The organism is Alitiscatomonas sp. (assembly GCF_037242085.1).
Lineage (GTDB): Bacteria > Bacillota > Clostridia > Lachnospirales > Lachnospiraceae > Alitiscatomonas > Alitiscatomonas aceti.
Genome location: NZ_JAXXBR010000032.1, coordinates 1 through 56,735 on the forward strand (window position 1 = coordinate 1; position 56,735 = coordinate 56,735).

At 54.3% G+C, this 56,735-nt stretch carries 55 protein-coding genes, 1 tRNA gene and 1 pseudogene (1 of these 57 running past the window's edge); 49 read left to right on the top strand and 8 right to left on the bottom strand.

Annotated elements, in window-relative coordinates; genetic code table 11:
• Positions 1 to 146: 146 nt before the first annotated feature.
• From WIH05_RS01120 to hslO, 3 genes are all read left to right on the top strand, one after another.
• Complete coding sequence (locus WIH05_RS01120; RefSeq protein ID WP_022274152.1) at positions 147 to 662, top strand: SEC-C metal-binding domain-containing protein; 516 nt, start codon at positions 147 to 149, stop codon at positions 660 to 662.
• A 75-nt stretch (positions 663 to 737) separates the two neighbouring features.
• Positions 738 to 1,502, top strand: coding sequence for a class I SAM-dependent methyltransferase (locus WIH05_RS01125; protein ID WP_215652897.1), 765 nt, complete (start codon positions 738 to 740; stop codon positions 1,500 to 1,502).
• 15 nt (positions 1,503 to 1,517) lie between these two features.
• Entirely contained in the window at positions 1,518 to 2,402 is an 885-nt protein-coding gene (gene hslO / locus WIH05_RS01130) for an Hsp33 family molecular chaperone HslO (protein ID WP_022274150.1), read from the top strand.
• 195 nt (positions 2,403 to 2,597) lie between these two features.
• Here the strand turns inward: hslO and WIH05_RS01135 are convergent, their stop codons facing one another.
• On the bottom strand, positions 2,598 to 2,795 hold the full coding sequence (locus tag WIH05_RS01135; protein WP_022274149.1) for a cold shock domain-containing protein: 198 nt from the start codon (positions 2,793 to 2,795) through the stop codon (positions 2,598 to 2,600).
• Positions 2,796 to 2,927: 132 nt separating this feature from the next.
• On the opposite strand from WIH05_RS01135, the gene WIH05_RS01140 reads away from it, so the two are divergent.
• Positions 2,928 to 3,503, top strand: a complete 576-nt coding sequence (locus WIH05_RS01140) for a DUF5662 family protein (RefSeq protein WP_215652898.1) — start codon at positions 2,928 to 2,930, stop codon at positions 3,501 to 3,503.
• Between the two features lie 14 nt (positions 3,504 to 3,517).
• On the opposite strand, the gene WIH05_RS01145 is transcribed toward WIH05_RS01140, so the two are convergent.
• On the bottom strand, positions 3,518 to 4,597 hold the full coding sequence (locus tag WIH05_RS01145; RefSeq protein ID WP_337424862.1) for a ribonuclease H-like domain-containing protein: 1,080 nt from the start codon (positions 4,595 to 4,597) through the stop codon (positions 3,518 to 3,520).
• Positions 4,598 to 4,805: 208 nt separating this feature from the next.
• Here WIH05_RS01145 and ruvA point away from each other — a divergent pair, with 208 nt between their 5' ends.
• From ruvA to WIH05_RS01205, 12 genes are all read left to right on the top strand, one after another.
• A complete protein-coding gene (gene ruvA, locus WIH05_RS01150) occupies positions 4,806 to 5,423 on the top strand; it encodes a Holliday junction branch migration protein RuvA (protein WP_022274146.1) in 618 nt (205 codons plus the stop codon).
• A gap of 38 nt (positions 5,424 to 5,461) precedes the next feature.
• Positions 5,462 to 6,469: a Holliday junction branch migration DNA helicase RuvB gene (ruvB, locus tag WIH05_RS01155; RefSeq protein ID WP_215652900.1), complete on the top strand. Its 1,008-nt coding sequence runs from the start codon at positions 5,462 to 5,464 to the stop codon at positions 6,467 to 6,469.
• Positions 6,470 to 6,582: 113 nt separating this feature from the next.
• Positions 6,583 to 6,909: a cell division protein ZapA gene (locus tag WIH05_RS01160; protein ID WP_022274144.1), complete on the top strand. Its 327-nt coding sequence runs from the start codon at positions 6,583 to 6,585 to the stop codon at positions 6,907 to 6,909.
• Between the two features lie 85 nt (positions 6,910 to 6,994).
• A complete protein-coding gene (locus WIH05_RS01165) occupies positions 6,995 to 9,310 on the top strand; it encodes a DUF3656 domain-containing protein (protein ID WP_215652901.1) in 2,316 nt (771 codons plus the stop codon).
• Positions 9,311 to 9,318: 8 nt separating this feature from the next.
• Complete coding sequence (locus WIH05_RS01170; protein WP_215652902.1) at positions 9,319 to 10,662, top strand: FtsW/RodA/SpoVE family cell cycle protein; 1,344 nt, start codon at positions 9,319 to 9,321, stop codon at positions 10,660 to 10,662.
• On the top strand, positions 10,628 to 12,055 hold the full coding sequence (locus tag WIH05_RS01175; protein WP_215652903.1) for a penicillin-binding transpeptidase domain-containing protein: 1,428 nt from the start codon (positions 10,628 to 10,630) through the stop codon (positions 12,053 to 12,055). Before WIH05_RS01170 ends, WIH05_RS01175 begins: the two co-directional genes overlap by 35 nt.
• Positions 12,056 to 12,189: 134 nt before the next feature.
• Complete coding sequence (galE, locus tag WIH05_RS01180) at positions 12,190 to 13,209, top strand: UDP-glucose 4-epimerase GalE (protein ID WP_215652904.1); 1,020 nt, start codon at positions 12,190 to 12,192, stop codon at positions 13,207 to 13,209.
• Between the two features lie 55 nt (positions 13,210 to 13,264).
• The gene (locus tag WIH05_RS01185) at positions 13,265 to 15,184 is read left to right on the top strand and encodes a S9 family peptidase (RefSeq protein ID WP_337424863.1); all 1,920 of its coding nucleotides are present in this window, start codon (positions 13,265 to 13,267) and stop codon (positions 15,182 to 15,184) included.
• Positions 15,185 to 15,306: 122 nt separating this feature from the next.
• Positions 15,307 to 15,759, top strand: coding sequence for an NUDIX hydrolase (locus tag WIH05_RS01190; protein ID WP_022274137.1), 453 nt, complete (start codon positions 15,307 to 15,309; stop codon positions 15,757 to 15,759).
• A gap of 206 nt (positions 15,760 to 15,965) precedes the next feature.
• A complete protein-coding gene (locus tag WIH05_RS01195; RefSeq protein ID WP_022274136.1) occupies positions 15,966 to 17,045 on the top strand; it encodes an ABC transporter substrate-binding protein in 1,080 nt (359 codons plus the stop codon).
• Positions 17,046 to 17,075: 30 nt separating this feature from the next.
• Positions 17,076 to 17,999 carry an ABC transporter permease gene (locus tag WIH05_RS01200; protein ID WP_022274135.1) on the top strand — a complete coding sequence of 308 codons (924 nt, stop codon included), beginning with the start codon at positions 17,076 to 17,078 and terminating at the stop codon, positions 17,997 to 17,999.
• Positions 17,999 to 18,796 (top strand): ABC transporter ATP-binding protein, encoded by a 798-nt coding sequence (locus WIH05_RS01205; RefSeq protein ID WP_022274134.1) that lies wholly within the window; start codon positions 17,999 to 18,001, stop codon positions 18,794 to 18,796. The genes WIH05_RS01200 and WIH05_RS01205 overlap by 1 nt, the downstream gene beginning before the upstream one ends.
• Before the next feature lie 233 nt (positions 18,797 to 19,029).
• On the opposite strand, the gene WIH05_RS01210 is transcribed toward WIH05_RS01205, so the two are convergent.
• Positions 19,030 to 19,878 (bottom strand): YihY/virulence factor BrkB family protein, encoded by an 849-nt coding sequence (locus WIH05_RS01210; protein WP_337424864.1) that lies wholly within the window; start codon positions 19,876 to 19,878, stop codon positions 19,030 to 19,032.
• 266 nt (positions 19,879 to 20,144) lie between these two features.
• Here WIH05_RS01210 and WIH05_RS01215 point away from each other — a divergent pair, with 266 nt between their 5' ends.
• From WIH05_RS01215 to WIH05_RS01260, 10 genes are all read left to right on the top strand, one after another.
• Positions 20,145 to 20,771 (top strand): single-stranded DNA-binding protein, encoded by a 627-nt coding sequence (locus WIH05_RS01215; protein WP_022274133.1) that lies wholly within the window; start codon positions 20,145 to 20,147, stop codon positions 20,769 to 20,771.
• Positions 20,772 to 20,975: 204 nt separating this feature from the next.
• Entirely contained in the window at positions 20,976 to 21,461 is a 486-nt protein-coding gene (locus tag WIH05_RS01220) for a cob(I)yrinic acid a,c-diamide adenosyltransferase (RefSeq protein ID WP_022274132.1), read from the top strand.
• 142 nt (positions 21,462 to 21,603) lie between these two features.
• Positions 21,604 to 22,488 (top strand): 4-hydroxy-tetrahydrodipicolinate synthase, encoded by an 885-nt coding sequence (gene dapA / locus WIH05_RS01225; RefSeq protein ID WP_022274131.1) that lies wholly within the window; start codon positions 21,604 to 21,606, stop codon positions 22,486 to 22,488.
• A gap of 23 nt (positions 22,489 to 22,511) precedes the next feature.
• On the top strand, positions 22,512 to 23,264 hold the full coding sequence (gene dapB, locus WIH05_RS01230) for a 4-hydroxy-tetrahydrodipicolinate reductase (protein ID WP_022274130.1): 753 nt from the start codon (positions 22,512 to 22,514) through the stop codon (positions 23,262 to 23,264).
• 57 nt (positions 23,265 to 23,321) lie between these two features.
• Positions 23,322 to 23,711, top strand: coding sequence for a hypothetical protein (locus WIH05_RS01235; protein WP_022274129.1), 390 nt, complete (start codon positions 23,322 to 23,324; stop codon positions 23,709 to 23,711).
• A gap of 28 nt (positions 23,712 to 23,739) precedes the next feature.
• Positions 23,740 to 24,099, top strand: a complete 360-nt coding sequence (locus WIH05_RS01240; RefSeq protein WP_215652910.1) for a hypothetical protein — start codon at positions 23,740 to 23,742, stop codon at positions 24,097 to 24,099.
• A gap of 121 nt (positions 24,100 to 24,220) precedes the next feature.
• Complete coding sequence (gene purC / locus WIH05_RS01245; protein ID WP_215652911.1) at positions 24,221 to 24,937, top strand: phosphoribosylaminoimidazolesuccinocarboxamide synthase; 717 nt, start codon at positions 24,221 to 24,223, stop codon at positions 24,935 to 24,937.
• A gap of 20 nt (positions 24,938 to 24,957) precedes the next feature.
• Positions 24,958 to 26,388 (top strand): adenylosuccinate lyase, encoded by a 1,431-nt coding sequence (gene purB / locus WIH05_RS01250; RefSeq protein WP_022274127.1) that lies wholly within the window; start codon positions 24,958 to 24,960, stop codon positions 26,386 to 26,388.
• 14 nt (positions 26,389 to 26,402) lie between these two features.
• Positions 26,403 to 27,305 carry a LysR family transcriptional regulator gene (locus WIH05_RS01255; protein WP_022274126.1) on the top strand — a complete coding sequence of 301 codons (903 nt, stop codon included), beginning with the start codon at positions 26,403 to 26,405 and terminating at the stop codon, positions 27,303 to 27,305.
• Between the two features lie 126 nt (positions 27,306 to 27,431).
• A complete protein-coding gene (locus WIH05_RS01260; RefSeq protein WP_337424866.1) occupies positions 27,432 to 28,712 on the top strand; it encodes an adenylosuccinate synthase in 1,281 nt (426 codons plus the stop codon).
• Positions 28,713 to 28,818: 106 nt separating this feature from the next.
• On the opposite strand, the gene WIH05_RS01265 is transcribed toward WIH05_RS01260, so the two are convergent.
• Entirely contained in the window at positions 28,819 to 29,019 is a 201-nt protein-coding gene (locus WIH05_RS01265; protein ID WP_022274124.1) for a hypothetical protein, read from the bottom strand.
• Positions 29,020 to 29,130: 111 nt separating this feature from the next.
• On the opposite strand from WIH05_RS01265, the gene WIH05_RS01270 reads away from it, so the two are divergent.
• The 8 genes and pseudogenes from WIH05_RS01270 to WIH05_RS01305 all read left to right on the top strand — a co-directional run bounded on the left by WIH05_RS01270 (position 29,131) and on the right by WIH05_RS01305 (position 37,437).
• Positions 29,131 to 30,204 (top strand): cell wall binding repeat-containing domain protein, encoded by a 1,074-nt coding sequence (locus WIH05_RS01270; protein ID WP_022274123.1) that lies wholly within the window; start codon positions 29,131 to 29,133, stop codon positions 30,202 to 30,204.
• An 82-nt stretch (positions 30,205 to 30,286) separates the two neighbouring features.
• Entirely contained in the window at positions 30,287 to 30,664 is a 378-nt protein-coding gene (locus WIH05_RS01275; RefSeq protein WP_158357310.1) for a GntR family transcriptional regulator, read from the top strand.
• 12 nt (positions 30,665 to 30,676) lie between these two features.
• Positions 30,677 to 31,261, top strand: coding sequence for a UvrB/UvrC motif-containing protein (locus tag WIH05_RS01280; RefSeq protein WP_022274121.1), 585 nt, complete (start codon positions 30,677 to 30,679; stop codon positions 31,259 to 31,261).
• Positions 31,245 to 32,279, top strand: a complete 1,035-nt coding sequence (locus WIH05_RS01285; RefSeq protein ID WP_022274120.1) for an arginine kinase — start codon at positions 31,245 to 31,247, stop codon at positions 32,277 to 32,279. Before WIH05_RS01280 ends, WIH05_RS01285 begins: the two co-directional genes overlap by 17 nt.
• A 22-nt stretch (positions 32,280 to 32,301) precedes the next feature.
• Positions 32,302 to 34,785 (top strand): ATP-dependent Clp protease ATP-binding subunit, encoded by a 2,484-nt coding sequence (locus tag WIH05_RS01290; protein WP_337424867.1) that lies wholly within the window; start codon positions 32,302 to 32,304, stop codon positions 34,783 to 34,785.
• Between the two features lie 72 nt (positions 34,786 to 34,857).
• Positions 34,858 to 35,271 carry a hypothetical protein gene (locus WIH05_RS01295; protein ID WP_022274118.1) on the top strand — a complete coding sequence of 138 codons (414 nt, stop codon included), beginning with the start codon at positions 34,858 to 34,860 and terminating at the stop codon, positions 35,269 to 35,271.
• A gap of 22 nt (positions 35,272 to 35,293) precedes the next feature.
• Positions 35,294 to 36,655, top strand: a pseudogene (radA, locus tag WIH05_RS01300) (DNA repair protein RadA); the annotation flags it as partial.
• Positions 36,656 to 36,792: 137 nt separating this feature from the next.
• On the top strand, positions 36,793 to 37,437 hold the full coding sequence (locus tag WIH05_RS01305; protein ID WP_022274116.1) for a cyclase family protein: 645 nt from the start codon (positions 36,793 to 36,795) through the stop codon (positions 37,435 to 37,437).
• A gap of 74 nt (positions 37,438 to 37,511) precedes the next feature.
• On the opposite strand, the gene WIH05_RS01310 is transcribed toward WIH05_RS01305, so the two are convergent.
• The gene (locus WIH05_RS01310) at positions 37,512 to 37,757 is read right to left on the bottom strand and encodes an HPr family phosphocarrier protein (RefSeq protein ID WP_262427661.1); all 246 of its coding nucleotides are present in this window, start codon (positions 37,755 to 37,757) and stop codon (positions 37,512 to 37,514) included.
• 281 nt (positions 37,758 to 38,038) lie between these two features.
• On the opposite strand from WIH05_RS01310, the gene WIH05_RS01315 reads away from it, so the two are divergent.
• Positions 38,039 to 38,109: transfer RNA gene (locus WIH05_RS01315), tRNA-Trp, on the top strand.
• Between the two features lie 109 nt (positions 38,110 to 38,218).
• Positions 38,219 to 40,579, top strand: coding sequence for an ATP-dependent DNA helicase (locus tag WIH05_RS01320; RefSeq protein WP_215652921.1), 2,361 nt, complete (start codon positions 38,219 to 38,221; stop codon positions 40,577 to 40,579).
• A gap of 7 nt (positions 40,580 to 40,586) precedes the next feature.
• Here the strand turns inward: WIH05_RS01320 and WIH05_RS01325 are convergent, their stop codons facing one another.
• Complete coding sequence (locus tag WIH05_RS01325) at positions 40,587 to 41,462, bottom strand: LysR family transcriptional regulator (RefSeq protein WP_022274113.1); 876 nt, start codon at positions 41,460 to 41,462, stop codon at positions 40,587 to 40,589.
• A gap of 71 nt (positions 41,463 to 41,533) precedes the next feature.
• On the opposite strand from WIH05_RS01325, the gene WIH05_RS01330 reads away from it, so the two are divergent.
• The 6 genes from WIH05_RS01330 (at position 41,534) to WIH05_RS01355 (ending at position 48,697) form a co-directional block, all read left to right on the top strand.
• On the top strand, positions 41,534 to 42,109 hold the full coding sequence (locus WIH05_RS01330) for a sigma-70 domain-containing protein (RefSeq protein ID WP_022274112.1): 576 nt from the start codon (positions 41,534 to 41,536) through the stop codon (positions 42,107 to 42,109).
• 131 nt (positions 42,110 to 42,240) lie between these two features.
• On the top strand, positions 42,241 to 46,005 hold the full coding sequence (locus WIH05_RS01335; protein ID WP_022274111.1) for a phosphoribosylformylglycinamidine synthase: 3,765 nt from the start codon (positions 42,241 to 42,243) through the stop codon (positions 46,003 to 46,005).
• 119 nt (positions 46,006 to 46,124) lie between these two features.
• Entirely contained in the window at positions 46,125 to 46,571 is a 447-nt protein-coding gene (locus WIH05_RS01340) for a GNAT family N-acetyltransferase (RefSeq protein WP_337424868.1), read from the top strand.
• A 98-nt stretch (positions 46,572 to 46,669) separates the two neighbouring features.
• Positions 46,670 to 47,200 carry an isochorismatase family cysteine hydrolase gene (locus WIH05_RS01345; RefSeq protein ID WP_022274109.1) on the top strand — a complete coding sequence of 177 codons (531 nt, stop codon included), beginning with the start codon at positions 46,670 to 46,672 and terminating at the stop codon, positions 47,198 to 47,200.
• 12 nt (positions 47,201 to 47,212) lie between these two features.
• On the top strand, positions 47,213 to 47,749 hold the full coding sequence (locus WIH05_RS01350) for a DNA topology modulation protein (RefSeq protein WP_337424869.1): 537 nt from the start codon (positions 47,213 to 47,215) through the stop codon (positions 47,747 to 47,749).
• Between the two features lie 57 nt (positions 47,750 to 47,806).
• Complete coding sequence (locus WIH05_RS01355) at positions 47,807 to 48,697, top strand: radical SAM protein (RefSeq protein ID WP_337424870.1); 891 nt, start codon at positions 47,807 to 47,809, stop codon at positions 48,695 to 48,697.
• 24 nt (positions 48,698 to 48,721) lie between these two features.
• Here WIH05_RS01355 and WIH05_RS01360 read toward each other — a convergent pair whose 3' ends face one another.
• On the bottom strand, positions 48,722 to 49,219 hold the full coding sequence (locus WIH05_RS01360) for a hypothetical protein (RefSeq protein ID WP_337424871.1): 498 nt from the start codon (positions 49,217 to 49,219) through the stop codon (positions 48,722 to 48,724).
• A gap of 364 nt (positions 49,220 to 49,583) precedes the next feature.
• Between WIH05_RS01360 and asnA the strand changes: the two genes are divergently transcribed.
• From asnA to WIH05_RS01375, 3 genes are read left to right on the top strand one after another with little or no spacing between them, the layout of a single operon-like run.
• A complete protein-coding gene (gene asnA, locus WIH05_RS01365) occupies positions 49,584 to 50,588 on the top strand; it encodes an aspartate--ammonia ligase (protein WP_022272727.1) in 1,005 nt (334 codons plus the stop codon).
• Between the two features lie 34 nt (positions 50,589 to 50,622).
• Positions 50,623 to 52,437, top strand: coding sequence for an aminopeptidase P family protein (locus WIH05_RS01370; protein ID WP_022272726.1), 1,815 nt, complete (start codon positions 50,623 to 50,625; stop codon positions 52,435 to 52,437).
• Positions 52,425 to 53,405 (top strand): D-2-hydroxyacid dehydrogenase, encoded by a 981-nt coding sequence (locus WIH05_RS01375; protein WP_337424872.1) that lies wholly within the window; start codon positions 52,425 to 52,427, stop codon positions 53,403 to 53,405. Before WIH05_RS01370 ends, WIH05_RS01375 begins: the two co-directional genes overlap by 13 nt.
• A gap of 64 nt (positions 53,406 to 53,469) precedes the next feature.
• Here WIH05_RS01375 and WIH05_RS01380 read toward each other — a convergent pair whose 3' ends face one another.
• On the bottom strand, positions 53,470 to 54,132 hold the full coding sequence (locus WIH05_RS01380) for a phosphatase PAP2 family protein (protein WP_337424874.1): 663 nt from the start codon (positions 54,130 to 54,132) through the stop codon (positions 53,470 to 53,472).
• Between the two features lie 211 nt (positions 54,133 to 54,343).
• Between WIH05_RS01380 and udp the strand changes: the two genes are divergently transcribed.
• The 4 genes in view from udp to WIH05_RS01400 are tightly spaced (at most 33 nt apart) and all read left to right on the top strand, a layout consistent with a single transcriptional unit that may run on beyond the window.
• Positions 54,344 to 55,132, top strand: coding sequence for a uridine phosphorylase (gene udp, locus WIH05_RS01385; RefSeq protein WP_022272723.1), 789 nt, complete (start codon positions 54,344 to 54,346; stop codon positions 55,130 to 55,132).
• 33 nt (positions 55,133 to 55,165) lie between these two features.
• Complete coding sequence (gene cdd / locus WIH05_RS01390; protein WP_022272722.1) at positions 55,166 to 55,588, top strand: cytidine deaminase; 423 nt, start codon at positions 55,166 to 55,168, stop codon at positions 55,586 to 55,588.
• A 6-nt stretch (positions 55,589 to 55,594) separates the two neighbouring features.
• On the top strand, positions 55,595 to 56,269 hold the full coding sequence (gene deoC / locus WIH05_RS01395; protein ID WP_022272721.1) for a deoxyribose-phosphate aldolase: 675 nt from the start codon (positions 55,595 to 55,597) through the stop codon (positions 56,267 to 56,269).
• On the top strand, positions 56,256 to 56,735 hold the 5' end (the start) of the coding sequence (locus WIH05_RS01400; protein ID WP_022272720.1) for a phosphopentomutase. The gene runs 711 nt beyond the window's last position; only the first 480 of its 1,191 coding nucleotides appear in the window; the start codon lies at positions 56,256 to 56,258; its stop codon lies beyond the right edge, outside the window. Before deoC ends, WIH05_RS01400 begins: the two co-directional genes overlap by 14 nt.

Sequence of the window (56,735 nt, forward strand, 5' to 3'; positions counted from 1 at the left end):
TAAAAACAAGATATTTTGAAAAAGAGGAAGGAAAACAATTCATGCGTATGTCGTGAGAAAAAGAATACAGGTATTTACAGATTTTTCCCAATATGCTATAATACTAAGAGTCTGTATCTTAAGAATACGAAAAGGATGGTTTTACAATGGCAACTTTACTTGAAACATGGAGAAACCTGGCATACGGTGATGGCCTCGACGATAAAAAGAGAGAAGAGCTCTGGACGGGATATTTTACAGTGGAGAAGGGAATCTACGAGAAGATCCTTTCCGACCCGGCCCAGGTGGTAGAGGGGACCGTAAAGGAGCTGGCTGAAAAGTATGAGACAGAAGTGCTCATCATGACCGGATTCTTAGACGGCATCAACGAGAGCTTAAAGGGATATGAGAACCCCATCGAGACAATGGACGAGAATACGGCCGTTAAGATCGAGATCGATCCGGAGAAGCTGTACTACAATATGGTGGAAGCGAAGGCGACCTGGCTGTATGGCCTTCCCCAGTGGGAAACGATCCTCACTGAGGAAAAGAGGAACGAGCTTTATAAGGCCCAGAAGGCTTCCGGTACAGTACGCCGCGAAGGCCATAAGATCTACCCCAACGATCCGTGTCCCTGCGGAAGTGGTAAAAAATATAAAAAGTGCTGCGGACGGAATCAGTAAAAAGCTGACGGACATGGGAGCGTTGCAGAATCTGTGGAAATTCTGCTGCGCTCCCTTTTTACGCGAGGGAGACACATGGAAGCATATACGGGATTTGCGGCGGTTTATGATACATTTATGGATAATGTCCCCTATGGGGAATGGTGCGAATACCTGACAGGGCTTTTAAAGGAGAACGGTGTGGAGAGCGGACTGGTCCTGGACCTGGGCTGCGGCACCGGGAGCCTTACGGAGCTTCTGGCTGCCAGGGGCTATGATATGATCGGCATTGATTATTCAGAAGAAATGCTGGAGCTGGCAGCCGGAAAGCGGGCGGAGTCGGGACAGGATATCCTGTATCTCTGCCAGGATATGCGGGAGTTTGAGCTGTACGGCACTGTGAGGGCTGTGGTGTCCATCTGTGACTGCATCAACTATATCACAGATCCGGCGGACCTGGCAGAGGTTTTTTCCCTGGTCAATAATTATCTGGATCCGGGCGGAGTCTTTATTTTCGATCTGAATACGGAATATAAGTACGCCCAGGTCATGGGAGACACCACGGTGGCAGAGGACCGGGAGGAATCCAGTTTTATCTGGGACAACCAGTATGATCCGGAGGAGAGGATCAATATTTACGATCTGGCGATATTCCTGCGGGAGGAAAACGGTCTTTACAGGAAATACCAGGAGACCCATTACCAGCGGGCTTATTCCTTACAAGAAATACAGGAGGCCCTGGCTCTGGCCGGAATGGAATTTGTGACGGCATATGACGCTTTTACAAAGGATGCGCCCCGGAAGGAAAGCGAAAGGATCTACGTCATAGCCAGGGAGCACGGAAAGAAGCAGAATAATTAAGGAAGGTTTGAGAATATGACGGATTATATAATCAGAGCAACGGCAGCGGAGGGACAGATCCGCGCCTTTGCAGCTACCACCAGGGATCTGGTGGAGGCTGCCAGAGATGCCCATAATACCAGCCCGGTGGCTACGGCAGCCCTGGGACGGCTTTTAACGGCCGGAGCCATGATGGGGATCATGATGAAGGGAGAAAAGGATCTTCTGACCCTCCGGGCAGAGGGAGACGGCCCCATTGGCGGCCTTTTGGTGACCGCAGATTCTAAAGGGGACGTCAAGGGCTACGCCTTCAATCCGGAGGTCATGCTGCCGCCCAATGCCCAGGGAAAGCTGGATGTGGGAGGCGCTCTTGGGGTGGGCGTCTTAAGTGTGATCCGGGATATCGGCTTAAAGGAGCCCTATGTGGGCCAGACCATTCTGGTTTCCGGTGAGATCGCCGAGGATCTGACGTACTATTACGCCACCTCTGAGCAGGTTCCGTCCTCGGTAGCTCTGGGAGTCCTTATGAATAAGGATAACACGGTCCGCCAGGCCGGAGGCTTCATTATCCAGCTGATGCCGGGAGCTTCTGATGACTGCATCGACCGGCTGGAGGCCCGTCTGGGAGAGATGAGCTCCATCACCGCTCTTCTGGATGCTGGAAAGACACCGGAGGAGATCCTGGAGGATCTTCTGGGGGATATGGGCCTGGAGATCCTGGACCGTCTTCCTGCCAGGTTCCACTGTGACTGCCATAAGTCCCGGGTAGCCAGAGCCATTACGAGCATTGGAAAAAAAGAACTCCAGAGCATGATCGACGAAGGAAAGCCCATTGAGGTGAGCTGCCATTTCTGTAATAAGATCTATACATTTACAGTGGATGAGTTAAAGGAAATGCTGGAAAAGGCCACCAGGCCATAAAGGATACGGATCAGAAACACCGGAGAGAACGGGATCCCGGAGAATGCTGCAAAAGAGGGTACTGCAAAGGAAGGGCTTTGGAAAGCTTCTTCACCTGTTTTGCAGCATCCTCTGATGTAATCAGCTTCATGCACATCCGCTTCGTTCTAACAAGCTGTTTCTCTGGTTAGAAAAAGGCACAATGAGAATCGGCGATTAGAGTCTGGTTACGTTGACGGCCTGGGGACCTTTGGAACCCTCGATCACGTCGAATTCGACGTCTGCACCTTCGTCGAGGGTCTTAAAGCCTTCCATATTAAGACCAGAGTAGTGTACGAACACGTCATGCCCATCTGCATCGCAGATAAAGCCGTAACCTTTTTGGTTGTTAAACCACTTAACTGTACCTTTCATATGATACCTCCGCAATAAGACCTTGCAGGCCGCGCCTGCTGTGTTCACAATAGCACAACCGGTCGGGGATGTCAAATAAAATCATGTGGCTGATTTTGCGGTTATTCAAAAAATATGAGGGAATCTTGCAATATGAAAAAAAGATTGGATTTTCAGCACAAAACGAAAAATAACGCCTGGAACCATTTCCGGACCATCACCCACCACCGGCTGCTGGTCATGAAGGGCTGCTTCCAGGTAGGGCTTTACAGACAGGGGCTGCTCCACGATCTGTCCAAATATACCTGGACAGAATTTAGGACGGGAGTCCGCTATTATCAGGGAGACCGCAGCCCCAATGCGGCTGAGAAGGAGATCATGGGGTATTCTCCGGCCTGGCTCCACCACAAAGGGAGGAATAAGCACCATTTTGAGTACTGGACCGATGTTTCCACCAGGGAGGATAACTGGAGGATCGTTGGAGTGAAGATGCCGGTCCGGTATTTTGTTGAGATGGTCATGGACCGGATCGCCGCATCCAGGACGTACCGGGGCAGGGCGTACACGGACGGAGACCCATATGCATATTTTTCACGCAACAAGGATGTTCTGACCATGCACCCGGAAACCAAACGGGAGCTGGATAAGGTGCTCCGTATGCTGGAGAAAAAGGGGGAGCCGTATACCTTCCGGTATCTGCGGTATCTTTTGAAAAAAGGGGATTATTAAGAGATCTGGGCGGCTTAGAAAAGCTCCGCCCAGATTTTTTTAATATACTGGTTGAGCCGGACGGGATCCTGGAAACAGGAGGGCGAAAACTCAAAGAATCCAGTCCTGTCTTTGGAAGAGGTCTTAAATTCCGGAGTCCAGACAGGCTCCGGCTGGGGAAGGAAAACGCCGCTTTTTTTCGTATAGCACGTTTCCTTTGCGGCTTTTATGCGGGCGTCCCGGTCCACGTATTCGCCGACGCTTTTGTGGACCGCCGTATCCTCGTAGATCAGATAATAGTAGTCCTTATAGTTGGGATAATAGTATTTAAGGGTTCCCTCATAAAGCCGGATGGAAAGCTCCAGGGCATTTCCGGCAGCCGCAAAACCGTAGGAGGGGACGGCGGCACAGAGGGGCCGGGGCAGAACGGTCTCTTCTTCTCCCTTTAAGGAAAGCAGGAGCCGGGGCGTTTCACCCGCCGCCTTTTTCAGATCCAGAAGAGTAAAATCCTGGGTAAAAAAGTCCGGATAAAACAGGATCGGCAGGAGCGAGGGCATTCCCTTCAGATCCTCTTCATTATGGAGAAGAAGGAGCCTTAAGAGGTTTTCGTCCCGGGTTTTCAGATAGTCCTCGTAAACGCTTATGAGCTGTCCGCCATCGAAGCGGTCCTCCCGGCAGATGGAGAGAAAGCCTTCGATGGTCTTCTGCTTCAGGTTTTCCAGTCCCAGATGCTTTTTCCAGGGCTTGATGCGCTTATAGATATCCACGCTTTCCACACCGGAAAAATCACAGGGGAGCTTAAGGGCACGGCACCTCTTCATAAGGAAGGGGATATCAAAGGTATCTCCGTTAAAATGGACCAGGACGGAGTAGTCCTTTAAAAAGGAGAAAAAGCTCTGGATCACCTGGGCCTCAGAGGCCTTTGTATCGGCAAACCACTGGATAAAATGAGCGCGGCCTTCCTTATAAAACACACAGCCGATCAGATAGACTGTGCAGAAGTCTCCGGAAAAGCCGGTGGTCTCAATATCAAAGAACAGGAGAGAAGCGGGATCCCCCAGGCGGGCCAGGGGATAGGATCCCTCCGCGTCAAAAGTATTCTGGATCGTTATCATAGGTATGGGTATCGTTCCTTTCGCGTGCAGATCTGGGCTGGAATCTGATCTCAGTATACGTGGTTTCTGATGGAATGTCAATGAACCAGCGGTTCAATACCAGAAAATTTGTTCGATTCATCCAGGGTTTATCTTGCAAAGGCTTTTTGTCTATGGTATGATTCTGTTACAGAGCAACGCCCTATGAGCGGTTCGGAGGGAAAATACATTGATTTCATATATCAGAGGCACCCTGGCGGAAAAAAATGAGGATTCAGCGGTGGTGGAGGCTCACGGAGTCGGATACCAGATCTTCGTGCCTGTGCCTGTGCTTTCAGAGCTTCCGCCCCTGGGGGAAAGCGTAAAGATCTACACATATTTCAGCGTCCGGGAAGACGGGATGAGCCTGTTCGGCTTCCTGTCCCGGCAGGATCTGGCGATGTTTAAGCAGCTGATCGGCGTCAACGGCATCGGCCCCAAAAGCGCCCTTGGGATCCTGTCCGCCTTAAGGCCCGATGTGCTGCGGATGGCGGTGGCGTCCGGCGATGCAAAGACCATCTCCAGGGCTCCCGGCGTGGGCCCCAAAACGGCCCAGAGGATCATCCTGGACCTGAAGGATAAGATACGGCCGGAGGACGTGCTGGCTGGAGGACTGGAGGAGTCCCTGGCAGTACCGGAGGAGATATCCGGAGTGGGGCAGGCAGGAAAAGAGGCCGTGGAGGCCCTGACTGCCCTTGGTTATTCGGCAGCAGAGGCAGCCGGAGCGGTAAAGAAGGTGAAGATCACCGAAGAAATGACGGCAGAAGACGTTTTAAAGGGAGCCTTGAGGCATCTGGCCTTTTTATAAGAAGGAACTGGAACAATCAATAGAACAGGCAGGTTGGTATGAGTCGTAAAATCATTACAACAGAAGAGACAGAAGAAGATAAAAAAATAGAAGGAACCCTAAGGCCCCGGTATTTAAAGGAATATATCGGCCAGGAAAAGATAAAATCCACCTTAAAGATCTTTATAGATGCTGCGAAGACCCGGGGAGAGGCCCTGGACCACGTATTATTTTACGGCCCGCCGGGACTGGGAAAAACGACGCTGTGCGGGATCATCGCCAACGAAATGGGAGTGAATCTGAAGGTCACCTCCGGTCCGGCCATCGAAAAGCCCGGAGAGATGGCGGCGATCCTCAACAACCTCCAGGAGGGGGACGTGCTGTTCGTGGATGAGATCCACAGGCTCAACCGCCAGGTGGAGGAGGTCCTGTATCCCGCAATGGAGGATTTTGCCATCGACATCATGCTGGGAAAGGATTCTGCCGCCCGTTCCATCCGGCTGGAGCTTCCGAGGTTTACCCTGGTGGGGGCCACCACCAGGGCGGGACTTTTAACGGCTCCCCTCCGGGACCGTTTCGGCGTGATCCAGCGTCTGGAATTTTACTCGCCGGAGGAGCTCTGCGTGATCGTAAAACGGTCGGCGAAGGTCATGGGCGTGGAGATCCAGGAGGAGGGAGCCTGGGAGATCGCAAGGAGATCCAGGGGCACACCCAGACTGGCAAACCGGCTTCTGAAGCGGGTCAGGGATTTTGCCCAGGTAAAATACGACGGCGTCATCACAAAGGCTGTGGCGGATTTTGCGCTGGATATCCTGGATGTGGACCGGCTGGGACTGGACAACAACGACCGGACGATCCTGCTCACCATGATCCAGAAATTCGGAGGAGGCCCCGTGGGACTGGAGACCCTGGCGGCATCTATTGGAGAGGATTCCGGGACTCTGGAGGATGTATATGAGCCGTATCTTCTGATGAACGGGCTCATCAACCGGACGCCCAGGGGACGGGTAGCCACAGAGGCAGCTTATGTTCATCTCGGCATACCGGCGGACGGCGGGGAAGCGTAAGGATGGGAGCCGGACCGTTACGAAACTATTAGGAAATCTGTAAGGAATAATTTCTGGCTCCGGCGGAGCGGATGTGATAGACTATACAAGGAAAGAAAATCGGGAGAACAGACATGGAAAGAAAAAATTATACAGAAGTGCTGATCAATGGGAATATCTACACCCTGGGCGGATCGGAGGAGCAGGAATATCTCCAGAAGGTGGCTGCTTATATCAATGAGAAGATCGGGATCCTGAAGGCCCAGCCGGGCTTTACAAGACAGAATAAGGATTACCAGGAGGTAATGATCTACCTGAACCTGGCTGACGATTATTTCAAGGCCCTCCAGGAGGCAAAAATGCTGAAGGCCCAGAGGGACGACCTGGAAAGGGAGATATACAGTCTGAAGCATGAGCTGATCAGCGTCCAGATGAAGCTGGACGCCCAGACGGAACAGTAGGATACAAAAGAGAAAAACGGGCTGCCGCATGGAATCTAACGATATGCAGCGGCCCTTTCTGGGCTTTTGGCCGGAAAGGAAGCGTATGGAAAAGAGAAGGGTTGAGATCCTGGCGCCGGCCGGATCTTATGAGAGCATGGTGGCTGCCGTCAACGCCGGGGCCAATGCGGTCTACATCGGCGGAAGCCGGTTCGGGGCCAGGGCCTATGCAGATAATCTGGATGAGGAGGCAATGATCCGGGCCATCGACTTCGTCCACCTCCACAACTGCCGGATCTATATGACGGTCAATACTCTGGTAAAGGAAAAGGAGCTGCCGGAGCTATACGGGTATTTAAAGCCCTATTATGAGGCGGGACTGGATGCGGTCCTGGTCCAGGACCTGGGTGTATTTTCTTATATCCGGGAGTATTTTCCGGACCTTCCCCTCCACATCAGCACCCAGATGACTGTGACAGGAAAATACAGCGCTGCGGATCTTAAAAGGATGGGAGCCGTTCGGGTGGTACCGGCCAGGGAGCTTTCCCTGAAGGAGATCCGGGAGATCGGTGAGACCACAGGGTTGGAGGTGGAGACCTTTGTCCACGGGGCACTCTGCTACTGCTATTCGGGCCAGTGCCTGTTTTCCAGCCTCATCGGGGGACGGAGCGGCAACCGGGGCCGGTGTGCCCAGACCTGCCGCCTGCCCTTTGACGTGGAGAAGGGAGATAAGGTCCTTGGAGGGAAAAATGAAAAGTATGTGCTGAGCCTTAAGGATCTTTGTACCCTGGATCTTCTGCCGGAGATCCTGGAGGCAGGGGTCTGCTCCTTAAAGATCGAGGGACGGATGAAGAGTCCCCGGTATACGGCCGGTGTGGTGAGCATTTACCGGAAATATGTGGATATGTACCTGGCACATGGCCGGTCCGGCTACCGGGTGGATCCGGCGGACCGGAGAGCGCTTCTGGAGCTGTTTGACCGAGGCGGCCAGTCAGAGGGCTATTATAAGGAGCACAATGGCCGGGATATGGTGGTCTTAAAGGAAAAGCCGGCCTTCCGGGAGCCGGACCAGGAGCTGTTCGATCATCTGGACCGGACCTATGTGGACGCGGTGAAAAAGGAGCCCATCCGCGGGACTGCCCTGGTTACAGAGGGAAAGCCGGTGCGGCTGACCGTGGAATATACGCCCTCACTGGAACCCGCAGAAACAATGGAAGACGGAATGGCCGTTCTGGAGCCGGTTTCTGTTGCCTGTACCGGGGATATGGCGGAAACGGCAAAGAACGCCCCCATGGATGGGGACAGGATCCGGAAGCAGCTGATGAAGACCGGGGATTCTCCGTTTTTCTTTGAGGAACTGGAGGTTTTGGTGGAAGGAAAGGTATTCCTTCCGGTACAGGCCTTAAACAGGCTGAGGAGAGAGGCCCTGGAGGAGCTTTGCAAGGCTGTGACGGAGCGGTTTCACCGGAAGTCCGGTGAAGAGTATAAAAATACGGAGGCGGAAGGCGCAGAACGGTCAGCTGCCGGAGAAAACGGAGAGGAAAAAGGGACCGGACTCCAGGCATGTCTGGACGGACAGAAAACGGCTCCGGAATTTGCCGTATCCGTTTCTGATATGGACCAGTTCAGGGAGGCTCTGGCCCTGGTGCGGGAAAAACGGGAGGCCGGGGCAGAAACGCCCTTTGGGATCTACCTGGCAGGCGAGGAATTTGATCCGGGCCAGTGGAAGGAGCTGGCGGACCGCTGCCATAAGGCTGGAAGCGCCTGTTATCTGATGATGCCCAGGATCTTCCGTTCCCAGGCAGAGCAGTTTTTCCTGGCCCATATGGAGGAGCTTAAAAACGCCGGCTTTGACGCCATAGGCGTGGGTTCCATGGAGGAGCCGGGATTTTTAAGAAAGCATCTGCCGGAAATGAAGCAGTATTTCGACCATGGCATGTATGTGTTCAACCACCGGGCGGAAAAGGCCATGAAGGCCTATGGGGCCAGCCGGGTGACCCTCCCAGTGGAGCTGAATGCCAGGGAGCTTTCCGACGCAGGGGTACGGGGCGAGCTGATCGTTTACGGGTACCTCCCTATGATGGTATCGGCCCAGTGCGTGAAAAAGACCATGGAGGGCTGCACCGGGCGGCCGGAGGTCTTATATCTGAGAGACAGAAAAGGGAAGGCCTTCCCGGTGAAGAACCAGTGCCGGTTCTGCTTCAATACGATCTATAATGAAAGCCCCCTGTCGCTTCTGGGGCTTTCCGGCGAGGCAGCCAGGCTGTCGCCGGAGGCATACCGGATCATCCTTACGCTGGAGGACAGGGAGACGGCAAAACGGGTGCTCCGCACCTTCTATGAGGAATATATGGAAGGAAAAAGACAGGACCCTCCGTCCGGAAATTTTACCCGCGGTCATTTTAAGCGGGGCGTAGAGTAGGTGAGACATTGACGAATCTTGTTGTGGAGGTATCCAGATACCTGATCATCCTTCTGATCGCCATTTACACATATTATAATTTCCGGTTCTTCTCCATGAAGGATCAGGAGGGCCGGGATCTGGCCTGCTCCAGACAGCTGGTCTGCATGTTCATGCTCCACTTTCTGGCCAATATGGTGATCGTTTTAAACACGGGGCTGGAGAGCCTGGCGCTCTTTTACGGGGCCCAGGTGATATTCTTCCTGTGCTATATTTATCTGTACCGCTTTTTTTACCGGAACGTGTCCCGGCTCCTGGTGAATAATACGTGTATGCTTTTATGCACCAGCTTTATCATGCTGACCCGGTTAAACCCTTCCCGGGCCATGCGCCAGTTTGTGATCGTGGCGGCAGCGGCTGTGATCACGTGGATCATCCCCCTGATCATTGACCGGGTGTGGCAGCTGGCAAAGATCCCCTGGATCTACTGCGGCCTGGGACTGGCCCTGCTGTCAGCCGTATGCCTTTTGGGAAACACGTCCTACGGGGCCCAACTTTCCATTTCCATCGGCGGCTTTTCCTTCCAGCCGTCGGAGTTTGTGAAGATCAGCTTCGTGTTTTTTGTGGCCACCATGTTTTACCGTTCCACGGATTTTAAGACCATTGCCGTGACCACGGCCGCGGCCGCAGCCCATGTGCTGGTGCTGGCTGCGTCCAGGGATCTGGGAAACGCCCTGATCTATTTTGTGTCCTATCTGATGATGCTTTTTGTGGCCACGTCCAACTGGTTTTATCTGGGAGCGGGGGCTGCCGGAGGAGCCGGGGCCGCTGTGGCGGCTTACCATATGTTTTCGCACGTAAGGCGGCGGGTCCAGGCCTGGAGGGATCCCTGGTCCGACGTGGATGACATCGGATACCAGGCAGCCCAGTCCCTGTTTGCCATCGGTACAGGCGGATGGTTCGGCATGGGACTTTACCAGGGAATGCCGGAAAAGATCCCGGTGGTGGATAAGGACTTTATTTTTTCAGCAGTTTCTGAGGAGCTGGGCGGGATCTATGCCCTTTGTCTTTTATTTATCTGCGTGGGCTGCTTTCTCCAGTTCATGCTGATCGCTACGAAGATGCAGGCCATGTTTTATAAGCTCATTGCCTTCGGACTGGGGACGGTCTATATTACCCAGGTGTTCCTGACCGTCGGCGGAGCCACCAAATTCATCCCCTCCACCGGCGTGACCCTGCCCTTTGTCAGCTATGGGGGAAGCTCTGTGCTGGCTACATTTATCCTTTTTAACATCATCCAGGGGCTGTACATCTTAAAACGCGGAGAGGAGGAGGAAGATGAAAAAGACCAGGCCAAATCCCAGGGCCAATAAAAATATCCTGTGGTTTGCATACGGCGTGGTGGGTGTGTTCGCCGCCATGGGACTCTATATGGGAGCCTTTCTCCAGTTCCGGAGCGAGGATGTGATCAACAATCCATATAATGCCAGGATCGCCGGCATGGCGGACCGGGTGGTCCGCGGAAAGCTTCTGGCTGACGACGGAACGGTCATCGCAGAGACCGTGGTGGGAGAGGATGGGAAGGAGACGAGAAGCTATCCTTACGGAGAACTGTTTGCCCATGTGGCCGGTTATTCCACCATGGGAAAGACAGGACTGGAATCCCTGGTGAATTTCCATCTTCTAAGCTCTCATGTGAACCTTATGGAAAAGATCATAGATGAGCTGTCGGGAGAGAAGAGCACCGGAGACAATGTGGCGACGACCCTGAACCTGCGTCTCCAGCAGACGGCCTGGGATGCCCTGGGAGACCGGAGGGGAGCAGTGATCGCTATGGAGCCAGATACAGGGAAGGTGCTGGCCATGGTATCCAAGCCGGCCTTTGATCCCAATACGGTGGAGGCTGAATGGGACAGCCTGGTGAACGGGGACAGTAAGGAGGCCAGGCTTCTGAACCGGGCCACCCAGGGACTTTACCCGCCCGGGTCCACCTTTAAGGTCATCACGGCCCTGGAATATATGAGGGAGCATCCGGGAGCCTATGACGGCTTTCACTTTTCCTGTGACGGGATCTATGAATATGAGAACATCCGGATCCAGTGCTACCACAAAACGGCCCACGGAGAGGAGGATTTTGCAGCTTCCTTTGCCAATTCCTGCAACGGGGCCTTCGCCTCCCTGGGACTGGAGCTGGATCTTGACGGATTAAAGGGACTGTCCGAGCAGCTTTTATTCAACCGGGACCAGCCTCTCTCCATTCCTTATAAACAAAGCGTATACCAGATGGAAGCGGATGCGGAGGACTGGGAGATCATGCAGACGGCCATGGGCCAGGGAAGCACATTGATGACGCCCATGCACAATTTGATGGTCATGGCAGCCATTGCCAATGACGGGATCCTGATGAAGCCGTACTTTGTGGACCATGTGGAGAATCCCGGCGGCCAGACGGTGAAAAAATTCAAGCCGGAGGCCTATGGGGAGCTGATGGTGGCCAATGAGGCGGCGGCTTTAAAGGAACTGCTGGTGCGGGTGGTAAACGAAGGGACCGGCTCCTCCTTAAAGACGGACGCCTACCAGGCAGCGGGAAAGACCGGCTCGGCGGAGTTTGAGACGGGGAAGGAGACCCATGCATGGTTTGTGGGCTATGCGCCTGCGGAGGATCCGAAGCTGGCTGTCTGTGTCATCGTGGAGGAAGGCGGCTCCGGAGGAAGAACAGCGGGTCCCATTGCAAAAAAGCTGTTCGACGCATATCTGATCCCCTGAGACCGGCTTCCTTGAAACTGCTGGAAAAAAGGATTTCTTTTTTCCAGTGGCCGTGATAGAATAGAAAATGATCGGGCAGCCGGAAAGACCGGCGGCGGAAAAGATATGTATCCAGGAAAGAGAGGCGTGACAATATGAGAATTTTAGTAACTGGCGGAGCCGGATATATCGGCAGCCATACATGCCTGGAGCTTTTAAACCAGGGCCATGAGGTCGTTGTTTTCGATAATCTGAGCAATTCCTCTGAGGAATCCTTACGGAGGGTAAAAAAGCTGACCGGAAAGGATATCGTCTTTTATAAGGCGGATATGCTGGACCGGGATGCGCTGGAGGCGATCTTTGAAAAGGAAAAGATCGATGCAGTGATCCATTTTGCAGGCTTAAAGGCCGTGGGGGAATCTGTGGCCAAGCCCCTGGAGTATTATTACAACAACATCACCGGAACCCTGGTGCTCTGTGACGTTATGAGAAAGCACGGAGTAAAGAAGATCATCTTCAGCTCCTCTGCCACCGTATACGGCGATCCTGCCTTTGTGCCGATCACCGAGGACTGCCCCAAGGGACAGTGCACCAATCCCTACGGTCAGACCAAGAGCATGCTGGAACAGATCCTTACGGATATCCAGAAGGCGGATCCGGAGTGGACTGTGATCCTGTTACGTTATTTTAATCCGGTGGGCGCCCATGAGAGCGGCATGATCGGAGAAGACCCGGCCGGCATCCCCAACAACCTAACGCCCTATATCACTCAGGTGGCTGTGGGCAAGCTGAAAGAGGTGGGCGTATTCGGAGACGACTACGATACGCCGGACGGAACGGGAGTCCGGGACTACATCCATGTGATGGATCTGGCAGACGGCCATGTAAAGGCCTTAAAGAAATTTGAGGATACCCCGGCAGTCTATATTTATAACCTGGGAACCGGACACGGATACAGCGTCCTGGATATGATCCATGCATTCTCCAGGGCTGTGGGAAAAGAGATCCCCTATGTGATCAGGCCCAGACGGGCCGGCGACATCGCCACCTGCTATGCAGACGCGGCAAAGGCGAAGGAAGAGCTGGGCTGGGAAGCAAAACGCGGGATCGACGATATGTGCGCCGATGGATGGAGATGGCAGTCCATGAATCCCAACGGGTACAGAGAAGCATAAAAGAAAAACAAGGCCATCGGGAGGTTTCCCATGGCCTTTTTATGGAGGGGCTTACATGAAGAAGATCGATATCAGAGATTTTATGAACTATCACTATCCCACCGGGCTCACAGCAGCTCCCGATGGAAAGCACGGCGTTTTTGCGGTGGTGGACGTCAACGAAAAGGAAAACTGCTATGATTCCTGCCTGTGGACCATGGATCTTTCCGACGGAAGCGTCCGGAAGCTGACGTCCGGAAGAAAAGAGAGGAATTTTTCCTGGATCGACGGGGAAACGCTTCTCTTTGCCGGCTGCCGGGAAAAGGAATATAAAGATAAGATCGAGGACGGAGAGACCTGGACCTGCTTTTATACCATCGGCCTTCACGGGGGAGAGGCGGAGTTTTCCTTTGCCGTTCCTTATGCTGTGGGAAAATTCGCCGTATGCGGGAACAAGGTATTCATGTCTGTGAAATACGAGTACGCCAAAGAGGAAAAGGATTATGAGGTCTTTGACGAGCTTCCCTTCTGGGCCAACGGAAAGGGCGTGGTCAATAAAAAGCGGAACCGTCTGGCCGTTTACGACCGGGAGAAGGAAACCCTGGAGATCATAACCCCGGAATACGAAACTGTGGAGAATTTCTGGCTGGAGGAGGACTGCCTCCTGTATACGGGAGTCCAGTATACAGATCTGAAATCCTGGAGACCGGGCCTTTACCGGGTGGGACTGGAAGGCTATGAACGGGAAACACTGATCCCCCAGGACCGGATGCGGATCGACTATGCCTGCGTCTTAAAGGGAAGCGTCACACTGTTCGGATCGGAAATGAAGACCTATGGCGTCAATGAGAATCCGCAGCTTTTCCGTCTGGAGGATGGAACGCTTAAGGAGCTGGCATTCTTCGACCGGAGCATCCATAACTCCATCTGCAGCGACTGTAAATTTGCAGACGGGGAAGGGATCGTCCACGATGACGAAAGGATCTATTTCATCTCCACCTTCAGAAAGCAGAGCGTCATCTGCTCCGTGGACGCAGAGGGGAATTTTGAGACTCTTTGCGACCGCCAGGGCAGCGTCCATACCTTATCCCTGGGAGCCGGAGCCGTATGGTATACCGCCATGCGGGATATGGGGCTGACGGAAATTTACCGTCTGAAGGACGGGAAGGAAGAGAAGCTCACAGCCTTCAACGACGGACTGCTGGCGGAACGGGACGTATGCCCGGTGGAGGAATTTACCTTTACATATAAGGACGTGGAGCTGGACGGCTATGTGATGAAGCCGGCAGGCTTCGATCCGGAAAAGAAATATCCGGCGCTCCTTACGGTCCACGGCGGCCCCAGAGCCACCTTTGGTCCGGTGTTCTTCCATGAAAGCCAGGCCTTTGCCAATGCGGGCTACTTTGTATTTTTCACCAACCCCGTGGGCAGCGACGGCCGCGGAAACGCCTTTGCAGACCTTTCCGGCCGGTATGGCACCGTGGATTTTGAAAACTGCCTGGCCATGACCGACGAGGTATTGAAACGCTATCCCCAGATCGACGAAAAGCGTGTGGGGATCATGGGCGGAAGCTATGGAGGCTTCATGTGCAACTGGGCCATCGGAAACACCGACCGGTTTGCGGCGGCAGCCTCCCAGAGGAGCATCTCCAACTGGATCTCCCTCAGCATGACCACAGATATTGGATATTCCTTCGACCTCCAGGAGACGGCCGGCGATCCCTGGAACAGCCCGGATAAGATGTGGGTATGCTCACCCTTAAAATACGCCCATCAGGCCAAGACGCCCACCCTGTTCATCCAATCGGACGAGGACTACCGCTGCTATATGGGCGACGCCCTCCAGATGTTCTCTGCCCTGAAATACTTTGGCGTAGAGACCCGGATGTGCCTGTTCCATGGGGAAAACCATGAGCTGTCCCGGTCCGGCAAGCCCTCCCACCGGCTCCGCAGACTTTCGGAAATGATGGAGTGGTTTGAAAAATATCTGAAATAGGAAAAATATATCCTATAAAACGTGGGTTGCAAAACTGTCAAAAAAGAAGTATACTAGTCCCAGCGTATCAGACACACCAAATAAGGCGGCCTCTCTGGCGTCTTACAACAGGAGGGATTGCAATGATAGAGGCAACGAGCTGTGGCGGTGTGGTTATATTTCGCGGCAAGATCCTGGTCCTTTATAAGAATTACAAGAATAAATATGAAGGCTGGGTCCTGCCCAAGGGAACTGTGGAACCGGGCGAAGAGTTTAAGGAAACCGCCCTCAGGGAGGTGAAGGAGGAGACTGGCGTTACCGCTTCGATCATTAAATATATCGGAAAGAGCCAGTATTCTTTCAGCACGCCCCAGGATACGGTGGAAAAGGATGTACACTGGTATCTGATGATGGCAGACAGTTATTACAGCAAACCACAGCGGGAGGAATACTTTGTGGATTCCGGATACTATAAGTTCTATGAGGCCTACCATCTTCTGAAATTCTCCAATGAGAAGCAGATCCTGGAAAAAGCCTATAACGAGTACCTGGATCTGAAGCGGAGTAACCTCTGGGGCAACAAAAAATATTTTTAAAGGCAAAGGAAGGCGTGGGCCCATGGACGCGCCTTCCTTTTTTCTGCCCTTTTTCCCTGCTGGAAGGCAGGAGCTATGGATATTTGTCGGAATCTGACTTTAACACGTTGAACTTCATGAAATTTAAAGTTATGTACTGTTGACGTAATAGTTTTTTTGTAGTACAATCTGTGTTATGAATTTTATTGCGGAGGAGAATCTGTATTATGAGAAAAAACGCGAAAGTATTATCCTTAATTCTGGCGGGAGCCATGGCCATGTCGCTGGCAGGCTGTTCCGGCTCCGGAAGTAAAGACAGCGCAAAAGAAACGGCTGCAAAGAGTGAGGCAAAAGAAGCGGGAGCGGAAAGCTCCGGGCAGGAGACCTCCAAAGCCGCCGGGGCAGGAGAGGCAGACGCATCGGGAGAAACGTATCAGATCGGTGTGCTCCAGCTGGTCCAGCATGACGCTCTGGACGCTGCCAACAAGGGCTTTTTCGCCGCCCTGGACGAGGCTGGTATCGATTATGAGGCGGACCAGCAGAATGCCTCCGGCGAACAGGCCAACTGTATGACCATTGCAGAGAAGCTGGTAAACGACGGCAGCGATCTGATCCTTGCCATCGCAACGCCTGCGGCCCAGGCCGTGGCCGGCGTGACAGAGGAGATCCCGGTGCTTCTGACAGCGGTGACCGATCCGGCAGAATCCGGACTGGTAAACGACAATGAAAAGCCCGGCGTCAACGTATCGGGAACCTCGGATCTGACGCCGGTAAAGGAGCAGATCGATCTGCTGAAGCAGCTGCTTCCCGACGCAGAAAAAGTGGGCCTCCTGTACTGCTCGGCAGAAAGCAATTCCCAGCTCCAGATCGCCATGGCTGAAGAGGCCTGCAAGACGGCGGGGCTTTCCTGTGAGGAGTATACGGTTCCCAGCTCCAACGAGATCCAGAGCGTGGTGGAGTCCATGGTGGGCAAGGTGGACGTGATCTATGCGCCCACGGATAACGTCATCGCCGCCGGCATGTCCACCGTTGCCATGATCGCCACGGACAACCAGATCCCGGTGATCTGCGGAGAGGCCGGCATGGTAAACGCCGGGGGACTTGCCACCTACGGCATCGATTACTACCAGCTGGGCTACATGACCGGCGAGCAGGCCATTGAGATCCTTACAAAGGGTGCAGATGTGGCGGAAATGCCCATCGGCTACCTTCCGGCAGAGCGCTGTGCGCTGACAGTCAATAAGACCACAGCCGACACCCTGGGAATCGATATTTCCGGCCTGGAAGGCGCTGAGATCGTAGAATAGGAAAAAGAGAGGATAAGCGGGGGAAGAAAAATGAGTGGTATACTTGTTGCAATGCAGGGCGCTGTGGCGCAGGGCGTCCTGTGGGGGATCATGGTACTGGGCGTGTACATCACCTACCGGCTCCTGGATATCGCAGATCTGACGGTGGATGGGAGCTTTGCCCTGGGAGGGTGCGTCTGCGCCACTCTGATCATTAATTTTGATCTGGATCCACTGGCAGCGCTCCTGTTGTCCATGCTGGCCGGAATGGCCGCGGGCGCTGTGACGGGGATCCTGCATACGGTCCTGGAGATCCCGGCGATCCTGGCCGGGATCCTGACCCAGATCTCTCTGTGGTCCATAAACTTACGGATCATGAGCGGAAAATCCAATCTTCCGTTATTAAAGCTGAAAACACTCATTTCCAGCGTAGGAGACAGCCTGGGGATCACCCAGGCCCAGGCGTCGATCCTGGTGGGCGTGGCTGCGGCCGTTCTCATTGTGGCCGTGCTGTACTGGTTTTTCGGAACAGAGATCGGAAGCGCTCTCCGGGCCACGGGAAACAACGAGGACATGATCCGCGCCCTGGGAGTCAATGTGAAGCGGATGAAGCTTCTGGGACTGATGTTAAGCAACGGCCTGGTGGGGCTTTCCGGAGCCCTGGTGTGCCAGCACCAGAAATATGCCGATATCAACATGGGCCGCGGCGCCATCGTCATCGGCCTGGCTGCCATTGTCATCGGCGAGGTGCTCATGGGACGGCTCATTAACTTTGCCTGCAAACTGAGCTCCGTAGTGGTGGGCGCTGTGATCTACTTCCTGATCCGTGCCCTGGTGCTCCGGGTGGGCCTGGAGACCAATGACATGAACCTGTTTACGGCCGTATTCGTGGCCTTCTCCTTAAGCGTTCCTGTGCTCCTGGGAAAATGGAGGGCCAGGAAGGAATATTCGGAGACAGGGGAGGAGGATTCATAATGCTTACGATCACCAATGTACGGAAAACATTCAATAAAGGAACCATCAATGAGAAAAAGGCCCTCTGCGGTCTGAACCTTCACCTGAATCCCGGCGACTTTGTGACGGTCATCGGGGGAAACGGAGCCGGAAAGTCCACCATGCTGAATATGATCGCCGGGGTATATCCTATCGATTCGGGGAAGATCGAGATCGACGGCGTCAACATCTCCAGGGAGCCGGAATATAAAAGGGCCCAGTACATCGGGCGTGTGTTCCAGGATCCCATGCGGGGAACAGCCGCAGGCATGGAGATCCAGGAAAATCTGGCTCTGGCGCTCCGGAGAGGAAGAAAGCGGGGGCTTTCCTGGGGGATCAAGGCCAATGAAAAGGATTTTTACCGGGAAGCCCTGACGAAGCTGGGGCTGGGGCTCCAGACCCGGATGACCAGTAAGGTGGGTCTTCTTTCCGGGGGACAGCGCCAGGCGCTGACACTTCTGATGGCGACTCTGGAAAAACCCAAGCTCCTCCTTCTGGACGAGCACACGGCGGCCCTGGATCCCAAGACCGCCAAAAAGGTACTGGAGCTGACCGATGAGATCATAAAGGAGCGGGAGCTGACTGCCCTTATGGTCACCCACAACATGAAGGACGCGATCCAGTACGGAAACCGTCTGATCATGATGCACGAGGGCCGCATCATTTACGATGTGGCGGGAGAGGAAAAAAAGAACCTCCAGGTGGAGGATCTGTTAAAGAAGTTTGGAGAGGCCAGCGGCGGCGAGTTCGCCAACGACCGGATGATGCTGGCGAAGTAAGGGATCCAGACAGGTTCTGGAGGGCCGGGAGACGGTTTCTCGAGCGGCGTCCCGGACCGGGGACAGCTCCAGGACATCTTAGCGGCTGGCGCTTCTGTGAATGTCAGCCGTCGGACTGGGACTGGTCCGGAGACCGGGAACAGAGCTGACTTGCCCAGGATATGCAGATAAGATAAAAGGAAGGCTGAGAGGGGTGCATTTCCCTTTCAGCCTTCCTTTTTTGCGGCAGTTCCTTATGGCTGCCCGGGCCGGCTCCAGTTCCGGGATGGGGCGTGAAGCTCCCACCACCAGTTGATCTCCGCGCCCATGAACAGGATACAGATACAGAAATACAGCCACAGCATCATTAGGATCACTGCCGCCAGGCTTCCGTAGGTCACAGTGAAATTTTTAAAATACCGGAAGTAGATGGAGAATGCGGTGGAAAACAGGGCCCAGCCCACGGATGCGAAGGCAGCTCCCGGTATCTGGCTTTTAACGGAAAGCCTGCGGAAAGGAAGGACCGCATAAATAGCCAGGAAAAATACAAATAAAATAGCCAGGGTGACCAGTCCTCTCACAGGAAAGGCCAGGAAATCAAAGGTGGACATCAGGGGGATCCAGGCCCAGACCTGTTTCTGGATCTGCTCCCCGAACACCAGGAGCGCCATGCACAAAAGACACATGAGGGAAAAAAGGACTGTATATCCGGCGCAGATGATCCGGCGGACGATATAGTTTCTCTGGATCCCTGTGCCCCAGACCCGGTTTAAGCCCCGCTCGATGCTTAACATTCCCCGGGATGAGGACCAGAGGGCTGCAATGGCCGTGGCTGACAAAAGGGCCATGGGAGAGTCGGAATGGAGACTGTCCAGTACATAGACCACCAGGCCATCCAGGGTATCCGGCACCATCTGGACCACCAGGGACAGAAGATCGGACTCGTTCACCAGAGGCGTGGCCTGGATCAGGGACAAAAGGAGCATGAGGAAAGGGATGGAGGCCAGGATGATAAAAAAGGAGGCCTGGGCCGCATAGACGGACATTTCGTCTTTGGAATATTTTTCAAAGAGCCGTCTGCATTCCAGTAAAAAACGGATCATAAGGCAAGTCTCCTTTCCATAATATGGGTACGGGGGTACCGGTCCGGGAGCCGGGGCCTTTCTGCTGGCCGGCATCGGAGTCCTGGTATCATAAAAAGATATTAGCATGACGGGAGAAAAATGACAAGGAGAACCATGGCGGTTTATGTCGAGCGAAACATGGATCTTTTTGTTCTAAGAAAAGAAACGGCTGAATACATATTATAGTGTGCCGGAGAGAACGGCCGGTCAGAAGAACTGATCATATCGAATAAAGGAGAAATACTATGTCAGAAAAAGTTATGGAAAACAACAGGGTCACGGTCATCGGAACCATCGTATCAGACTTTACATTCAGCCATGCAGTGTTTGGGGAGGGATTTTATCTTGTGGATCTTTCCGTCAACCGGCTCAGCGAGCAGGCGGATGTGATCCCTCTTATGGTTTCGGAGCGGCTTATGGATGTGACAAGGGATTACCGGGGCTGCACCATCGAGGCCGACGGTCAGTTCCGTTCCTATAACCGCCATGAAGGCGTGAAAAACCGACTGGTGCTTTCTGTGTTCGTGCGGGAGGTACAGTTTTTAGAGGAATTTACCGATTATACCAAGACCAATCAGATCTTTCTGGACGGATACATATGTAAGGAGCCCATATACAGGAAAACGCCCCTGGGACGAGAGATCGCGGACCTTCTGGTGGCCGTGAACCGTCCTTATGGGAAGTCCGACTACATTCCCTGCATTGCCTGGGGAAGGAACGCCCGGTTTGCCTCGGGATTTTCCGTGGGGACCAGGATCCAGATCTGGGGCCGGGTCCAGAGCCGGGAATACACGAAAAAGCTCAGTGAGACCGAGTGTGAGAAGAGAACGGCGTATGAGGTATCGGTCAGCAAGCTGGAATGCTGCCAGTGATCCGGGAGACCGCAGGGTCCGGCAGAAGGGAGGTTTCCTGAAGAGGCGGCCCGCCGCAGACAGGGAAGCCCCAGGGCGGTTTTAGCTCCTGTTTAAGGAAAACTTGCAAAATACGAAAAAGTGTGTTAAGATATGCGGGCTTAGATCCATCTTACTGAATATATCTGTGAAAACGGATCGTACATAAAGGATGAGGTGCTGGACATGAGAAAAAATACGATACGCATAATCTATGGTCCCGGAAATGGGAAATCTGCCTCCGCAGTGGGGTATGGACTGCTGGGAGCCCTGGCCGGGAAAAAGGTGATCATCGTGCAGTTTTTAAAGGGCGTTCTGGAGGAAAGGAGCCTGGAGATCCTGGAGCGCATGGATCTGGAGATGAAGGTGTTTCGTTTCGAGCGTTCCCGATGCTATTTTGAGGATCTTCCGGAGGACCAGAAAAAGGAAGAGACCATGAATCTGAGGAACGGCTTTAATTTTGCAAAAAAGGTCATGGCTACGGGAGAGTGTGACCTGCTGATCCTGGACGAGGTCCTGGGCCTGGTGGACCAGGAGGTGATCTCCAGGGAGGAATTTATCCGCTTCCTCCAGTCTGCGGACGACGAGACGGATCTGATCATGACCGGACGGGTCTGCCCCGATGAGATCCGGCAGTATGCGGATCAGATCTCCTATGTGGAAAATCTGTAATGGCCGGAGATCCCGGGCCTGACAGGCGGAAATTTAAAAGTTGACAATTCCCTGGATTGATGATAGGATTATGGAAAACGAGGGATGAAGTTTTGGAGCTGGCGTCTTGGCGGATGTCGGCTCTTTTTTGGAGGAGGAGCATATGGCTATTTTTGAAGGTGCAGGTGTTGCCATCGTAACACCATTTAAAGAAAACGGCGAGATCAGCTTTGATAAACTGGATGAGCTCATTGAGGAGCAGATCGCAGGCCATACGGACTGTATCGTCTCCATGGGAACCACCGGAGAATCTGCCACCACCACAGAGGAGGAGCATCTGGAGGTGATCCGCTTTACCTGTGAGAGAGTGAAGGGAAGGATCCCCGTGATCGCGGGAACCGGCTCCAACTGCACAAAGACGGCGATCACCCTTTCTGAGGAAGCGGAAGGAGCGGGAGCCGACGGCGTGCTTCTGGTGTCCCCGTATTATAATAAGGCCACCCAGAATGGATTAAAAGCTCACTTTACAGCTGTGGCCAACGCCATTAAGATCCCCGCAGTCCTTTATAATATTCCCAGCCGTACCGGCGTAAACATCGCTCCGCAGACCATCGTGGACCTCTGCCGGGACGTGCCCAATATCGTAGGCGTGAAGGAGGCCAGCGGGAACTTTTCCGCTATTGCGGAGATCATGCAGTTATCAGACGGAGCCGTGGATCTGTATTCCGGCAACGACGACCAGATTGTGCCGCTCTTAGCTCTGGGAGGAAAAGGAGTGATCTCTGTCCTTTCCAATATTGCGCCCAGAACGGCCCATGATATCTGTGAAAAGTTTTTCCAGGGAGACCTAGAGGGCAGCAGAAAGCTCCAGTTAAAGGCTCTGCCCCTCATTAAGGCCCTGTTCTGCGAGGTGAATCCGATCCCCGTGCGTGCGGCCTTAAATCTCATGGGGAAACAGGTGGGAGCGCCCAGGCTTCCGCTGACAGAGATGGAACCGGATCATCAGGAGCTTTTAAGGAAAGAAATGGAAAAATTCGGACTTTTATAAATTTCTGTTTTGGAGGCATAATTATGGTAAATGCGATCTTAAACGGCTGCAACGGAGCCATGGGCCGAGTGATCACGGACATCGTTTCAAAGGACGACGGGATCCGGATCGTGGCCGGTGTGGACGTGAATCCCTTAAAGCTGGCAGATTATGAGGTATACGAAACCCTGGACCAGTGTCCGGCGGCCGATGTGGTCATCGATTTTTCTTCTGCGAAGGCCACGGACGGCGTTGTGGCTTACTGTGAAAAAACGAAGACGCCGGTGGTCTTATGTACCACAGGGCTTTCGGAGGAGCAGCTGGAGCGGGTGAAGGCCCTTGGAGAGACCACGGCGGTACTCCGGTCCGCCAATATGTCCCTGGGTGTGAACCTTTTATTTAAGATCTTAAAGCAGGCGGCTCCTGTGCTGGCAGAGGCGGGCTTTGATATCGAGATCCTGGAGAAGCACCACAACCAGAAGGTGGACGCTCCCAGCGGAACGGCCCTGGCCCTGGCCGATGCGGTCAATGAGAGCCTGGGGAACGAATACCACTATAAATACGACAGGACTGCCGAGCGTGTGAAGCGCGATAAAAAAGAGATCGGCATCCAGGCCATCCGCGGCGGCTCCATTGTGGGCGAGCACGACGTGATCTTTGCGGGACAGGACGAGGTGGTCACCTTCCAGCATACGGCGTATTCCAAGGCCATCTTTGCCAAGGGCGCAGTCCAGGGAGCCAAATTCCTGGCAGGAAAAGCTCCGGGCATGTACGACATGGCCGATGTGATCGGCTGATACATATTCTCCTTTCTTTCGTGCATACTAAGGCAGAAAGAAAGGAGATTTTTTATTATGGAAAAGATCAGACGGATCACTTTTGGCATTATGCTGGCTGCTGTTGTCTGTGCGGCCGCTGCCTGCGGAAGAAATGATACCAATGGAAGCACCGCAGGACAAAGCTCCGGACGGGAGGAGTCTTCCACGGCTCCCGGAAGCAGGGCCACAGAGGAGGTGCCAGGGACCTCGGCCACAGGCGTTGACCTTCCCTCCGGCGAAAGCGGGACAGACGGAGAGAGCGGCGGCGTCATCCGGGATATGGTGGATGATGTGAAGGATGGAATGGAGGAGATCACCACCGGGACCACCGGGGCAGGAGAAAACGGCACATCCCATGGGACCGGGGACGGAACGACCGGCCAGACCACGGGAGGCGGGGCATCCGGCACCGCAGGCGGCCAGTAAACAGGGGACAGGGAGTAACACGAAAAATGTGGGACTCCCTCTTTTTATTCCCAGGGAAATATGGTATTCTGGTTACATAGGAAAAGGAGGTGGAGCCATCCGCTATGTATACAGGCCGTACCATCCGTGGCGGCATGGATACAGAAGAGAAAAAAGAAGGAAAGCGTTCTGGTTTTTCATAAGGCTCCTGCTGGTCCTGGAGCTTCTGGCAGCGGCTTCTTTCTATATAAAGAGGCATACAGTGGTGGAGGTTTCAAGGGAAGCGGCAGACGGTCCGCCGGAGCTGGAGGGGGACCGGTCAGGCGAGGTGTTCGGCATTGGGATCGAGTCCGGAGGCCCCCTGTTCTGGTTTCACAGAAAAACAGAGACGGAAACAGCCGGGCCGTAAAGTTATTCTTGATTTTCCCAGGATGATGTATTATAATTCCTTCTGAACTGTTGCTGTTTTATTTGAACAGCTTATAAATGAACCAGTTACCAACTATCAAAAGAAAAGGATGGGCAAAGGAATGAAAAAAGTTGATTTACTGTACGAAGGAAAAGCAAAAAAGGTTTATACAACAGAAGATCCTGACATCTTGATCGTAGATTATAAGGATGACGCCACTGCCATGGACGGTCTGAAAAAGGGCACCATCGTCGGCAAGGGAGCCATCAACAACCGAATGACCAACCACATCTTCAAGCTTCTGGAGAAGGAGGGGATCCCCACCCATTACGTGGAGGAGCTTTCCGACCGGGAAACAGCAGTAAAGAAGGTGGAGATCGTTCCTTTGGAGGTCATCATCCGGAATATCACTGCCGGCAGCTTTGCAAAAAAGATGGGTGTGGAAGAGGGCATCGTGTTCAAGCGCCCCACTCTGGAGTTCAGCTATAAGAACGACGACCTTCACGATCCGTTCATCAATAAATATTATGCCCTGTCCCTGGAGCTGGCCACTGAGGAAGAGATCGACACCATCACAGAATACGCCTTCAAGGTAAACGAAGTGATGAAGAAATATTTTGACAGCCTGGGCATCGACCTGGTGGACTTTAAGATCGAGTTCGGCCGCCACAAGGGCCAGATCATCCTGGCTGACGAGGTTTCCCCGGATACCTGCCGTCTCTGGGATAAGGAGACCCATGAGAAGCTAGACAAGGACCGCTTCAGAAGAGACATGGGCAACGTGGAGGACGCATACAACGAGGTATTCAGACGCCTTGGGATCGAGGACAGAAAATAGTATAGGAAAAGAGGAATATCATGTACGACAGATACCAAAGCCCTCTCTCTGAGAGATATGCAAGCAGGGAAATGCAGTACATCTTCTCCCCGGAAAAGAAATTCCGCACCTGGAGAAAGCTCTGGATCGCCCTGGCTGAGACGGAAAAGGAACTGGGCCTGCCGATCACCCAGGAGCAGATCGATGAGCTGAAGGCCCACAAGGACGATATTAACTTCGATGTGGCAAAGGAAAGGGAAAAGCTGGTACGCCACGACGTTATGTCCCACGTATACGCCTACGGCCTCCAGTGTCCCAACGCCAAGGGGATCATCCACCTGGGCGCCACCTCCTGCTATGTGGGGGACAATACAGACATTATCCTGATGACAGAGGCCCTTAAGCTGGTGAGGAAGAAGCTGGTGAACGTGATGGCAGAGCTGGCTTCCTTTGCGGAGAAGTATAAGGACCAGCCCACCCTGGCCTTTACCCATTTCCAGCCGGCCCAGCCCACCACTGTGGGAAAGCGGGCCACCTTATGGCTTATGGAGTTAAAGCTGGATCTGGACGACCTGGACTATGTGATCTCCTCCATGAAGATGTTAGGTTCTAAGGGGACCACCGGAACCCAGGCCAGCTTTCTGGAGCTGTTTGACGGGGACCATGAAAAATGCCGGAAGGCCGATCAGATGATCGCGGAGAAGATGGGCTTTACGGGCTGCTTCCCGGTTTCCGGCCAGACGTATTCACGGAAGGTGGACAGCCGCGTGCTCTCCGTCCTGGCGGGCATCGCCCAGAGCGCCCATAAATTCTCCAACGACATCCGTCTCCTCCAGCACTTAAAGGAAGTGGAGGAGCCCTTTGAGAAGAACCAGATCGGTTCCTCTGCCATGGCGTATAAGAGAAATCCCATGAGGAGCGAGCGGATCGCTTCCCTGGCCAACTATGTGATGGCAGATATGATGAACCCCATGCTGGTGGCTTCCACCCAGTGGTTTGAGCGGACCCTGGATGATTCTGCCAACAAGCGGCTTTCCATCCCTGAGGGCTTCCTGGCCGTGGACGGGATCCTGGACCTTTACCTGAATGTGGTGGACGGTCTGGTGGTATATCCCAAGGTCATTGAAAAGCGCCTGATGTCCGAGCTGCCGTTTATGGCGACCGAAAACATCATGATGGATGCAGTAAAGGCCGGCGGGGACCGTCAGGAGCTCCATGAGAGGATCCGGGAGCTTTCCATGGAGGCCGGAAGGAATGTAAAGGCGGAAGGCAGGGACAATAATCTTCTGGAGCTGATCGCCGCAGATCCGTCCTTCAATCTGACCCTGGAGGAGCTTAAAAAGACCATGGACCCGAAAAAGTACGTGGGCCGCGCTCCCCAGCAGGTGGAGGAGTTCCTGGATGAGGTGATCCGTCCCGTTCTGGAGGAAAATAAGGATCTTCTCGGCATCAAGGCTGAGATCAACGTATAGGCTGGCGTTTATTCATGGATACCAGCAGTATCAATACGGAATATTATAAAGTGTTTTATTATGTAGGGCGTCTCGGCAGCATCACCGCTGCGGCAGAGGCGCTCTGCATTTCCCAGCCGGCGGTGAGCCAGGCGGTGAAACAGCTGGAGAAGGCGTTAAACAGCCAGCTCTTTATCCGGACCCAGAAGGGCGTCCGGCTGACGGCCGAGGGAGAGCTTTTGTTCCCCTATGTGGAGCGGGGGATCGAAAATCTCCTGGACGGAGAGCGGATGTTAAGGCGGCTGGTGGACCTGGACATGGGTGAGGTACGCATCGGGGCCAGTGATATGACCCTGCAGTTTTACCTGCTCCCCCACCTGGAGCGGTTTCATGGCCGGTATCCCAATATCAAGGTCATGGTGTCCAACGCCCCGACGCCGGAGACCATCCAGTCCCTGTATGAGGGAAGGATCGATTTCGGTGTGGTCAGCACGCCATTCGACGCCAGACCGGAGGTGGCGATCAGGCCGGTGAAAAAGATCCGGAACGTTTTTGTTGCCGGAAGCCAGTACCAGAGCCTCAAAGGAAAACGGCTGGAGTACGGGGCTTTAATGGATCTGCCCTGTATCTTTCTGGAGAAGAATACCAGTACCCGGCGGTTTATGGACCAGTTTCTGGAAGAGCGGGGTATTTTTTTGGAGCCGGAGTTTGAGCTGGCCACCAGCGATATGGTGGTCCAGTTTGCCATGCGGAATCTGGGCATTGGCTGTGTGATGGACGAATTTGCCAGGGAGAAGATCGAAGCCGGAGAGCTTTTTGAGCTGACCTTTGGTGAGAGGATGCCGGACCGGGAGATCTGTATTGTAACGGATCGGAAGAATCCCGTTTCTCCGGCAGGGGAACGGTTTCTGGAGGTGCTGGGAGCATTGGGAATATAATGAGGAATTATGGAGAATATAAGTAATATTTTCTTTACTTATGGACCTTTCTGGTATACACTAAGGATGCGTCAGAGATCAGAAAGAGCTCTGGCAGACCGACACACATCCAAAGGAGGATCAACAATGGTTCGAGCAATCGTAGGAGCCAACTGGGGCGACGAGGGAAAAGGCAAGATCACCGATATGCTGGCAAAGGAGTCCGATATCATCATCCGCTTCCAGGGAGGGAGCAATGCGGGCCACACCATCATCAACGATTATGGGAAGTTTGCCCTGCACATCCTTCCGTCCGGCGTTTTTTATGATCATACCACCAGCATCATCGGAAACGGGGTTGCCCTCAATATCCCGTATCTGGTCGGCGAGCTGAAGGACATCACCAGCAAGGGCGTTCCCATGCCCAGGATCCTGGTGTCAGACCGGGCCCAGATCATGATGCCGTATCACATCCTGTTTGATACGTACGAGGAAGCCAGACTGGCGGGAAGGTCCTTCGGTTCCACGAAATCGGGCATTGCACCGTTTTATTCAGATAAATATGCAAAGATCGGCTTCCAGGTCTGTGAGCTGTTCGGGGACGAGACTGCGCTGATGGAGAAGCTGGAGAACGTATGCGCCTTAAAGAACGTGCTGCTGGAGCATTTATACCATAAGCCGCTGCTGGATCCGAAAGAACTGTTCGATACCATGATGGAATATAAAGAGATGATCGCGCCCTATGTATGCGACGTTTCCAGATATCTGCATGATGCATTAAAGGAAGGGAAGAATATTCTGTTAGAGGGCCAGCTGGGCTCCTTAAAGGACCCGGACCACGGGATCTACCCCATGGTTACCTCTTCCTCCACACTGGCTGCCTACGGCGCCATCGGCGCCGGGATCCCGCCCTATGAGATCAAAAATATCACCACCGTTGTAAAGGCGTATTCCAGCGCTGTGGGCGCAGGGGCCTTTGTCAGCGAGATCTTTGGAGACGAGGCTGACGAGCTGCGGCGCAGGGGAGGAGACGGAGGCGAGTTCGGAGCCACCACAGGCCGTCCCAGACGGATGGGATGGTTTGACGCCGTGGCCACCCGGTACGGCTGCCGGATCCAGGGAACCACAGAGGCTGTCCTGACGGTGCTGGACGTTCTGGGATATCTGGATGAGATCCCCATCTGCGTGGGATACGAGATCGACGGAAAGATCACAAGGGATTTCCCCACCACTCCGGATCTGGAGCGGGCAAAGCCGGTGTATAAGACGCTTCCGGGCTGGAAATGCGAGATCCGGGGCATTAAGAAATACGAGGAGCTGCCGGAAAACTGCCGGAAATATGTGGAGACCATTGAAGAGGAGCTGGGCGTTCCGGTGACCATGGTATCCAACGGACCGGGAAGGGACGACATCATCTTCAGAAGGTAAGCGGCGCTCCCCACAGAGCGCGGGGACAGAAGAGAGTTTCAGAAAACAGTAAGAAAACGGAAAGAAAGCGCCGTTGCAGACGGCCGGGAAAAAGGGTATAATGGAGCTACTCCATATCCTTATCCCGGTCGTCTTTTTTCAGCTTTACGAACATGAGAAAGCCGTAAATAAGGACAGGAACGATCATTACCACAAAAACAAGAGCCATGAGGATGTTGGCGGGAGCTCCGGTGACAGCCAGGACGATGAGAGCCAGGAATGCGGCCGCTGCGGCCAGGATCCCGGCCCAGGCAAGGATTCGTTTCATGAGGATCCTCCTTTCATAAGCAGATTGTATGGGCAGGCTGCCTGTACTGGAGCTATTATAGCGCAGACACAGAGGATTGGAAAGGACGAGAACAGATTTTTGGAGGGAAATATGAAAAACAGGAAACCATACGAAGGAAAATGGATGGCAGCAGCGGCCCTGGGAGCGCTTTTTTCACTCCAGGCCGTATGCACCGCCTTTGGAGCCGACGGGACCTGGATCCCCGACGGGAACCGGTGGAAATATGAGCGGTCCGATGGAAGCATGGCGGCGGGCACCTGGGAGGACATCGACGGAGAGTGGTACCATTTCGGGTCCGATTCTTATATGCAGACCGGATGGCAGAAGGTGGGCAATCTCCGGTACTTTTTTGAGGACGGAGGCGCCCTGGCGGAGGGCTGGAGCTGCTACACCGGCGACGGGGATGAAAAATGGTATTATTATGATGAAAACGGAAACGTGCGGATCCACTGGCAGGAGATCGGGGGAAAGTGGTACTGGTTCAATTCCTCCGGCGTTCTGAACCTGGAAGCCTCAAAGACCATCGGCGGCCGGAAATTCTATTTCCATGAGGACGGCAGCATGGTGGGAAACGAATATGTGGGCTTCTACTATTTTAATATGGACGGCCAGCCCGACGAGCAGTACTTCATTACGGCAGAAGGCCAGGATGGAGGAAAGATCTCTGTGGAGGAGACCGTAAAAGACGAGATCGCTGAAAAGATCAACGCCCTTCCGGCAGGCTGGAGAAAGAAGTTTTTAGACGACGGCTATAAGTTCATCTACTGTCCGGAGAAGGGATATTACGGGGCCGTTAAGGATGAGGAGACCGGAGACCGGTACTATATCCGCCATAAGCTCAGCAAGGCGGACCATTACCTGCGTTTTTCCGAGCCGGACGCCATCTGGGCCGGATTTGGGGAATATATGTACCTGAATATGAAAAAGGAACTGCGGGATTACGATTTTTCCTGGTGGGTGCGCCGCCGCTCCTATGAGCTGTCGGAGATGACGGATATTCCCGAGGCCCTTTACGACGATTATCAGACCATGTTCGGCCTTTTGTACGCCGATTATATGGACGAGGAGAAACGGCCGCAGATGGAGGTGCTGCTGGACGATATCTGCTGGATCTTTGAAAAGATCCTGGATACCCGGAACGAGGACGGCACCAGGACGCGCTAGGGAAGAAAGTACCGCTTGACGGATGGGATGCAAGCTGTTACTATATGAATATAACAGTTGTTACAGGAAAGACGGTGAGTGGATGATACTAAAGATCGATTTTGAAAGCGAGGAGGCTTTATACGTACAGCTCTGCAACCAGATCATCCGGGGCATCGCCACGGAAACGCTGCATGAGGGAGACAGCCTGCCTTCGGTGAGACAGCTTGCGGACGAGATCGGAATTAACATGCATACGGTCAATAAAGCATATTCTGTGTTAAAACAGGAAGGTTTCCTGCGCCTGGACCGGAGGCGGGGGGCCGTCATTGCCCTGGATATGGATAAACTGAGGGCCATGGACGAAATGAAGGATGATCTGGCCCTGATCGTTGCCCGGGGGATCTGCCGGGATGTGGGCCGGGACCAGGTCCACGCCCTGGTGGATGAGCTCTATGATGAGTTCCTGGGGCAGGAATAAAGGAGGAAGCCTATGCTTTGCGAACAATGCAGAAAGCGGGAAGCGACCGTAAAATATGTGGAGGTGGCCGGAGGAGTGAAAACAGAGCACAACCTCTGCGCCCAGTGTGCCGGAAAGCTGGACCTGGGGCAGTATTCGGCTCTGTTTGAGGGAGAATTTCCTCTGGGAAAGCTGCTTTCGGGGCTTCTTGGGATCCCGGATACAGCCCGGGATGAGAACCGTTTTGCAGGCGTGGTCTGCCCTGTCTGCGGCACCACCTATGAGGACTTTGTAAAGAACAGCCGGTTTGGATGCGAGGATTGTTACAGCGTGTTCGATCCGCTGATCGGCGAAAATATCCGGCATCTCCAGGGCAGCGAGCGCCATGTGGGGAAACGGCCCGCCGCGTATGGGGACACGGCAGAAAGGACGGCCTCCGGGGAAGATCTGGGGGACCAGGAAGCAAAAGCCCCGGAAGCGGGAGAGGACCGGATCCAGAGGCTTTCCTTACAGCTTAAAAACGCGGTCCGGCGGGAGGATTACCAGGAGGCCGCAAGGCTCCGGGATGAGATCCGGGGACTGAAGGAGGAAGCAGACCAGAATGGAAAAATGGTTTGATGTGCCGGAAAAAGAGGGCTCCAGCGTGATCTGCAGCCGGGTACGGCTGGTGAGGAACTGGAGGGAATATCCTTTTCCGGGAAAGATGACAAAGGAACAGAGCGTGGAAATGACGGGAAGGCTCATGAACGGCGTGAAGGAGTCAGGGGCCTTTTCCGGCAGCCGCAGCCGCTATTTATATCTGGACCGGATCCCGGACCTGGAGCGGACGGCGCTTTTAGAGCGCAGGGCCATAAGCCGCGGGGTCTCAAAGAAAAAGGCGGCCGCAGGCCTGGTCTTATCTGAGGATGAGCGGCTGGGGATCACCATAAACGACGACGATCACATACGGATCCAGGCAGTGGAAAAGGGAGCCGCCCTGACAGAGTGCTACCGGCGGGCCGACCAGATGGAGGAGCTTCTGGGCAGCCGGTTTGAATATTCCTTTGATGAAAAATACGGATATCTGACGTCGTTTCCCACCAGCGTGGGAACGGGACTCAGGGCATCGGTGGTCTTACACCTGCCGGCCCTTTCCAGGCGTAAGAATTTTAACAGCCTTACCTCAGACATGGGCCGTTTCGGGACCCTGGTCCGGGGCCTTTACGGAGAGGGGGAGGAAAATCCCGGCTCTCTTTACCAGATCTCCAACCAGAAGACCCTGGGCCAGACGGAAAAGGAGATCGTGGACCTGGTGGCCAAAGCGGCGGCGGAGCTGGACGCCCAGGAACGGCGGCTCCGGCGGACTGCCATGGGCCAGAGGCCGGTGGCCTGCGCAGACGAGGCGTATAAATCCTATGGAGTGTTAAAATATGCCAGAAGGCTGACCAGAAAGGACGCCATGGAATTTTTATCCCAGATCATGGCGGGAGCTGCCGACGGGATACTGAAAATGAAGGAGCCATGCTCCGTCTATGGGCTCATGCTGGGGATCCAGCCGGCGAATCTTTTAAGCCAGGCAGAGAGACCCTTGAGCCGTGAGGAGCTGGATGCGGCACGGGCAGACTTTTTAAGGGCCCGTCTGCCGGAAATCATCTGACAGGAGGAATGAAAGGAACTTTATGGAGCGATATACAGAGAAAGCAAAGGAGGCCCTGATCCTGGCCACAGAGGCCGCAGAGGAAACGGGTTCCCGGACTGTGGGGACCGAGCATATCCTGGTGGGACTCATGAAGGAGGGCACGGGAACGGCAGCCAGGGTCCTGGAGGCCGGAGACGTGAAGCTGGAGCGGGTCCTGGAGCTGGAGAAGAAGCTGGTGTCCTCCAGCCAGCCCACCCAGATCCGTGACCGGGAGGGCTATACGCCCATTGCCAGGAAGGTGCTGGAAAACAGTTACAGGGAGGCGGTCCGCTTCCATGCCCCGCTCATCGGAACGGAGCACATCCTTATGGCGATGTTAAAGCAGACGGACTGTGTGGCTGTGCGGCTTTTAAATACATTAAACATCAATATCCAGAGGCTTTATATCGATCTTCTGTCCGCCATGGGAGAGGAAGGAGCCGCCGGCCGTGAGGAGCTGGTCCAGGGCCGGAGCGGAAGGGATGGAAAGGCGGATACGCCGGTGCTGGACGAATACAGCCGGGATCTTACAAAGCTGGCATCCGAGGGAAAGCTGGATCCGGTCATCGGAAGAGAGCATGAGATCGGCCGGGTGATCCAGATCTTAAGCCGCAGGACGAAAAATAACCCCTGCCTCATCGGAGAGCCGGGCGTGGGAAAGACGGCGGTGACCGAGGGCCTGGCCCAGATGATCACAGCCGGGGACGTACCGGATACCATCCGGGGAAAGCGGGTGGTGATCCTGGACCTTTCCGGCATGGTGGCCGGTTCCAAATACCGGGGAGAATTTGAGGAACGGATCAAAAATGTGCTGAACGAGGTGCGGGAAGCGGGAAATGTGCTTCTGTTCATCGACGAGATCCATACCATCATCGGCGCAGGCGGCGCAGAGGGGGCCCTGGACGCCTCCAATATCTTAAAGCCGTCCCTGGCCCGGGGAGAGCTCCAGCTGATCGGAGCCACCACCATCGAGGAATACCGGAAGTATATCGAAAAGGACCCGGCCCTGGAGCGCCGGTTCCAGCCGGTGACCGTGGAGGAGCCCACAGAGGAGGAGGCTGTGGCCATCTTAAAAGGCCTGCGCCCCAGGTATGAGGAGCACCACCGCGTGACCATCACCGACGCCGCCCTGACAGCGGCCGTCCGCCTGTCCTCCCGGTATATCAATGACCGGTTCCTGCCGGATAAGGCCATCGATCTGATCGACGAGGCCTCCTCCAAGGTGCGGCTTTCGGTTTTTGTGGAGCCCAGAGGCGTAAAGGAGCTGGAGGCGGAGATCAGGGAGCTGGAAAAGGCCAAAGAGGAGGCCATCCGGTCCGAGGCCTATGAGGAAGCGGGAGAAATAAAGAAAAAGCAGGAAAAGAAGCGGGAGAAGATCGGAAAGCTCCGGGAAAAGTGGGAGGAAGAGAAAAATTCCAGGACCCTTTTCGTGGACGAGACAGAGATCGCGGACGTGGTCTCCGGCTGGACGAAGATCCCCGTGAGCAAGCTGAAGGAGGAGGAGACAGAGCGCCTCTTAAAGCTGGAATCGATCCTCCATGAGCGGGTGGTGGGCCAGGAGGAGGCCGTGACCGCCGTTTCCAAAGCCATCCGGCGGGGACGAGTGGGCCTTAAGGATCCCAGACGGCCCATCGGCTCCTTCCTATTCCTGGGACCCACCGGCGTTGGGAAAACAGAGCTCTGCAAGGCTCTGGCCGAGGCCATGTTCGGGACAGAGAATGCCCTGATCCGGGTGGACATGTCCGAATATATGGAAAAGCACAGCGTATCCAAGATGATCGGCTCCCCGCCAGGCTATGTGGGCTATGAGGGAGGCGGACAGCTGAGTGAAAAGGTGCGGAGGAATCCCTATTCGGTGATCCTTTTTGATGAGGTGGAAAAAGCCCATCCCGACGTGTTCAATATCCTTCTCCAGGTGCTGGACGACGGTCATATCACCGACTCCCAGGGACATAAGATCGATTTTAAGAATACCATCGTGATCATGACCTCCAACGCCGGAGCGGAGAATATCATCGCCCCCAGGCACCTGGGCTTCACCTCCCAGGATGATGAAAAGGCCAGGTATACCAGGATGAAAACGGGGGTCATGGATGAGGTAAAACGGCTGTTCAAGCCGGAGTTTTTAAACAGGATCGACGAGATCATCGTGTTCCATCCCCTCAATAAGACCCATATGAAGGAGATCGTTTCCATCATGTTAAATACCGTCGGAAAGCGGACGAAGCAGCAGATGTCCATCCGCTTAAACGCCGGGGAGGATGTGAAGGATTTCCTGGTGGAAAAGGGCTATGATGAAAAATACGGGGCAAGGCCCCTGCGGCGCACCATCCAGAACCTGGTGGAGGATAAGCTGGCGGAGGCCGTCCTGGAAGGAAGGGTAAGAGAGGGAGATTCGGTGAAGCTCCTCTTAAAGGACGGACAGCTTAAATTTTCTGCCAGGCACCCACAAACTGCTAGAAAACAGGATAGGGTTGTGGTATGATAAAAGTGATCAGAAAAGGATCATAAAAGACCGCAGAAGTTTTAGGAAATACACAAAAGGAGACTAAGTATTATGTCAGTGATCAATGAATTAATCCGTACAGAAGAGAATGGGAACATCAGCTTTGGCAATTATTCCCTGGACGTGAAATCCAAAGCCGAGGATTTCGAGCATGACGGAGATCTTTATAAAGTAAAGACCTTTAAGGAGATCACAAAACTGGAGCGCAACGGCATGTTCGTATACGAGTCTGTTCCGGGAACTGCAGTGACCGATTTTTCCGTAAAGGACACAGAGGTATCCTTTAAGGTGGAGGGAACAGAGGACGCCCAGATCACGATCCAGCTGGAAGACGACATGGAATATGAGGTGTTTGAGGACGGCGCAGCCATCGGCGGCATGAAGACCAACATGAGCGGAAAGCTGAGCCTTTCCGTGGAGCTTTCCGAGGGAAAGGCCGTGGAAGTGAAAGTGATCCGGAAGTAAGCAGGAAAGAAAGGATATTATAGTGGCAAAAGCAAAGACAGGAACAGTATTTTTCTGTAAGGAATGCGGCTATGAATCCGGTAAGTGGATGGGGCAGTGCCCGGCGTGTAAGGAGTGGAATACCTTTGTGGAGGAGCCTGTGGTCTCGGAACGGAGATCCCAGGGAGCCGAAAGGGTCCGCGTCCCAGGCCGGGGCACTGCCCCTGTCCATATCTCGGATATTTCCCTGGAGGAGCAGGACCGGACGGCCACCGGCTTTGGGGAGCTGGACCGGGTCTTAGGGAGCGGGATCGTCCGGGGAAGCCTGGTGTTAGTGGGCGGAGATCCCGGGATCGGAAAATCCACCCTTTTACTCCAGGTTTGCCGGAATCTGTCCATGGCCGGAAAAAAGGTCCTCTATATTTCCGGGGAGGAGTCCTTAAAGCAGATCAAGATGCGGGCCAACCGGATCGGTACGATCACCGGGGAGCTTCTGTTCCTCTGTGAGACCAACCTGGATATGGTCCGGGGGGCCATTGAAAACGAAAAGCCGGACGTGGTGATCATTGATTCCATCCAGACCATGTACCGGGAGGATATTTCCTCCGCCCCCGGAAGCGTCAGCCAGGTACGGGAATCCACCAATCTGCTGATGCAGACTGCCAAAGGGCTGGGGATCACCATTTTCATCGTGGGTCATGTGACCAAGGAGGGCGTGGTAGCCGGTCCCAGGGTCCTGGAGCATATGGTGGATACGGTGCTGTATTTTGAGGGAGACAGGAACGATTCCTACCGGATCTTAAGGGCCGTGAAGAACCGGTTCGGCTCCACCAACGAGATCGGTGTGTTTGAGATGCAGGAAAAGGGACTGGAGGAAGTGAAAAATCCGTCGGAGATGCTGATCTCCGGCCGTCCCAGGGAGGCCTCCGGGGCTGTGGTGGCCTGCTCTCTGGAGGGGACCAGGCCCATTCTCCTGGAGGTTCAGGCGCTGGTGACGGCCAGCAGTTTCGGAATGGCCAGGAGAACGGCCAACGGCGTGGATTATAACCGGATCAATATTTTACTGGCGATCCTGGAAAAACGGTGCGGCTACGCTATGAGCCGGTACGACGCTTATGTAAACATCGCCGGCGGCATGAAGATGAATGAGCCGGCCCTGGATCTGGCTGTGGTCATGGCCCTGGTGTCCAGCTTCAAGAACCGGGAGGTGGATCCGGGCATGCTGATCTTTGGAGAGGTGGGCCTTTCCGGTGAGGTCCGGGCCGTTTCCCAGGCCGGGCAGCGGGTGGCGGAGGCTGTGAAAATGGGCTTTACGGCCTGTGTGCTTCCAAAGGCCAACCTGGAGAAGCTCCGGAGTGAAAGGCGGATCCGGCTCATTGGAGTGGAAAATGTAAGGGAGGCCATCGAGGGGGTATTTTCTGCTTCTCCGGCTTCCCATACGGATGAGCTCCCATTCCAGACGGTGGCCAGCCGCACATAAGGCAGCTGGAACACGGCTTCAGGACCGGCGGATCGCCAGGAGGAAAAGAGGAGGAATATGAAATGAAAGTGATCGATCTGACCCATACGATCCGGGAGGATATGCCAGTCTATCCGGGGACGGAAACGCCGGAGCTTTCACCGGCCAGCAGCTATGAAAAGGATGGATTTAAGGAAACGCTTCTCCATATGTATTCCCACACGGGAACCCATATGGATCCGCCGGCCCATCTATATGAGGGACGGACGACCCTGGATCAGTTCCCTGCGGACCAGTTTGTGGGACAGGCGCTGGTGATCGACTGCCGGGACCTTGCGGAGGGAGAAGCCATTACCATGGACCGCATCTGGAGATACGGGGCCCTGGCAGAGGAGGCAGATTTTCTGCTTTTTAACCTGGGATGGGATAAGCGCTGGGGGACAGAGGCGTATTTTGGAAATTATCCCTGTGTGGATGATGAGGTCCTGGATCATATCATAAAGGGGAATTATAAGGGGATCGGATTTGATGTGATCGGACTGGATCCCATGGACGATGCAGACCTTCCCCGCCATAAAAAGCTGTTTAAGGACTGTGAGATCGTGAACATTGAGAACCTTAAGGACCTGGAGCTTTGCGGGGAAGGGCTTTTCTGGTTTGGCTGTTTTCCGGTGAAGATCGAGAACAGCGACGGCGCTCCGGCCAGGGCCGTGGCCTGGATCGAATAAAAAATGGGGCTGCCGCCAGGGGACGAAAATGTCCTTTGGCAGCAGCCCCGGTGTGTTTCCGGCCTGCGGGATCTTTATGCCACAGCGTGGACCTTTGCCGCGTCGTGGTCGTCCAGAAATTCCTCAAAGCCAGGATTTTCTCCGCTAAATTCCACAGTGAGGACCTTTGTAAAGTCCAGGCTGAGGACTCCAAGGATGGATTTTGCATCGATGATCACACGGTTGTAGAAAATATTAATATCGAAATCACACTCACTGGCTCTGGCTACAAAGTCCTTTGCTTCAGCGATGGTAGAGATCCGGATCTTTCTCTGCGTCATCATGGGTATCACTCCTTTAAAAATAAATGCTATTGATTTTCCGTGTTCATTTCCTTTATATCATTTGTTATTTCAATAGTCAACCGACAAAATCTACTAGTTTTTTTGCTTTTTCCGGGTTTTTCTGTGGCTTTTCTCCAAAAGAGAGGATTTTGATGACAGCGGAAGGGATAATTACATCAGTTTTTTAAATTTTTCGGAAAATAGTAATTGACATTTGGGTGCTGCTGTGGTATCATTTTTAAACGTGAGAGGCAGTAAAAAATCTCATGAAAATTTATAGGGGATTAGTTCAATGGTAGAGCAGCGGTCTCCAAAACCGTAGATGGGGGTTCGAGCCCCTCATCCCCTGCTGATTAGAAAAGCTGGAATCCGATTCGGATCCCAGCTTTTTCTTTACAGGAAATTAGACTTTTCCGGGCCGGTATTGTATAATGGAGCAAGGAACGGAGGAAGGAAGCATGGAACAGAAAAAACAGGTCAGGATCTCGGTGCGGGCGCTGGTGGAGTTCGTGCTCCGCTCCGGAGACATCGATAACCGCCGTTCCGGAGCGGCCCAGAAGGATGCCATGGCGGCGGGGACCAGGATCCATAAAAAGATCCAGAAGCGGATGGGCGGAAATTACAGAGCTGAGGTGCCGTTAAAATATACGGCCCTGGACGAAGAGGAGGACATCGAACTTCTGGTGGAGGGCCGGGCCGACGGGATCTTTGAGGAAGACGGCATCGTGACCATTGATGAGATCAAGGGCGTGTATATGGATCTGGAGCGGCTTACAGAGCCGGTGGCGGTGCATATGGCCCAGGCCATGTGCTACGGATATTTTTACTGCTGCGACCGGGATCTGGACGGTGTGCGGATCCAGCTTACCTACTGTAATCTGGAGACCGAGGAGATCCGCCGGTTCCATGAGGACAGGTCGAAGAAGGAGCTGGAGGTGTGGTTTTGCTCGGTGATCCACGAATATTTTAAGTGGGCCAGATATCTGTGCCACCATGAGCTCCAGAGGAATCAGTCCATAAACGGCCTGGAGTTTCCCTTTCCATACCGGGAGGGCCAGCGGGATCTGGCGGTGGCCGTGTATAAGACCATTTCCAGGAAAAAGCGGCTGTTCATCCAGGCTCCCACAGGCATTGGAAAGACTCTCTCCACCATTTTTCCCGCTGTCCAGGCCATGGGAGCGGGGAAGGCCTCTAAGGTTTTTTATCTGACGGCCAAGACCATCACCAGGACGGTGGCGGAGGAGGCGTTCAGGATCTTAAGGAGCCGGGGGCTGGTGTTCACGGCCGTGACCATCACGGCCAAAGAAAAGCTGTGCCCCATGGAAAAGGCCGAGTGCAATCCGGAGGCATGCCCCTATGCCAAAGGTCATTTTGACCGGGTCAACGAGGCGGTGTTCGACATCCTGCATCTGGAGCAGGAGATGGACCGGGAGACCGTGTTGAGATACGCGGAAAAATACCGGGTCTGTCCCTTTGAGTTCTGCCTGGATATTTCCAGCTGGACCGATGGGATCATCTGCGACTACAATTATGTGTTCGATCCAAACGTGCGGCTGAAACGCTACTTTGCCGACGGGGCCTCGGGAGATTATCTTTTCCTGGTGGATGAGGCCCACAACCTGGTGTCCAGGGCCAGGGAGATGTACAGCGCCTCTGTTTATAAGGAAGATTTCCTGGAGGTGAAGCGGATCATAAAGGGAAAGTCGCCCAGGCTGGAGCGGCAGCTGGACCGGTGCAATAAGCTGCTGCTTTCCATGAAGCGGGAGGGCGGGGACTGGCAGCTCCTGGAGGACGTGACGGGGCTGGCCGCCGGGATCATGACCGCCTTTTCTTATATGGAAACGTTTATGGAGGAATTCCCGGAGTTCCCGGAACGGGAGACAGTGCTGGACTTTTATTTCTGCCTCCGGGATTTTTTAAACGTCTATGAAGAGCTGGACGGCCATTACCGGATCTATGAGGAAAACCGGGAGGACGGCTCCTTCCTGGTGCGCCTCTTCTGCGTGGATCCTTCCCGGCTCCTTTCCAGATGCATGGACCAGGGAGCCAGCACCATCCTGTTTTCGGCCACGCTCCTTCCTGTCCGGTATTATAAGACCCTGCTGTCCGGGAACCAGGAGGATTACGCGGTGTATGTGAATTCGCCGTTTCCAGAGGAAAACCGTCTCCTTATGGTGGCGGAGGATGTGAGCAGCCGCTACACGAGACGCAGCCCGTCGGAATACCGGAAGGTGGCGGATTATATCCGGATCGTCACCCAAAGCCGGCCGGGAAATTATATGGTGTTTTTTCCTTCCTATCAGTATATGGGCGAGATCGAGGAGATCCTGGAGGAGGAGCCTTTGAAGGCGGATCTGCTGGTCCAGGGCCAGGGGATGGGAGAAGCAGAAAAGGCAGAATTCCTGGAGGAGTTTGAAAAGGAGAGGAGCCATTCCCTGGCCGCCTTCTGTGTCATGGGCGGCGTCTTTTCGGAGGGCATCGATCTGAAGGAGGAGCGGCTCATCGGGGTCATCGTGGTGGGCACGGGACTCCCCATGGTCTGCGTAGAGCAGGAGGTGCTGAAGGGGTATTTTGATGAGACAGAGGAGAAGGGCTTTGATTTTTCTTACCAGTATCCCGGAATGAATAAGGTCCTCCAGGCGGCCGGACGGGTGATACGGACGCCTGAAGACCGGGGGGTGATCCTTTTACTGGACGACCGGTTTTTAAGAAGGGATCATCTGGAGCTGTTTCCCAGGGAATGGGAGCATTTCCAGGTGGTGAACCGGGGAAATGCGGCCCGGTGCCTGGAGGATTTCTGGAATGGAAGGGAGCCTTAGGGCCGCCTTACAGCATGTCCATGAACTGTTTTGCCGCCTGGGATAAGGGGACCGAATCATTGGAGGCCACCACCAGCTTTCTGGCAGGAAGGCTCTGGGCCAGCTTAAGGATATAAAGCTGGGATTCGTCGGCGGGAATGCAGAAATCCGGCACAAAGGCGATCCCCAGGCCGATGCGGGCCAGATCGATGAGCAGGTCGTTGCTGCTCAGTTCGATCTCCGGCACCAGATCCAGGTGGGAGCGCTGGAACATGGAGTGGAGGAACTCGCTGGTGGTGCTTTTCCGATCCAGCATCATGATGGGGTACTCCTTTAGCTCCTCCAGGGTCAAAACCTGATCCGTCAGGGGAAAGGCCTCGGCATTGGCCACGAACACATCGTGGAATTCATGGATGCTCCGGACGCTGTGGCTGGCTAAAAGCCCGGAGTTGGGGTAGTTGCTCAGGATAAAGTCCACCTGTCCGTTTTCCAGAACGTGGGCGCACTCGATGGAAGTAAAGTTGAACACCTTGATGTGGACATTGGGGTAGGCCTTGTGGAACCGGTTTAAATAGGGGACCAGGTAGTAACGGCAGATGGTGTCGCTGGCGGCGATCCGCAGCTGGCCGCCGTTTAAGGAGTTGGCCTCCAAAAGCTGGTTTTCCCCCTTCTGGATCAGGTTCATGGCCGGTTCAATGTGCTTGAACAGGATCTCCCCCTCGGGAGTCAGCTGGACCTTTTTCGTACTGCGGATGAAAAGCGTCTGGCCCAGCTTCTTTTCCAGGACCTTCACAGACTGGCTCACAGCCGACTGGGAGATGAACAGGCATTTGGAGGCCTCGGAGAAGCTTAAGGTCCGGGCCACATAGTAAAACACTTTATATAATTCGTAATTGATATCCATTATTAGTCCTCCTTATAGGTAAACGACACTATTGTAGCACAACTTAAGAGTTTTGAAAAGAGGGAAACAGCATGTCAGAAGAGATGAGAGAAGAGATGGAACAGAACACGGAAATCGGCACAGAGGATATCTACCAGGTCTATATGGAGGAGCTGGCGGTGATCCCGCCCTGTACCGAGGAAGAGAACCGGGAGCTCCTTAAGAGGGTGAAGGCCGGAGACCGGGAGGCAAAAAAACGTCTGGTGGAAGGAAACTTGAAAAAGGCCCTGTTTTTTATCCAGGATTATCTGAACCGGGGAGTGCCCATGGCGGATCTGATCCAGGAGGCCAGCATGGAGCTGATGGAGCTGGCGGACGATGGCTTCCAGGAGGGCTTTGAAAAACTGCTGGAAAGCCGGATCCATGTGCGGATGGAGGAGGTGATCCGGGAGCAGAAGGCAGAAATGGATCTGGAGGAGGAGATGCTCGCGCGGGTCAACGTACTCCAGGAGGTGTCAAAGCGCATGGCCGAGGAGCTGGGAAGAGAGGCCAGCTTAAAGGAACTGGCGGAGCGCATGAAGATGACAGAGGAGGACGTCCGTGAGATCATGAAGATGACCATGGACGCACTGAAGCTCAGTGAGCTGAACCGCAGTCTCCAGGATTGATGATTTATTAGTTTAAAATATAAATAAAATTAGATATATTAATTTTACTTATTTATTTCGTTTGTGGTAAGATGATAGAAGAACAAGAATGCAACCTGTTTATATAAAGACTTTCACAAGGAGGAAGAAACATGAGCGTAAAGCGCGTATTTGTTGAGAAGAAGCCGGAATTTGCTGTCCAGGCCAGAGAGCTTTGCGATGAGATCGAAAGCTATCTGGGGATCGCCGGTGTGACAGGGGTCCGTGTCCTGGTCCGCTACGACATCGAAAATCTGTCGGAGGATGTGTACCGGGAGGCTCTGGGTACGATCTTTTCCGAGCCGCCGGTGGACGAGGTGTTTGAAGGAGACTTTGTCCATGGCGCAGACGACGCCGTTTTTTCTGTGGAATACCTGCCCGGTCAGTTTGACCAGAGAGCAGACTCTGCCGAGCAGTGCGTGAAGCTGTTAAAAGAGACAGAGGAGCCGGTCATTAAGACTGCCACCACTTATGTGATCTCCGGAAGTCTTACAAAGGAAGAGCTGGACGCCGTTAAGGCCTTCTGCATCAACCCGGTGGACTCCAGGGAGGCCTCTGAAACGATCCCGGAAACTCTGGTATCCGTATTTGAAAAGCCGGAGGATGTGGCTGTGTTTGAAGGCTTTGCTTCCATGGACGAGGCAGCCTTAAAGGAGCTGTACGGTTCCTTAAATCTGGCTATGACCTTCAAGGACTTCCTTCATATCCAGGCTTATTATAAAAACGAAGAGAAGAGGGATCCGTCTGTGACGGAGATCCGTGTGCTGGATACATACTGGTCCGACCACTGCCGCCACACCACCTTCTCCACAGAGCTTAAAAATGTGACCTTCACCGAGGGCGATTATAAGAAGCCCATCGAGGACACCTATAACCAGTATCTGGCCGACCATAAGGAGATCTATAAGGGAAGAGACGACAAGTTCGTATGCCTGATGGATCTTGCCATTATGGGAATGAAGAAATTAAGGGCAGAAGGAAAATTAGAGGATCTGGAGGTCTCCGAGGAGATCAACGCCTGCTCCATCGTGGTTCCCGTGGAGATCGACGGAGAAACTGAGGAATGGCTTGTGAACTTCAAGAACGAGACCCATAACCATCCCACAGAGATCGAACCCTTCGGCGGCGCTGCCACCTGTCTTGGCGGAGCCATCCGTGATCCCTTATCCGGCCGTACCTATGTTTACCAGGCCATGCGCATCACTGGTGCAGCCGATCCCACAAGACCGTTAAACGAGACCTTAAAGGGCAAGCTCCCCCAGAGGAAGATCGTGACCGAGGCTGCCCATGGTTACAGCTCCTACGGAAACCAGATCGGCCTGGCCACCGGATTCGTAAAGGAATTATACCATCCGGGCTATGTGGCAAAGAGAATGGAGATCGGAGCGGTCATGGGCGCAGCTCCCAGAAAAAATGTGATCCGTGAGACTTCTGATCCCGGCGATATCATCATCCTCCTGGGCGGACGCACCGGCCGCGACGGCATCGGCGGAGCCACCGGCTCCTCCAAGGTCCACACAGAGGCTTCCATTGAGGTCTGCGGCGCAGAGGTCCAGAAGGGAAATCCGCCCACAGAGCGTAAGATCCAGAGGATGTTCCGCCGTCCGGAGGTTTCCAGACTGATCAAAAAATGCAATGACTTCGGGGCAGGCGGCGTATCCGTTGCCATCGGTGAGCTGGCAGCCGGTCTTTATATCGACCTGGACAAGGTTCCGAAAAAATACGCAGGCCTGGACGGCACGGAGATCGCCATTTCCGAGTCCCAGGAGAGAATGGCTGTGGTGGTGGATCCCAAGGATGTGGATGCATTCCTGGCTTATGCGGCAGAGGAGAACCTGGAGGCCGTTACAGTGGCAGAGGTGACAGAAAGCCCGCGTCTGACCATGACCTGGAGAGGAAAGACCATCGTGGACCTGAGCCGCGCGTTCTTAGATACCAACGGAGCGCACCAGGAGGCCGACGTGACCCTGACAGTTCCCAACCGGGAAGGAACGCCCTTTGAGAGAAAGGAAGTGGGCAACGTTAAGGAAAGCTGGATGAAGATGTTGGGCTCCTTAAATGTCTGCTCCCAGAAGGGACTGGTGGAGCGGTTTGACGCTTCCATCGGAGCCGGCACTGTGATGATGCCCTATGGCGGAAAATTCCAGCAGTCCGAGATCCAGACCATGGTGGCAAAGCTTCCGGTATTAAAGGGAAAATGTGATGCTGTGACCATGATGAGCTACGGCTTTGATCCGTATCTGTCCAGCTGGAGCCCGTACCATGGAGCCGTTTATGCCGTGCTTTCTTCCGTTGCCAAGATCGCAGCAGCCGGCGGCGACTACCGGAAGATCCGTTTCACCTTCCAGGAATATTTCCAGAGGATGACAGAGGATCCCACCCGCTGGGGACAGCCCTTTGCAGCCTTACTTGGCGCGTATAACGCCCAGATGGGATTTGGCCTTCCGTCCATCGGCGGCAAGGACAGCATGTCCGGTACCTTCAATGAGGAGGACGGAAAGGAAGTCAACGTTCCGCCCACACTGGTTTCCTTTGCTGTGGATGTGGCCAGCGAAAAGACAGCCATTTCTCCGGAATTTAAGAAGGCCGGAAATAAGATCGTTGTATTTAAGATCGAAAAAGACGCTTATGATCTTCCTGTATACAGCCAGATCACCGAGGGATATGGAAAGCTCTTTGAGGATATCAAGGCTGGAAGGATCGTTTCCGCATATGCGGTGGAGCGCCATGGCATGGCAGAGGCTGTCAGCAAGATGGCCTTCGGAAACCATATGGGCGTAAAGATCGAGCACAATGTGGATCCCAGAGACTTCTTCGCACCGGGCTGGGGCGACATCGTCTGCGAGGTTCCGGACGGAAAGGTGGGCGAGCTTTCCATCAGCTATACGCTGATCGGTGAGGTCACCGACCGGGCGGCCTTTGAATACGGCAGCGTATCTATTCCCCTTACAGAGGCACTGGATACATGGAACGCTCCGCTGGAGAACGTATTCCCCACAGAGTCCGGCGTAAAGCAGGAGGAAGTGAAGCAGGAAGTATTTAAGGCAGATCAGATCGTGATCTGTAACCATAAGATCGGTACTCCCAATGTGTTTATCCCGGTATTCCCCGGAACCAACTGCGAGTACGACAGTACAAAGGTATTCGAGCGCGCCGGAGCCAATGTGAGCGCAAAGGTATTCCGCAACTTAAGCGCTGAGGATATCAGAGATTCCGTTGAGCTTTACAGAAAAGAGATCGAAAAGGCCCAGATCGTCATGTTCCCGGGCGGCTTCTCCGCAGGCGACGAGCCGGAGGGTTCTGCCAAGTTCTTCGCCACTGCCTTCCGCAACGAGGTGGTGAAGGAAGCGCTCATGAAGCTGTTAAACGAGAGGGACGGCCTGATTTTAGGCGTCTGCAACGGCTTCCAGGCCCTCATCAAGCTGGGGCTTGTACCGGGCGGCACCATTACGGAGCAGAATGCCGGCGCGCCGACACTGACCTACAACACCATCGGACGCCATATCTCCAAGATGGTGAACCTTAAGGTGGTCTCCAATAAGTCCCCGTGGCTGGCAGAAGCAGAGCTGGGCGGCGTTTATGTGAACCCGGTATCCCACGGCGAGGGCCGGTTCGTGGCCAGCGACGAGTGGCTTAAGAAGCTCTTTGCCAACGGCCAGGTGGCGACCCAGTATGTGGATGCAGACGGCAACCCCACCATGGACGAGTACTGGAACCCCAACGGCTCCTACATGGCCATCGAGGGTATCACAAGCCCCGACGGACGGGTATACGGAAAGATGGCCCATTCGGAGAGACGCGGCGACGCTGTGGCTAAGAACATCTACGGTGAGCAGGATATGAAGATCTTTGAAAGCGGCGTGAAGTATTTTAAATAAATAAGACGCAGAAAACATACGGCAGGCCCCGGTGGGAGAAGCAGGCGGACAAAGGACGAAGGCTTCCCCCGCCGGGGCTTTTCCGGGCGGCCGTACCCATAGAACTGGAGGTATGCGGGATGGAAGAGACCCTGGAGATCCGGTATGTCCGGCCAGAGGACAAGGCGTTCTGGTACAGCCTGGACAGGCATCTTCCGGAGGAGGAATTTGATAAAAAAACTGCCGGTCAGAGAGGCTATGTCTTACTGGCTGAAGGACAGCGGGCCGGGATCCTCAGATATAATCTTTTCTGGGACAATACGCCGTTCTGCACCCTGCTGTACATCGATCCCAGGTTCCAGAGAAAGGGCTTTGGACGGAGGCTGATGGAACACTGGGAAAATGACATGCGGGCGCGGGGCTTCGGCATGCTCCTGACTTCCACACAGGTGGACGAGGAGGCACAGCATTTTTACAGGAAGCTGGGATATAAGGACTGCGGCGGCCTTGTGGTAGATATCCCCGGGTATGAGCAGCCCATGGAGCTGTTCCTGGCAAAGGGGATCGGAAAACACAGTTCGTTTTGACATCTGCTCCAGGGGATGGTACTATGGAGGAAAGAGGAGGCCTGGATCCCTCTGGGGATCGGCAGACTTAAAAATAAAGAAATGCGGAGGAAAAGGATATGGGAAAACGTGTGCTGGTGGTGGTCGATATGCAGAAGGATTTTGTGGACGGAAGCCTGGGGAGTAAGGAAGCCGTTTCCATTGTCCCGGCAGTGGTAAAAAAGGCCAGGGACTTTGACGGGACCGTGCTCTTTACCAGAGATACCCATGGAGAGGATTATATGGAGACCCAGGAGGGGAAATACCTTCCGGTGGCCCACTGTATCAGGGGAACGGAAGGCTGGGAGCTGATCCCGGAGCTGGAGGAGATGAAGGACAGCCGCAAAGCCCAGTGCTTTGACAAGCCGGCCTTTGGCTCTGTGGCCCTGGCAGAGGCTTTAAAAGCCATGTATGAAGCGGGAGAGCTGGAGGCGGTGGAGCTTGTGGGACTCTGTACCGATATCTGCGTGGTATCCAACGCCCTTCTCATAAAGGCGTTCATGCCGGAGCTTCCGGTATCCGTGGACGCCTCCTGCTGCGCGGGAGTAACGCCGGAGAAGCACGCGGCGGCCCTGGAGACCATGAGAAGCTGCCAGATCCAGATCTTATAGGAAACGGCCCTCATGAAGATCGTAGTAAACGGCTATTCCGGCAGCGGAAAATCCACTCTGGCCGGAAGGCTGGGGGAACTCTATCAGATCCCGGTCCTCCACCTGGACACGGTCCACTGGCTGCCTGGCTGGGAGGAGAAGGCAGAGGAACAGGAGAGGTCTGAGGTCCGGGCCTTCATGGACAGGAATGCCTCCTGGGTCATTGACGGAAATTACAGGAAGCTGGAGTATGAACGGAGATTACAGGAAGCCGACCGGATCATTTTTATGGATTTCAACCGGTTTTCCTGCCTTTTTAGGGCATACCGGAGATATCTGGTCCATAAGGGAAGGGCCAGAAACTCCATGACGGAGGGCTGCGAGGAAAAGCTCGATCTGGAATTCATCCGCTGGATCCTCTGGGACAGCCGCACCAGAAAGCAGAAAAAGCTCTGGCAGGCCATGAAGGAGACCTGCGGGGAAAAAACCGTGGTCCTGAAAAACCAACGGCAGCTGGACGGGTTCCTGGAATTCCTAAGCGGACAGAAGGATCCCACAGAGTTCCCATAACGGCCATGGGCCGGAGCGATGTGCTCCGGCCCTCTTTGACAGACAAGGAGGATTGATATGGACACAGTCCCTGCAAAGACCATCCTTACCAGGAACAAGGATACCTCTTGGTTTGGCAGCGATTACAACATGAACCTGTACCGGGGCTGCTCCCATGGGTGCATTTACTGCGACAGCAGGAGCACATGCTACCATGTGGAGGACTTTGACCGGGTGCGCGTAAAGGAAAATGCCCTGGTGCTCCTCCGGGATGAGCTGAGGAGAAAGGTGCGGACCGGAGTGATCGGCAGCGGAGCCATGTGCGATTCCTACAATCCCTTCGAGAGGACAGAGCTGGTGACCCGCCATGCCCTGGAACTGATGGACGCCTTCGGCTTCGGGGCCTCCATGCTGACCAAAAGCCCCCTGATCCTCCGGGACACAGACCTTTACCAGGAGATCAGCACCCATTCCCCGGTCCTATGCATGATGACCATTACTACGGCCGATGACGGACTCAGCAAAAAGATCGAGCCGGGCGTCCCGGCTTCGTCGGAACGGTTTGCGGCGGTCCGCGCCATGGCAGACCAGGGACTGTACACAGGCGTTGTCATGACGCCGCTCCTCCCTTTTCTGGAAGACACAGAACAGAATATCCGGGAAATGGCAAAGCGCACCGCAGACACCGGGGCCAGATTCCTCTATGGGATCATGGGCGTTACCATCCGGGACGGCCAGAGAGAATATTTTTATGACGCTCTCACAAAGCGGTTCCCGGGGGAACGGCTGGCAGAACGGTATGCAGCCGCCTATGGGAACCGCTATTTTTGCGCCAGCCCCCGGGCCCGGAAACTCTGGGAGACGTTCACAGAGGAATGCCGGAGAGAGGGACTCCTCTGGGACATGAAGGATATCATCCACGACTACAAAAAGAAATACGCCTGCACCCAGCTGGAGTTCCAGGTTTAAAGAGGGACAGGGCGGCTCCCTCTTTTACACAGAGGAGCTGCAGAACACCACCATCTGCTCCGGCACAGTCTGGGCCGGAAAGCTCCTGGTGGTGGCCGAATAGGTGGCCAGGATCAGCCGGTTCCCGGGATTCCCCATAAAGATCTGCCCGTTGGGAAGCGTCACCGGAGTGGCCCAGGACGGCTTCAGCAAAAGCGTCCCCTCAGAATTCAGCAGCCTCCCATCAAAAACGTCCAGGACCGCCGTCACTCCCTGGGGAGTATAGGCAGCTGCCACCGCCCTGTATCTGGGCGGAAACACAAGCGGCATGGGGGCTCCCAGGGAATAAAAGAACGTGGTCCGGTCCCCCACCTGGAACGGATGCAGATTCAGCACATAAGCTCCCGGCGGCAGCAGAATATGGACCAGTCCCTGATCCTCACTCTGCACCGTCAGAAGCAGCGTGCAGTCAGACCCTCCAAAGGCCCCGTCCCCCTGATATTCAATGGCCGTAATGATCCCGGCCGTCGGCGTATACGACATACAAAAAACCTCCAGATAACCCATTACCATATCATATCCCCATCGCCTGCGATCCGTTCCTTTTTTTAATCACATCCCACTTAATACTTCCCCCTCCCGCACATTTCCCCCCACATTTTTCCCGCCCCTCCGCGTCTCCTGTTCCGTCCCCCATCCCGCATCCAGACCCGTTCTGCCCACCGGTACTTAGGCCGCGGCTTTTGCGGCCTTACGTACCGCTGTGCGCAGACCGGAGCGGGAGCGGGTCTGGCTGCGGGATGGGGGACTCACCTGGATGTGGGATGGGGGACTTGGGTATTTCAATTTCCAGAAAATAATGTTATAATCCTCTGGGGTACAGGAAGAACGGAGAGAGGATGATACCATGAATTTCTATGTGCCGGAAGGCTATGTTCCAAAGATCGACCTCAGGGAGACCCAGATCGCCATTAAGATCATCAAGGATTTCTTCCAGAGAGAACTGACCAGACAGCTCCATCTCACCCGCGTATCGGCGCCCTTGTTTGTGACGCCGGAATCAGGACTCAATGACAATCTGAACGGCGTAGAGCGCCCAGTGGCTTTTGACTTGAAAGAAGGAAACCGCTCTGCGGAGATCGTCCATTCCCTGGCCAAATGGAAGCGGTACGCCTTAAAGCAGTACGGCTTTCTTCCAGGAGAAGGCCTGTATACCGACATGAACGCCATCCGCCGGGACGAGGATACGGACAACATCCATTCCATTTATGTGGACCAGTGGGATTGGGAGAAGGTGATCCGGAAGGAGGAACGGACCCGGAAGACCCTGGAGGATGCGGTGAGGGCTGTTTATAAGACCTTAAAGATCACCGAAGATTACATGGCCTATGAGTATGAATACATTGGCCATGTTCTGCCGGACCAGATCGTGTTTGTCACAGCCCAGGAGCTGGAGGACCGTTATCCGGCCCTGACGCCCAGGGAACGGGAATATAAAGCTGCCAGAGAATATGGAGCCATATTCATCGAGCAGATCGGGAAAAAGCTGGCGTCCGGAAAACCCCATGACGGCCGGGCCCCGGACTATGATGACTGGGAGCTCAACGGCGATATCATCGTATATTATCCGGTCCTCGATATTGCTCTGGAGCTGAGCTCCATGGGGATCCGCGTGGATGAGGACTCCCTCAGGCGTCAGCTGGCAGAGGCTGGCTGTGAGGAGAGGGCAGAGCTGGCATTTCAGAAGGCTCTGTTAAACGGAGAACTGCCGTACACCATCGGCGGCGGCATCGGTCAGTCCAGGATCTGTATGTTCTTCTTAAGAAAGGCCCACATCGGTGAGATCCAGGCATCCATCTGGCCTGCGGATGTAATGGAAGCGGCCCAGAAAGCCGGGATCCCGCTTTTATAAAGAAAGAAATCAATATGGAGGGGAAGCAGAAAAAATGGCAAATGAACGTCTGAAACAGCTTCGCGCCCTTATGGCGCAGCACGGGATGGATGCATACTATATCCCGTCATCGGATTTCCACGACTCAGAATACGTGGATCCATATTTTAAATGCAGAGAGTTTATCTCCGGCTTCACCGGTTCCGCCGGGACCATGGTGGTGACGAAGGACTTTTCCGGTCTCTGGACCGACGGCCGCTACTTTGTCCAGGCGAAAAAGCAGCTGGAGGGACAGGACACAGAGCTGATGAAGATGGGGGAGGAGAACGTTCCCACCATCGATGAATTTTTAATGGAGCATCTGCCTGAGGGCGGTGTCCTGGGTATGGACGGCCGGGTGGTAAATACCGGCATCGGCCGCAGCTTTGAAAAGCTCTTAAAGGTTAAAAAGGGTACAGCCTCCATTGAGCATGATCTGGCAGGAGAACTCTGGACCGAAAGACCGGAGCTTCCGGCTCCCCAGGTTTGGGTGCTGGAGGAGAAATACGCCGGAGAATCCGCTGCCTCCAAGATCGCGCGGATCCGCCAGGTCATGAAGGAGCACCACGCCACCGTCCATATCCTTTCCGGTCTGGACGATATCGCATGGCTTCTGAACATCCGGAAAAATACCGGAGCATCCATCAACCTTCTGCCTCTGGCCCATGTGCTCATGACCATGGATACCCTGACTCTGTTCATTGACAGCAGCCGCTTTGACGACTGTGTAAACGCATATCTGAAGGAAAACGGCGTGACCCTGGCTCCCTATGGAGACATTTACGGGGCAGTGAAGGAGCTGCGGAACGAGACGATCTTACTGGAGCCGGACAAGGTGAACTACGCCATGTATAAGAGCATCCATGAGAGCTGTCTCCTGGAGGAGGCCATGAACCCGGCTTCCTGGATGAAGGCCATGAAGAATCCGGTGGAGATGGAGAATCTGAGAAAGGCTCATATCAAGGACGGTGTGGCTCTCACGAAATTTATTTACTGGATGAAGACAAAGGCTCCCAAGGGAAGCCTTATGGAAACGGAGGCTGCGGAGCATCTGGAGAGCTTAAGAAAGGAGCAGGAGGGATATATCTGCCCCAGCTTTGACACCATCTCCGCTTACGGAGCCAACGCGGCCATGTGCCACTACCACGCCACCAAGGAGGAGGAATCTGTCATCGGAAAGGACGGCTTCTACCTGGTGGATTCCGGCGGACAATATTATGAGGGTACCACAGACGTGACCAGGACCATCGTCATGGGAGAACTGACCCATGAGGAAAAGCTCCACTTTACCCTGGTGCTCATGGGAATGCTCCGTCTTACAGACGCCAAGTTCCTCCATGGCTGTCGCGGGATCAATGTGGATTATCTGGCGAGAGGTCCCTTATGGAAGCTGGGCCTGGACTTCAACCACGGAACCGGTCATGGCGTCGGTTACCTTTCCAATGTCCATGAGCGGCCCAATGGCATCCGCTGGAAGATCGTTCCGGAACGCCAGGACAGCTGTATCCTGGAGGAGGGCATGCTGACCTCCAATGAGCCTGGAATTTATATCGAGGGGAGCCACGGCATCCGTACAGAGAACCTGCTGTTATGCCGGAAGGCAGAAAAGAACGGCTACGGCCAGTTCATGCGGTTCGAGACCATGACCTATGCTCCCATTGACACGGAGGCCATTGATATTTCTGTCATGGAGCCTTCGGATGTGCGCCTTTTAAACCAGTACCATAAGGATGTTTATGAAAAGCTGTCCCCCTATCTGACAAAGGAAGAAGCAGAATGGTTAAAGGACGTCACAAAACCCATAGGAGGAGATGCCCAGTGGCATATTTAGAAAAAAAGATCCTGGTAACGATCCCGGTGACGGAGGCCCACAAAACGTATCTGGAAAAGCGGGCGTCCTCAGGGAAGTATAATTGTCAGTTCCGGTATATTCCGAAAGAACATGTGACGAAGGAGGATCTGGAGGATACCCAGGTTCTCATCGGCAACCTGCCTCCCGCCCTGGTGCGGGAGGCGAAGCGCCTGGAATGGCTCCAGTTAAACAGCGCTGGAGCCGATCCCTATACGCCGGAGGGAGTGCTTCCTGCCGGAGCAGTCCTTACGAACGCCACCGGAGCCTATGGCCTGGCGGTATCCGAGCATATGCTGGCCCTGACCTTTGATCTGATCCGCCGCCTGGGGCAGTATCATAAAAACCAGGCGGACCGTCAGTGGAGATCCATGGGGAGCATCATTTCGGTGGAGGGCTCCACGATCCTGATCCTGGGACTGGGAGATATCGGAGGAGACTATGCCCGGAAGGTGAAGGCTCTGGGCGCGTACACCATCGGCGTCAGACGGACCTGCAGGGAGAAGCCGGAATACCTGGATGAACAGTATACCATGGACGACCTGGACCGCCTTCTTCCCAGGGCCGACGTGGTGGCCATGGTGGTGCCTGGAGGTCCTGCCACCTGCCATCTGATGGATGAGAGACGGCTCCGCCTGATGAAAAAGGGCGCGTATCTCATCAATGTGGGACGGGGAAATGCCATCGATCCCGCAGCATTAAAGGTAGTTTTAAAGGACGGCCATCTGGGCGGCTGCGGACTGGATGTGACCGAGCCGGAGCCCCTGCCGCCGGAGGACGAGCTTTGGGCTATGGACAATGTGGTGATCACGCCCCATGTGGCGGGAAATTTCTTCCTGGCGGAGACCTTTGAACGGATCGTTAGGATCGCCGGAGAGAACTTAAAGGCATGGGCGTCGGGAGAAGAGTTAAAGAACGTGGTGGACTTTTCCACCGGATACAGAAAATAAGAAAACGCTGCCGGAAACGGATGGATCTGCCAGTTTCCGGCGGCGTTTTGTCGTTGGTGGGAATTTAGAAATCAAAGGTCCCGGTATACTTTTTCCGGCTGGCGGTTTCCGGCGCATAGGCGATGGGATAGATCACCATGGCCATCAGCATGGAACCGAACACATCCAGGATAGAGTGCTGCTTTAAGCATACGGTGGCAATACAGATGGACACCATCAGGATCCCGGAGGCCCATACCAGAGGCTTGTTCTTTGAAAGAGTCTGGCTGCGGCAGATGGAAATATGGACCCCGATGGAGTTGTATGCATGGATGCTGGGGAACACATTGATACATGGATCGATGCTCCACAGCTTCGCCACCAGGAAGCAGAAGATATTTTTATCCGGGTCGATGGCAGGGCGGAAATCCGTTCCATTGGGGTACAGGGTACACACCAGAAGGCTGATGGTCATGCCTGTAAATAAAAAGGTACACAGCCGGTAATAATCGTCCTTGCTGGTAAAGAAAAAATAGGCAATGGCAGCAGCCACATACAAAAACCACAGCAGATAGGGGACGATAAAATACTCGTTGAACGGGATCAGATCGTCCAGGGCTGTATGCATCACGTGGTAAGGTTTTCCCACATTCTGCTGGAGCGCTGCAAACCATGGCAGATAGATCAGGCCGTAGGACAGGATCCAGACATGGCCGTATTTTTTCATGAGTTTTTTCATATTTTCAATGACCTCCTTTCGTTCTGGTCATTTCCTGTTATAACTTTAGCAAAGTATATCACAGGGAAAAACGGGTTTCAAGGCAGTTCACAAAAATTTAAGAAAGAGTAACATTTTGGTAATATGTTGGTACAAAAACGAAAAAATTTCGCCAGTATTTTGACAGAATGATGGATTTGTGGTATGTTATAAGAAACCAGTCAGAAAGGAGAAATGGATTATGCCTTATGTGGAAGAAGCTGGATTACAATATCATTTAAATATAAGACCCGGCGATGTGGGACGCTATGTGATCCTTCCGGGAGACCCCAAGCGCTGTAAAAAGATCGCGGAACATTTTGAGCGTGCAAAGCTGGTGGCCGACAGCCGGGAATACGTGACGTATACGGGATACCTGGATGGTGAAAAGGTCAGCGTCACCTCCACCGGCATCGGCGGTCCCTCGGCGGCCATTGCCCTGGAGGAACTGGTGAAATGCGGAGCCGATACCTTTATCCGGGTGGGAACCTGCGGCGGCATGGACCTGGACGTAAAAGGCGGCGACGTGGTGGTTGCCACCGGGTCCATCCGGGCAGAGGGGACCAGCAGAGAGTATGCGCCCATTGAGTTTCCGGCAGTGGCGGATCTCAGGGTGGTCAACGCCCTGATGAAGGCGGGAGAGAACCTGGGCTATGCCTGCCATGCCGGAGTGGTCCAGAGCAAGGATTCCTTTTATGGCCAGCACAATCCGGAGCTGATGCCTGTGGCGGGAGAGCTTTTAAGCAAGTGGGATGCCTGGCTGAAGCTGGGGTGCAAGGCGTCAGAGATGGAGTCGGCGGCCCTTTTTATCGTGGCCAGTTATCTGAGAGTCCGCTGCGGCGCCTGCTTTCTGGCAGTCGCCAACCAGGAACGGGAAAAGGCGGGACTTCCCAATCCCGTGGTCCACGATACGGAGGCGGCCATTAAGGTGGGCGTGGAGGCCATCCGCGTCCTTATAAAAGAGGAACGGGAAAAGAATCAGACCGTATAACGGGAAAGGATTCCGGGAAAGGCGGTGCGGTTTATGGAAAATAAGGAACTGGTGGCGAAGGCTTTGGAGGCCAGGAGCGCGGCTTATACCCCCTATTCGGGATTCCGGGTGGGAGCCGCCCTTTTATGTGCGGATGGGACAGTCTATGGGGGCTGCAACATTGAAAACGCGGCCTTTGGCCCCAGCTGCTGCGCGGAGCGGACCGCGTTTTTTAAAGCCGTCAGTGAAGGAAAACGGGGATTTTCTGCCATTGCCATCGTGGGAGGACCGGCCGGGAAGGAGCCGGAGGATTTCTGCCCGCCCTGCGGCGTCTGCCGCCAGGTGATGATGGAATTCTGTGATCCGGAGCGCTTCCGGATCGTTCTGGGGAAGGGGGATCTTTCCTTCCGGGAGTATACCCTGAAGGAGCTTCTGCCCCTGGGCTTTGCTGGAGACGGCGTAGAAAGAAAGGAATAGAAAAATATGACGTACAGGGAAATCTTATCCAGAGTGGATCATACGCTTTTAAAGCAGGGGGCCACCTGGGAGCAGATAAAGGCTGTCTGCGATGACGGCCTCCGGTTTGGGACTGCGTCGGTGTGTATCCCTCCGTCCTTTGTGAAGCAGGCCGCAGAGTATTTAAAGGGACGGCTTCCCGTATGTACGGTCATCGGCTTCCCCAACGGCTATAACACCACAGCAGTCAAGGTATATGAGACCGCAGAGGCTGTGGAAAACGGAGCGGATGAGATCGACATGGTGGTGAACCTGGGCTGGGTGAAGGAGGGCCGGTATGACCGGGTCCTGGAGGAGATCAACGCGGTCAAAAAAGCCTGTGCCGGCCGCCTTTTAAAGGTGATCATTGAGACGTGTCTTTTAACAGAAGAAGAAAAGACGGAGCTTTGCAGGACTGTCACCAGGTCCGATGCAGAATTTATAAAGACCTCCACGGGCTTTTCCGCCGGCGGTGCCACCTTTGCGGATGTGGAGCTGATGAAGGCACAGATGGGGGAGGGAAAGCAGATCAAGGCCGCAGGAGGCATCAGCGGCTTCCATGACGCTGAAACATTTATCCGTCTGGGAGCGGACCGCCTGGGGACCAGCAGACTGGCAGAGCAGGCAAAAAAGAAAGAGGTAGAACTGGATGAAGAAGTATAAAAGAATATTTACCATTGTCATCGATTCCCTGGGGATCGGTGCCATGGAGGACTCCGAACAATTTGGAGATAAAGGGGTCAATACCCTGGGCCATATTGCAGAGCGGATGGAGGATTTTCAGATCCCCAATTTAAGGAGGCTGGGGATCGCAAACCTTTGCAGCCTTTCCGGGCTGGCCCCGGAGGAAAAACCCCTGGGCTACCGTATGGTCATGCGGGAGATGAGCAACGGAAAGGACACCATGACCGGCCACTGGGAAATGATGGGCATCCATACCACCAAGCCCTTTCAGACCTTTACGGATACGGGATTCCCGCCGGAGCTCATAAAAGAGCTGGAGGAACGGACCGGCAGGACGGTCATTGGAAATAAGAGCGCCAGCGGTACGGAGATCCTGGATGAGCTGGCTGAGGAGGAGATCGCCACCGGCCACATGATCGTATATACATCGGCGGACTCTGTGCTG

What these genes read in the sequence shown, in the direction of transcription:
- hslO (WP_022274150.1), top strand. Translation starts at nt 1,518, where the DNA reads ATGACGGATTATATAATCAGAGCAACGGCAGCGGAGGGACAGATCCGC.
- dapB (WP_022274130.1), top strand. Translation starts at nt 22,512, where the DNA reads ATGGTAAATGCGATCTTAAACGGCTGCAACGGAGCCATGGGCCGAGTG.
- WIH05_RS01135 (WP_022274149.1), bottom strand. Translation starts at nt 2,795, where the DNA reads ATGAAAGGTACAGTTAAGTGGTTTAACAACCAAAAAGGTTACGGCTTT.
- cdd (WP_022272722.1), top strand. Translation starts at nt 55,166, where the DNA reads ATGGAAAATAAGGAACTGGTGGCGAAGGCTTTGGAGGCCAGGAGCGCG.
- WIH05_RS01270 (WP_022274123.1), top strand. Translation starts at nt 29,131, where the DNA reads ATGAAAAACAGGAAACCATACGAAGGAAAATGGATGGCAGCAGCGGCC.
- WIH05_RS01325 (WP_022274113.1), bottom strand. Translation starts at nt 41,462, where the DNA reads ATGGATATCAATTACGAATTATATAAAGTGTTTTACTATGTGGCCCGG.
- WIH05_RS01275 (WP_158357310.1), top strand. Translation starts at nt 30,287, where the DNA reads ATGATACTAAAGATCGATTTTGAAAGCGAGGAGGCTTTATACGTACAG.
- WIH05_RS01330 (WP_022274112.1), top strand. Translation starts at nt 41,534, where the DNA reads ATGTCAGAAGAGATGAGAGAAGAGATGGAACAGAACACGGAAATCGGC.
- WIH05_RS01305 (WP_022274116.1), top strand. Translation starts at nt 36,793, where the DNA reads ATGAAAGTGATCGATCTGACCCATACGATCCGGGAGGATATGCCAGTC.
- asnA (WP_022272727.1), top strand. Translation starts at nt 49,584, where the DNA reads ATGAATTTCTATGTGCCGGAAGGCTATGTTCCAAAGATCGACCTCAGG.
- WIH05_RS01120 (WP_022274152.1), top strand. Translation starts at nt 147, where the DNA reads ATGGCAACTTTACTTGAAACATGGAGAAACCTGGCATACGGTGATGGC.
- WIH05_RS01265 (WP_022274124.1), bottom strand. Translation starts at nt 29,019, where the DNA reads ATGAAACGAATCCTTGCCTGGGCCGGGATCCTGGCCGCAGCGGCCGCA.
- WIH05_RS01255 (WP_022274126.1), top strand. Translation starts at nt 26,403, where the DNA reads ATGGATACCAGCAGTATCAATACGGAATATTATAAAGTGTTTTATTAT.
- ruvB (WP_215652900.1), top strand. Translation starts at nt 5,462, where the DNA reads ATGAGTCGTAAAATCATTACAACAGAAGAGACAGAAGAAGATAAAAAA.
- WIH05_RS01160 (WP_022274144.1), top strand. Translation starts at nt 6,583, where the DNA reads ATGGAAAGAAAAAATTATACAGAAGTGCTGATCAATGGGAATATCTAC.
- WIH05_RS01145 (WP_337424862.1), bottom strand. Translation starts at nt 4,597, where the DNA reads ATGATAACGATCCAGAATACTTTTGACGCGGAGGGATCCTATCCCCTG.
- WIH05_RS01345 (WP_022274109.1), top strand. Translation starts at nt 46,670, where the DNA reads ATGGGAAAACGTGTGCTGGTGGTGGTCGATATGCAGAAGGATTTTGTG.
- WIH05_RS01175 (WP_215652903.1), top strand. Translation starts at nt 10,628, where the DNA reads ATGAAAAAGACCAGGCCAAATCCCAGGGCCAATAAAAATATCCTGTGG.
- WIH05_RS01220 (WP_022274132.1), top strand. Translation starts at nt 20,976, where the DNA reads ATGAGAAAAAATACGATACGCATAATCTATGGTCCCGGAAATGGGAAA.
- WIH05_RS01195 (WP_022274136.1), top strand. Translation starts at nt 15,966, where the DNA reads ATGAGAAAAAACGCGAAAGTATTATCCTTAATTCTGGCGGGAGCCATG.
- WIH05_RS01285 (WP_022274120.1), top strand. Translation starts at nt 31,245, where the DNA reads ATGGAAAAATGGTTTGATGTGCCGGAAAAAGAGGGCTCCAGCGTGATC.
- WIH05_RS01140 (WP_215652898.1), top strand. Translation starts at nt 2,928, where the DNA reads ATGAAAAAAAGATTGGATTTTCAGCACAAAACGAAAAATAACGCCTGG.
- purC (WP_215652911.1), top strand. Translation starts at nt 24,221, where the DNA reads ATGAAAAAAGTTGATTTACTGTACGAAGGAAAAGCAAAAAAGGTTTAT.
- WIH05_RS01185 (WP_337424863.1), top strand. Translation starts at nt 13,265, where the DNA reads ATGAAGAAGATCGATATCAGAGATTTTATGAACTATCACTATCCCACC.
- WIH05_RS01350 (WP_337424869.1), top strand. Translation starts at nt 47,213, where the DNA reads ATGAAGATCGTAGTAAACGGCTATTCCGGCAGCGGAAAATCCACTCTG.
- WIH05_RS01290 (WP_337424867.1), top strand. Translation starts at nt 32,302, where the DNA reads ATGGAGCGATATACAGAGAAAGCAAAGGAGGCCCTGATCCTGGCCACA.
- WIH05_RS01295 (WP_022274118.1), top strand. Translation starts at nt 34,858, where the DNA reads ATGTCAGTGATCAATGAATTAATCCGTACAGAAGAGAATGGGAACATC.
- WIH05_RS01260 (WP_337424866.1), top strand. Translation starts at nt 27,432, where the DNA reads ATGGTTCGAGCAATCGTAGGAGCCAACTGGGGCGACGAGGGAAAAGGC.
- WIH05_RS01370 (WP_022272726.1), top strand. Translation starts at nt 50,623, where the DNA reads ATGGCAAATGAACGTCTGAAACAGCTTCGCGCCCTTATGGCGCAGCAC.
- WIH05_RS01205 (WP_022274134.1), top strand. Translation starts at nt 17,999, where the DNA reads ATGCTTACGATCACCAATGTACGGAAAACATTCAATAAAGGAACCATC.
- WIH05_RS01310 (WP_262427661.1), bottom strand. Translation starts at nt 37,757, where the DNA reads ATGACGCAGAGAAAGATCCGGATCTCTACCATCGCTGAAGCAAAGGAC.
- WIH05_RS01280 (WP_022274121.1), top strand. Translation starts at nt 30,677, where the DNA reads ATGCTTTGCGAACAATGCAGAAAGCGGGAAGCGACCGTAAAATATGTG.
- WIH05_RS01335 (WP_022274111.1), top strand. Translation starts at nt 42,241, where the DNA reads ATGAGCGTAAAGCGCGTATTTGTTGAGAAGAAGCCGGAATTTGCTGTC.
- dapA (WP_022274131.1), top strand. Translation starts at nt 21,604, where the DNA reads ATGGCTATTTTTGAAGGTGCAGGTGTTGCCATCGTAACACCATTTAAA.
- WIH05_RS01215 (WP_022274133.1), top strand. Translation starts at nt 20,145, where the DNA reads ATGTCAGAAAAAGTTATGGAAAACAACAGGGTCACGGTCATCGGAACC.
- WIH05_RS01210 (WP_337424864.1), bottom strand. Translation starts at nt 19,878, where the DNA reads ATGATCCGTTTTTTACTGGAATGCAGACGGCTCTTTGAAAAATATTCC.
- purB (WP_022274127.1), top strand. Translation starts at nt 24,958, where the DNA reads ATGTACGACAGATACCAAAGCCCTCTCTCTGAGAGATATGCAAGCAGG.
- udp (WP_022272723.1), top strand. Translation starts at nt 54,344, where the DNA reads ATGCCTTATGTGGAAGAAGCTGGATTACAATATCATTTAAATATAAGA.
- WIH05_RS01320 (WP_215652921.1), top strand. Translation starts at nt 38,219, where the DNA reads ATGGAACAGAAAAAACAGGTCAGGATCTCGGTGCGGGCGCTGGTGGAG.
- galE (WP_215652904.1), top strand. Translation starts at nt 12,190, where the DNA reads ATGAGAATTTTAGTAACTGGCGGAGCCGGATATATCGGCAGCCATACA.
- WIH05_RS01165 (WP_215652901.1), top strand. Translation starts at nt 6,995, where the DNA reads ATGGAAAAGAGAAGGGTTGAGATCCTGGCGCCGGCCGGATCTTATGAG.
- deoC (WP_022272721.1), top strand. Translation starts at nt 55,595, where the DNA reads ATGACGTACAGGGAAATCTTATCCAGAGTGGATCATACGCTTTTAAAG.
- WIH05_RS01235 (WP_022274129.1), top strand. Translation starts at nt 23,322, where the DNA reads ATGGAAAAGATCAGACGGATCACTTTTGGCATTATGCTGGCTGCTGTT.
- WIH05_RS01360 (WP_337424871.1), bottom strand. Translation starts at nt 49,219, where the DNA reads ATGTCGTATACGCCGACGGCCGGGATCATTACGGCCATTGAATATCAG.
- WIH05_RS01340 (WP_337424868.1), top strand. Translation starts at nt 46,125, where the DNA reads ATGGAAGAGACCCTGGAGATCCGGTATGTCCGGCCAGAGGACAAGGCG.
- WIH05_RS01190 (WP_022274137.1), top strand. Translation starts at nt 15,307, where the DNA reads ATGATAGAGGCAACGAGCTGTGGCGGTGTGGTTATATTTCGCGGCAAG.
- WIH05_RS01355 (WP_337424870.1), top strand. Translation starts at nt 47,807, where the DNA reads ATGGACACAGTCCCTGCAAAGACCATCCTTACCAGGAACAAGGATACC.
- WIH05_RS01125 (WP_215652897.1), top strand. Translation starts at nt 738, where the DNA reads ATGGAAGCATATACGGGATTTGCGGCGGTTTATGATACATTTATGGAT.
- WIH05_RS01200 (WP_022274135.1), top strand. Translation starts at nt 17,076, where the DNA reads ATGAGTGGTATACTTGTTGCAATGCAGGGCGCTGTGGCGCAGGGCGTC.